Below are 53532 nucleotides of genomic sequence, written 5' to 3' on the forward strand. Positions count from 1 at the left end.
GTGGGGGTGGGGTAGGTGTGGCCGTCCACGCGGGTGCACATCTCGGCGAAGTAGCTGAAGTTGTCGGCCGCGCGGGGCACGAGCTGCTTGCCGGTCTGGGAGATGACCTGGCCGCAGTCGTTGGTCTCGGTCTGGGCGATCTCGGGCACGTGGCGGGCGATGAGCTCGCCGAGCTTGCGCATCAGCTTGGCGCGCTCGGTGGCGGGCAGGCCGGCCCATTTCGGGAAGGCCTCTTTGGCGGCGGCCACGGCGGCGTGGACCTCGGCCTCGCCGCCCGATGCCACCTCGGCCAGCACCTCCTGGGTGGCGGGGTTGAGGGTCTCGAAGTAGTCGCTGCTGGCGACGGACTGGCCGTTGATGAGGTGCTGGACTTGTTGCATGGGGTCTCAACCTTGTCGAATGAAGTTGTGGAGCTCGCCGATGGCTTCGATGGAGGTCACGATCTCGGCGCCCGGGGGGCAGTCGACCACCCCGTCGGGTGTGCCGGTCAGGATCAGGTCGCCGGGCGAGAGCGTCATGAAGGCGCTGAAGTACTCGATCAGAAAGGGCACGTCGAACACCATGTCTCGCGTGTTGCCGCGCTGGGTGATCTGGCCGTTCACCGTGGTCTGCAAGGCCAGGCCCATGGGGCCGCCGGGGCGGGCGTGGATGTCGGCGGCATCCACCAGCCAGGGGCCCAGCGGGGTGCAGGTGTCGCGGTTCTTCACGCGCAGGTTGGGGCGGTACCAGTTCTCCAGGTAGTCGCGGATCGCGTAGTCGTTGGCCACGGTGTAGCCCTGCACGTAGTCGTAGGCCTGGTCGCGTTTCACATGGCGCGCCGTGCGCCCGATCACCACCGCCAGCTCGCATTCGTAGTGCATGTAGCCCACGCCGACGGGCCGCACGGTGTGCTCGCGGTGGCCGATCAGGCTGGCCTCGCCCTTGATGAACACCAGGGGTTCCTCGGGTGCTTTGAATTCCAGCTCTTTGGCGTGGTCGGCGTAGTTCAGGCCCAGCGCCAGGATGCTGCGCGCCCGTGGCACCGGTGCCAGGGGCGGCAGCCAGCGCACGGCCTCGAAGGGCACGCGCTGGCCATCGTCCAGACGCAGGGCGCCTTCGTCTTCCACCGCGTGCAGCGGGCCGCGTTCGGGGGTGTGGTTGAGCAGGATGCGGGCGTGCTTCATGCCAGGGCCTCCGTGCCGATGGGGTGGGTCAAGGGGGCAAAGCCCGGGGCGGTGAGCGTGACGGTGTCACCCGGCTGCAGCAGCGGACGCTGGCCGTCGGGGCCCACGTCGCAGCCCAGCATCAGCACATCGCCGGGGCGCAGGGTCATGAAGGCATTCACCTCGGCCAGCAGGGTGGCGGCTGGGCGCATCAGCTGCGACAGGTCCACCGTCTGGCGCAGGGCGCCGTTCACATGGACTTGCAGCTGCAGCGTGGCCAGATCAGTCAGGTCCGTCAGCGGCACAGTCTGCGCGGGCGTGCCCAGAAAACCGTCGCGGCAGCGGAACTTCACCGGGGGCCGGAAGTAGCTGGCGTGCGGCAGGCTGAAATCGTTGAGCAGGGCGCAGGCCACCGGCCCTTGATCGCCCATCACCAGGCCGATCGTGGCGCCGGCTTCCACGCCGGCCACCCCGGTGGGCACAAGCACCGTGCCGCCGTCGGGGTTTCCCGTGTTGGCGGTCTTCACATACAGCACCGGGGCTTGTGGCGGGGCCTTGTGCGGGGCCTCGTGCATGCGCGGCTGCCAGCGTTCGTATTCGTTGCGGAAGTTCAGCAGCACGCCGTAGACGGTGCCGGCGGGGTGCCAGGGGGCAGCGCTCATGGTTGCTCCAGTTCGATCAGGGTGTCGAGCAGCTGGTAAAGCTGCAGCAGCTTGTCTTTGCCCAGGGTCTGCTCCATCCACTGGTAGTGGGCCTCGATGGTGATGGACAAGGTCTCGACCAGGCGCAGGCCCTTGTCGGTGGCCTGCACCACGGTGCGGCGCGCGTCCTGCGGGTCGCGCTGGCGCTGGATCAGGCCGTCGCGCTCCATGCGGGCCAGCACACCGGTCAGGCTGGGGCCCAGGATGAAGGCCTCGCGCGCCACCCGCCCGGTCTCGACCACCCCGTGCTCACCCAGCACGCGCAGCACCCGCCACTGCTGATCGGACAGGCCGTGCTGGCGCAGGTTGGGCCGGGTGTGGCCCATCACCGCTTCGCGCGCCTGCAGCAACAGGCGGGGCAGGTTGCGGTGGGCAAAGGGCTGGACCGGGGGCTGGGGCAGGACGGGGGGCTGGGGCAGGACGGGGGGCTGGGGTGGGGTGCTCATTTATTTAACATGTTAAATGTTTGTCCGGCGAGACCCATTCGGGAAAACCCCGTGGAGGCCAAGCGCTGGCCTGCGAAGCGATGAACGAGCGCTCACGCCCACTTGCCTTTGCTAGACTGCGGGCCACATCCGCCCCTTGGCAGTAAGCCCTCCCACTCATCCCGGGAACGTGCCCAGCCCCTGGGGCTTTTTCATTTCTGGGTCGTGCCTGATGGGGGGCGAATGAGCCGTTGGCAAGTCGCCATCTGACGCCATGGACTGGGCTGTGGCCCATCGGGCCCTGTTGCTGACGCGCAGGAAGGAGCTGAACCCTTGAGTCATCGACATTTCACGCTGGAGACCGTGCAGGTGATGCCACCGCATGGCCTGCGGCTGCACTACGCCGACGGGGAGATCCTGACGGTGAATCTGGAGCCGCTGATCCGCCAGCATCCCAGCCTTGGGCCCCTGATGGACCCCCGTGTCTTTGCCACCGCCAGCCTCGGCGATTGGGGGGGGGCAGTGTGAGCTGGCTCCAGGACGATGAACTCGAGTTGGCGGCTGACAATCTTCGGGCCCGGGCGCTTGAACAGGCCGGCGAGGCATCGCACGAATTCATCATCCAGTGGATGGAGCGCCATCGCTTGACGCTGGACCAGGCTGCGCAGGCCCTGGGCCTGTCACGCCGCATGTTGGCGTATTACCGCAGTGGTGCCAGGCCTGTGCCACGTCATGTGGCGCTGGCCTGTCTGGGGTTTGCGGCGCAGGCAGCGTCTTCTGCAGATCCGACATTGGCATTCGCGGTTTGACGGGGCTGCCGCAAGGTGCTGACCTGCCCTTATAGTGGCCGCCTGTTGTCCGAATCCCCTCCCCATGTCCCGAGAAAAAACCGTCTACACCTGCACCGAATGCGGTGGCACCAGTGCCAAGTGGCTGGGCAAGTGCCCGCAGTGCAATGCCTGGAACACCCTGGTCGAGTCGGTGGCCGAGGGTTCGGGGGCGGCCAGCAAGAACCGGCTCAGCACGCCCTCCTATTCGGGCTATGCCGGGCTGGCCCAGGCGGTCACGCCGCTGTCGGCCATCGAGGCCACCGAGGTGGCGCGCACGCCCAGCGGGCTGGAGGAGCTGGACCGGGTGTTGGGCGGCGGCATCGTCGAAGGCGGGGTGGTGCTGATCGGGGGGGACCCGGGCATCGGCAAGTCGACCCTGCTGTTGCAGGCGCTCGATGCGCTGCAGCGCAGCGGGCTGGAGACCCTGTACGTGACCGGTGAGGAAAGCGGGGCCCAGGTGGCGCTGCGCTCGCGCCGCCTGGGGCTGGACAACAGCCAGGTCAAGGTGATGGCCGAGATCCAGCTCGAAAAAATCCTGGCCACCATCGAGGCGCGCCAGCCCGCGGTGGCGGTGATCGATTCGATCCAGACCATCTACAGCGACCAACTCAGTTCGGCGCCGGGCTCGGTGGCCCAGGTGCGCGAGTGTTCGGCCCACCTGACGCGGCTGGCCAAGGGCACGGGCATTGCCATCGTGTTGATCGGCCACGTCACCAAAGAGGGCGCGCTGGCCGGCCCGCGCGTGCTGGAGCACATGGTGGACACGGTGCTGTACTTCGAGGGCGATACCCACTCCACCCACCGCCTGGTGCGCGCCATCAAGAACCGCTTCGGGGCGGTCAACGAGATCGGTGTGTTCGCCATGACCGAGCGCGGCCTCAAGGGGGTGAGCAACCCCAGCGCCATCTTCCTGTCGCAGCACAGCCAGCCGGTGCCCGGCAGCTGCGTGCTGGTCACGCTGGAGGGCACGCGCCCGCTGCTGGTCGAGATCCAGGCCCTGGTGGACGGCGGCGGCCCCAGCCCGCGCCGCCTCAGCGTGGGCCTGGAGCGGGACCGCCTGGCCATGCTGCTGGCCGTGCTGCACCGCCATGCCGGCGTGGCCTGCATGGACCAGGACGTGTTCGTCAACGCGGTGGGCGGGGTGCGCATCAGCGAGCCGGCGGCCGACCTGGCCGTGCTGCTGGCCATCACCTCGTCGCTGCGCGGCAAGGCCCTGCCCAAGGGCTTTCTGGCCTTTGGCGAGGTGGGCCTGGCCGGCGAGATCCGCCCGGCCCCGCGCGGGCAGGAGCGGCTCAAAGAGGCTGCCAAGCTGGGTTTCAGCGTGGCCGTGGTGCCGCGCGCCAACGCCCCGAAAAAGCCCATCGAAGGCCTGACCGTGCATGCGGTGGAGCGGGTGGACGAGGCCATCGACCTGATCCGCCGCGAGTTCGAGTGAGCCCAGGCGGGCCCCGCTACGCACAAGCCACAAGTCGCGGCGCGGGGCGCTCATAGGACAATGCGCGCATGAATTTCAAGAAAATCCTGGTGCCCGTGGGCGGCATCCTGCTGGTGGCGATGTCCTACCGGGCCTATGGCCTGGGCGGGGTGGCGGTGGCCCTGGGGGGCGTGGTGATGTGGGTGCTGATGCACTACACCCGCCTCATGCAGGTGCTCAAGCGGGCCAGCAACAACCCCATCGGTTACGTGGGCAGTGCGGTGATGCTCAATGCCAAGCTGCGCCCGGGCGTGGCCATGCTGCATGTGCTGGCGCTCACCCGTGCCTTGGGCGAACAGCTTTCGCCCAAGGACGAGCAACCCGAAATTTTCCGCTGGACCGATGGCTCCAAGTCGCATGTGACGGCCGAATTCCTCAACGGTAAGCTGGTGAAATGGACCCTGTACCGCCCCCCTGTGAGTGAGGGCGACGATTCCGACGCCGCGCCGGCCCCTTAAAATCGTGTTTTGACCTGCCCGGCGATGTGCCGGGACGGGGTTATCGCATCAGCGACGGCAAACACCCAAGGACACAAGCGCATGAGCACACTCGCCCCTTCAATGGCTGACCGCGACGGCAAGATCTGGATGGATGGCCAGATGGTCGACTGGCGTGACGCCAAGATCCACGTCCTGACCCACACCCTGCACTACGGCTGTGGCGCCTTCGAAGGTGTGCGTGCCTACAACACGGTGAACGGCACGGCCATCTTCCGCCTGGAGGAGCACACCGATCGCCTGTTCAACAGCGCCAAGATCCTGCGCATGAAGCTGCCCTTCAGCAAGGAAGAGGTCAACGAGGCCCAGAAGGCCGTGGTGCGCGAAAACAAGCTGGAGAGCTGCTATCTGCGCCCATTGACCTGGATCGGCTCGCAAAAGCTCGGTGTCAGCCCCAAGGGCAACACCATCCACCTGATGGTGGCAGCCTGGGCCTGGGGCGCCTACCTGGGCGAGGAAGGCCTCAAGCGCGGCATCCGCGTCAAGACCTCCAGCTACACCCGCCACCACGTCAACATCACCATGACGCAGGCCAAGGCGGTGAGCAACTACACCAACTCGATCCTGGCCAACATGGAAGCCACCGACGACGGCTACGACGAAGCCCTGCTGCTGGATTCGTCGGGCTTTGTGTCCGAGGGCGCCGGCGAGAACATCTTTGTCGTGAAGAACGGCGTGATTTACACGCCTGATCTGTCGGCCGGGGCCCTGAACGGCATCACCCGCAACACCGTGTTCCACATCGCCAAGGATCTGGGCCTCGAGATCGTGCAAAAGCGCATCACCCGCGATGAGGTCTACATCGCCGATGAGGCCTTCTTCACCGGCACCGCCGCCGAAGTGACGCCGATCCGCGAGCTCGACCGCATCGAGATCGGCATCGGCTCGCGTGGGCCCATCACCGAAAAAATCCAGTCGGCGTTCTTCGACATCGTGAACGGCCGCAATCCCCAATACGCCCACTGGCTGAGCCCGGTCTGAGCGTCATTGCATCACCACATTCCAAAAAAGGGACCCCATGAGTAGCGCTGCTGTTGAACTGCTGGCCAAAGACCTCAACGCCCAGGGGGGCGTGTTCTGCCCCAGCCCCAAGGCCGACATGAAGCTGTGGAACAGCCACCCCAAGGTGTATCTGGACGTGGCCCGCACCGGCGAAGCCAAGTGCCCCTATTGCGGCACGGTGTACCGCCTGAAGGCGGGCGAAGTGGTGTCGCATCACCACTGATGCCCTGGCGGCCCGCGGGCCCCACACCCCATCGTCCGGCATGAGCGCCCCGGAACCCGACGACCTGCATGATGTGCCGCTGGAGGCGCTGCTGGCCCAGGTCACTGTGCTGGTGGTCACCTACAACAGCGGTCACTGCCTGCCCGTGCTGGGGCAGGCTTTGGCGCGTCTGCCGCACGTCATCGTGGTCGACAACGCCAGTCAGGACGACACGCCGGCCCAGGTGGCGCGCTGCCTGCCCGGCGCCCGGCTGCTGCGGCTCGAGGCCAACAAAGGCTATGGCGTGGCCAACAATGCCGGCCTGGCCCAGGTGCGCACGCCCTATGCGCTGCTGCTGAACCCCGATTGCGTGCTCACGCCCGAGGCCATTGCGGCCCTGGTGCAGGCCGCGCGCCAGTGGCCCGACGCCAGCGTGCTGGTGCCCCAGCTCACCGACAGCGACGGCAGCCTGCAGGTCAACTACAGCTGGCCGCGCCATGCCTGGAAGCCCCGCACCGGTGCCGCCGAGGGCCCCTTGGCCGTGGGCTATGCCTGTGCCGCGGTGATGCTGCTGAACATGGCGGCCATGGCGCCGGTCGGCTTTTTCGACCCCCGCTTCTTTCTGTATTACGAGGACGAGGACCTGTGCCTGCGCGTGTTCCAGCGCCAGGGCCAGATCCTGGTGCTGCCCGACATCCGCGTCACCCACCTGTCGCGCGGCTCGGTGCGCGGGCCCCGGCCCTGGCGCTCGGAGTACTGGCGCGGCTACCACCATGCGCAGTCCAAGATCCGCTTCATGGCCAAGCACCTGGGCGTGGCGGCCGGTCGCCGGGCGCATCGGCGCCTGATGGCGTCGGCCGCCCTGAACGTGCTGGCCCGGGCCTTGCTGCTGTCGCCCAAGCATCTGGCGCGCGCCTGGGGCCGCCTGCGCGGCGTGTGGCAGTTGCCGCCGCAGGCCTGATGCCGCCCCCACTTTTCTCGAACCCACCATGCCGACACCTTCCAATGCTGTGCGCGCCGACCGGCCGACCCTGACCATCGGCGTCCTGACCAAGAACGAGGCGCACCGCATCGAGAACTGCCTGCGCAGCGCTGCCTTTGCCGACCAGGTGGTGGTGGTGGACAGCGGCAGCACCGACGACACCGTGGCCATCGCCCGGCGCCTGGGCGCCGAGGTGCACCTGTACCCCGACTGGCAGGGCTTTGCCGTGCAGCGCACCCGGCTGCTGGCCCACGCCACCGGCGACTACCTGTTCTACCTCGATGCCGACGAGGTGGTCACCCCCGCGCTGCAGGCCGAGATCGAAGCCGCGGTGCGCTCCAATGAGCGCGCGGTGTGGCAGATCGAGTGGAGCGTGGTGGCCTACGGGCGCGAGCTCAAGCACTTTCTGTCGCAGTCGCGCCTGGACCGCATGTTCCGCCGCGACATGATCGAGCGCTTTGACGGGGTGGTGCACGAACACGCCGTGCTGCGCGATGGCGGCCAGCCCCTGCCGCGCCACGCCTTCAAGGCCAAGCTGCTGCACTACTCGCGCGAGACGGTGCGCGGCAGCCTCGAAAAGCTCACCCAGTACTCGATGCTGGGCGCCGCCAAGCGGGCCGCGGCCGGCAAGCGCGGTGGCGTGCTGCGCGGCATGGCCTCGGCTTTTGCGATCTTTTTGCGCCTGTATGTGTTCCGTCTGGGCTTCATGGGGGGCGGGCCGGGCTTTCTGTTTTGCTTCTTCATTGCACTGGAGTGCTTCTTCCGCTACGCCGCGCTGTATTACGACCGTGACAGCCTGAGCCAGTCGGTGGGGCGTTGAGCATGAACCAGGCCTCTCCCAACCCGGGTCAGCCCTCGCCCATCGAGGCGATGGCCCGGCATGTCTGCACGCTGGCGGCCTTTTTGCTGCCGGCGCTGTCGCTGTGCCTGCCCAGCGGGTACTCGTGGGGGGCCGGCTTGCTGCTGTTGGCCGCCTTGGTCACCGCACCGCGCTGGTGGCGCCAGCCGCTGCAGTGGCCGCGCGCACGCTGGCTGGTGGGGGTGCTGCTGTTCGTGGGCATCGACTGGCTGATCGACGCCATCATCAGCCAGGGCAGCTGGCGGGGCCTGGACAAACCCCTCAAGTACTTCCTGGCCTTGCCCTGCCTGTTCTTTGCGCTGCGCTTTCCGCCGCGCCCGCGCGCCCTCTGGGCCGGGCTGGCCGTGGGGGCCTGCCTCAGCGGCGCGGTGGCGCTGTACCAATACGGCGTGCTGGGCGAGTGGCGGGCCGAGGGCTTCACCAATGCCATCCAGTACGGCAACCTGAGCCTGCTCATGGCCATGATGTGCCTGGTGGGCGCGGTCACCTGGCAGCCCGGCCCGCGGGCCGGGCTGTGGCGTGCCGGCCTGGGTCTGGGCGTGGCGCTGGGGCTGACGGCTTCGCTGCTGTCGCAGTCGCGGGGCGGCTGGCTGGCATTGGCTTTTGCTTTGCCGGCCCTGGTGTTGTTGTTGCGCCGCCGCGTGCCGGGCCGGCGCCTGCTCGGGGCGTTGGCTGCGCTGGCCGTGTGCCTGGGCGTGCTGGTGACGGCCATGGGCCCCACGCTCAAGCTGCGCCTGGAGCAGGCTGTCAGCGAGGCGCGTCAGTATGAGGAACTGGGCACCTCCGAGAACTCGGTGGGCCAGCGGCTGGCGCACTGGCGCCTGGCCTGGAACATGGGCCTGCAAAAGCCCTTGCTGGGCTGGACCCTGGCCGGTTATGTGGCAGAAAAAGAGCGCCTGGTCGCCGCCGGCCAGGCCCCGGCCGAGGTGCTGAAGTACGGCCACGCACACAACGAGTTCCTGGATGTGTTCGCCAAGCGTGGCCTGCTGGGCCTGTCATCGGTGCTGGCGCTGTACGGCGTGGTGCTGTGCCTGTTCTGGCCGCGTGCCGGCTGCCGCCTGCCACCCGAGCGTCATGCGCTGCAACTGGCCGGCCTGATGCTGCCGCTGTGCTACCTGGGCTTTGGCCTGACGCAGGCCTTTCTGGGGCACAACAGCGGCACCATGTTCTACCTGTTCGTGACCCTGCTGCTGTACGCCGCGCTGCAGGCCCCCCCCGAAGAAGACGCCGCCGCTACGCCTGCGGCCCTGGCCTGAGGAGGGCTCGCCATGCATGTGCTGCTGGTCAACCACGCGCCCATCCCGGTGTTCGCCTACGGGGGCACCGAACGGGTGATCTGGGACCTGGGCCGCGCCCTGGTGCAGATGGGCCACCGCGTCAGCTACCTGGTGCCCGAGGGCTCGCACTGCGACTTTGCGCAGGTGCTGCCGATCCGCCCGGGCCTGAGCTGGGCCGAGCAGGTGCCGGCCGATGTGGACGTGGTGCACTTCCAGTTCAACCCCAAGGAGGACATCGGGCGGCCTTTTCTGGTGACCGAGCATGGCAACGGGCGCGACCCGGATCCGCTGGCGCTCAACACGGTGTTTGTCTCGCGCAACCATGCCGAGCGCCATGGCAGCCAGCGCTTTGTGCACAACGGGCTGGACTGGCAGGCCTACGGCCCGGTCGATTTCGGGCGCGCGCGCGGGCACCACCACTTTCTGGGCAAGGCGGCCTGGCGGGTCAAGAACGTCAAGGGCGCGATCCGCGTGGCGGCGCTGGCCGGGGTGGAGTTGGATGTGCTGGGCGGCACGCGGCTCAACCTGCGACGCGGCTTTCGCTTCACCTGGTCGCCGCGCGTGCATTTCTTCGGCATGGTGGGCGGGCAGCAGAAGTTCGATTTGCTCAACGCCTCCAGTGGGTTGATTCTGCCGGTGCGCTGGCATGAGCCCTTTGGCCTGGCGGTGATCGAGAGCCTGTACTTCGGCTGCCCGGTGTTTGCCACCCCTTACGGGGCCCTGCCCGAGCTGGTGCCCGAGGGCTGTGGCACCCTCAGCAGCAGCGCCTCAGCCCTCGCCGAGGCCGTGCGCGGCTGGCAGGGCGATCGCCGCGCCTGTCACGCCCACGTGCTGGAGCGCTTCAGCGCCGGGGCCATGGCGCGTGGCTACCTGCAGTGTTATGAGCAGGTGCTGGCGGGTGAACCCTTGAACGCACAGCGCCCGCACATGGCGGGCTCGGCTTTCGATCAAGCTTGGAAAGAATAGGGCCCCCACGGTCGTGCACTTCGTGTCACTCCCTGCCCCCCAAGGGGGTCGCAGGCCGCCTTGGGGCGGCCCGGCGCCGACCTGATCTCTTCGTTGCAGACCCTGCTGGACCCAGTAAGGTGACCTGACGGTCACCACAGTCGCACTTTGCCTTGTCCGACCCTGCGCGGGTGGGGCCGTCCTCAGGCTTGGCGCAGCGTCTGCGCCTGTTCGGCCATGCGCTGCAGCAGTTCGGCGGCGGGTGGGCAGTCGTGGATCAGGCCCACGGCCTCGCCCACAGTGGCGTGGGCGGCGCTGAAATCGCCGGCGGCCACGCCCTGGTCGTAGGTGGCCCGGGCGGCTTCGGGGGCGGCGCGCAAGGCCTCGATGCGCGACTCCCACTGCCGGTGCAGGGGGTTGCGCAGGGCGCGAAAGTCATAGGGGGCGGGCCAGTTCTTGCGGCGCAGGATGTCAAACACCTCCGAGCGCGCCGTGCCGTCGCCCGTGCTGGCCTGGGCCTGGGCCTTGGCACCGGCCGGGGCCAGGCTTTCGGCGCTGGCCCACAGGCGCGAACCCACCAGGGCGCCATCGGCGCCCAGTGCCAGGGCGGCGGCCAGGCCGCGCCCGTCCGCCACGCCGCCGGCGGCCAGCAGCAGGGTGCTGGGTGACTGGGCGGCCAGCCAGTCGGCCAGTTCGGGCACCAGGGTGAAGGTGGCGCGGCCGTTGAGCGAGTTCATGCCGTGGCCGCCGGCCTCGGCGCCCTGGGCCACGATGATTTCAGCCCCGGCCTCCAGCGCCTGGGGCACCTGCTCCAGCCGCTGCACCTGGCAGATCAGGGGGATGCGGCGGGCCTGCAGGCGTGCCGCATAGGGGCGCGGGTCGCCAAACGACAGCATCAGGGCGCGGGGCAGGGCCTCGTCGGCCTGGTCCAGCAGCCAGTCCAGGGCCGAGGCGTCTTCATCGAGCTTCCAGGTGATGAAGCCGCAGCCGATGCGGGCTTCTGCCTGTGCCGCGGCCCCCAGTTGCCGGGCCAGCGTGTATTCGCGCCGGGTCCAGCCCAGGTCGCCGTAGCCACCACCCACCAGGCCCAGGGCGCCGGCCTGGGCGCAGGCAGCGCTCAGGGCGCCGCCGGAGGCCAGGGCCATCGGGGCCAGGGCCACCGGCAGGCGCAGGCTGAAGCGTTGGCTGAAACGGGTGCTCAAAGCGCCATGCGAGCCGTTCGTGCCATTCGAAGAAGGGGTGGGGGCGGGTGTGTTCATGGGGGCATTCTCGGTGGCGTGACAAATCGAGTCCAACGAATAAAAATGATCGAAAGCATCGATTTGGACGAACCATGGACTTTGCCGATCTGCATACCTTCCGCGCCGTCGTGGAGCATGGCGGCGTGACCGCCGCCGCCAGCCGCCTGCACCGGGTGCAGTCCAGCATCTCGGCGCGGCTGGGCGCCTTGGAGCGCGACCTGGGTTGCGCCCTGTTCGAGCGCACGGGCCGGCGCCTGCAGCTCACGCCCGAGGGCCGGCACCTGTACGAGCGCAGCGCCGCCCTGGTGCGCGACATGAGTGCCTTGCGCCAGGAGCTGGCCGGCACCGGTCAGGGCGCGGTGCTGCGCATCGGCTCGATGGAGAGCACCGCGGCCGTGCGTCTCGCCCCCGTGCTGGCGCGCCTGCGTGCTCAGCAGCCCGGCATGCGCCTGGCGGTGCGCACGGGCACCACCGGCGCCATGCTGCAGGCGCTGGAGCAGCACGAGGTGGATGCCGCCCTGGTGGCCGGCCCGGCCGACCGGCCCGCCCTGCAGTGGCAGCCGGCCTACCGGGAGGAGTTGGTGCTGATTGCGCCCAGCGGGGGCGCTCTGGGCGAGCTCACCTCCCTGGTCACCTTCAGCACCGGCTGCGCCTACCGCGAGGTGGCCCTGGATTGGGCCCAGGCCCAGGGGCGGGCGGTGAGTGCGGGCATCGAGATCGGGTCGTACCACGCCCTGGTGGCCGCCGTGTCGGCCGGCATGGGGCTGGCCCTGGTGCCGGCGGCGGTGCTGCGCAGCCTGGACCCACGGGGCCTGCAGGTGCAGCCCCTGCCCGAGCCCTGGGCGCAGCAGACCACCTGGCTGGTGACACGGCGCGGCCACCCTTCTGCAGCCTTGCGGGCGCTGGCCGAAGCCCTGCCTGAGGGCGACTGAAAGCGGTGGATCAGCGCTTCTGGCTGGCCTCGTACAGCGGCATCACCTTGGGCAGGTTGCGCTCGATGTCGGCGATGCGGGTCTTGCCCGAGGGGTGGGTGGAGAGGAACTGCGGCGGCGCTCCCTTGCTGGCGGCGCCCATCTTCTCCCACAGCGTGACGCCGGCGCGCGGGTCGAAGCCGGCGCGCGCGGCCAGTTCCATGCCCACCAGATCGGCCTCGGACTCGTCTTCGCGGCTGAACTCGAGGGTCAGCAACTGGGCACCGTACTGCGTCAGGGTCTGGCCCACCTGGCCAAAGCCCAGCACCTGGCTGAGCACGTTCACCCCGATGTTGGTGGCGGCCGATTTGCCCATGCGTTCGCGGGCATGCTCGCGCAAGGCGTGGGCGATTTCATGGCCCATCACCATGGCCACTTCGTCGTCGCTCAGCTTGAGCTGATCCAGGATGCCGGTGTAGAAGGCGATCTTGCCGCCGGGCATGCAAAACGCATTGATCTGCTTGGAGCCGATCAGATTCACCTCCCAGCGCCACTCACGCGCGCGGGGGTTCCAGGCGTAGCTGAAGGGGATGATGCGGCGCGCGATGTTGCGCAGGCGCAGCACCTGGGGGTGGTTGTCGCTGCCCAGTGCGTTCTTGGCCTGGGCCTCGCGCAGCATCTGGCCGTATTGCTGCACGGCGGCCTGTTCGACCTGGCTGGCCGACACCAGGCCGGTGAAGGCCGAGTTCTTGCCCACGGTCTCGCTCACGCCCTGGGCCTGCGCGGGGGCGGCCACTCCCCAGGCCAGGGCCAGCGCCAATGACAAGGCGGGCCACAGGGCGGGCAGCAGGGCAGGGCGGTGCCGCCGGGCCGGGGAAGGGTTGAAGTGAGGCAGTGCGCGCTCAATCATGGGCAAGGAATGTGTGCAGTGGACCAGCGCTTATTATTCCCGCATGAACCAAGCCAGCGCCAGCCCCGAGCCCCCCACCCGCAAGTCATGGCTGGAGACCCTGAAGGTCTACCTGGAGCCTGCCAGCCTGCGCATGCTGGCGCTGGGCTTCTCGGCTGGCCTGCCCCTGCTGCTGGTGCTGGGCACGCTGAGCTTTCGCCTGCGCGAGGCGGGGGTCGACCGCACCACCATCGGCTACCTGTCCTGGGTGGGCCTGGCCTATGCCTTCAAGTGGGCCTGGGCACCCCTGGTGGACCGCATGCCCTTGCCCGGCCTCACGCACTGGCTGGGCCGCAGGCGCAGCTGGCTGCTGCTGTCGCAGCTGGCCGTGATGGGCGGCCTGGCCGGCATGGCGTTGACCGATCCGCAGCAGGACCTGCATGCCCTGGTGGTCTTTGCCCTGGTGGTGGCCTTCGGCTCGGCCACGCAGGACATCGCGCTGGACGCGTTTCGCATCGAATCGGCGCCCAGCAACGAGCAGGCGGTGCTGGCGGCCTCTTACCAGACGGGGTATCGGCTGGCCATGATCTGGGCCGGCGCCGGTGTGCTGTGGGTGGCGGCGCGGGCCGAAGCACCGGGCGCCGAGGCCTACCAGCACCTGGCCTGGCAGCGCGCCTACCTGGTGATGGCCGCCTCGATGGCGGTGGGACTGATCACCGTGCTGCTGTCGGCCGAGCCGGTGCGCGCGGCCCTGCCGCCGGCACGCAATGCCCTGGAATGGCTGCGCGGCGCGTTGGTCGACCCGTTTGCCGACTTTCTGCACCGCTACCGCTGGCAGGCGGTGCTGATCCTGGGGCTGATTGCGATCTACCGCATCAGCGATGTGGTGATGGGCATCATGGCCAACCCGTTCTATGTGGACATGGGCTTCACCAAGGACGAGGTGGCGGCCGTCACCAAGGTCTATGGGGTGGTGATGACCCTGGCCGGGGCCTTCATCGGGGGGGCGCTGTCGCTGCGTCTGGGCGTGATGCGGGTGTTGATGCTGGGGGCCGTGTTGAGTGCGGCCAGCAACCTGCTGTTCGCCTGGCTGGGCACGCGCGGGCATGATGTGACGGGCCTGGTCTTTGTGGTGTCGGCCGACAACCTGGCCGGCGGCATTGCCTCGGCCGCCTTCATCGCCTACCTGTCCTCGCTGACCAACATCAGTTACTCGGCCACCCAGTACGCGCTGTTCAGCTCCATCATGCTGCTGCTGCCCAAATGGCTGGCCGGTTTTTCAGGGCGCTATGTCGACAGCTTCGGCTATGGCTCGTTCTTCACCAGCACCGCTTTGCTGGGGCTGCCCGTGCTGCTGTTGGTGGCGCTGGCTTCGCGCATCCCCGTCCAGGCTCCTCAGGCGCCGCAGGGCCCTCGGGGTTGAGTCCGTGTCAGCGGGCTGAGATGTTCTGTTTACTTTTCTTTACGGTCACTTCAATCGCCACGTACAAGAAAAATTGATGATCTGTCAAGAAACTTTACACCGAAGCCTTGCATGAACACCCAGCTCCTGATGATTGAAGACGACGCCCGCCTGGCCCAGATGGTCGGCGAATACCTGGGCCAGTCCGGCTTTGCGGTCAGCCACGCCGCCACCGGCCATGCCGGCCTGGAGCGGCTGCAAAGCCAGGGCAACAACCCCGATCTGGTGGTGCTGGACCTGATGCTGCCCGATCTGGACGGCCTGGAGATCTGCCGCCGCATCCGCTCGCTGCAGGGGCCGCAGGCCCAGACCCCGATCCTGATGCTGACCGCCAAGGGCGACCCCATGGACCGCATCATCGGGCTGGAGCTGGGCGCCGACGACTACCTGCCCAAGCCCTTCGAGCCGCGCGAGCTGTTGGCGCGCATCCGTGCCATCCTGCGCCGCAAGGGCGACCAGCCCGGCGCCCCCTCGCAGGTGATGCGCTTCGGCTCGCTGGAGATCGACCGCGACGCGCGCAGCGTCACCGTGGCGGGCCAGCCCTGCGAGCTGACCTCTTACCAGTTCGACCTGCTGATCACCCTGGCCGAGCGCGCCGGCCGCGTGCTGACCCGCGACCAGATCATGGAAGCCGTGCGCGGCCGTGAGCTGGAAGCCTTTGACCGCTCCATCGACGTGCACATGGGGCGCATCCGACTGGCCATCGAGGCCGATCCCAAGTCGCCCAAGCGCATCCTCACCGTGCGTGGCGTCGGCTACGTGTTTGCCAAGCAACAGGACTGATCTTGTCCACACCTCCACCCCTGGCGGCATCGCCCAGCGCCTTCACCGGCTCCCCTTTGCAGCGCCTGACCCGGCGCCTGTATGTCCGCATCTGGCTGGCTGTGCTGCTGGCCATGGCCTTGCTCACCCTGGGCGTGGCCTGGGCCTGGCGTGTGACGACCGAACCTCCGCTGCTGGAGGCCGTGGTGCGCAATGCCGCCGGTGAGGTGGTGGGCGCGGGCGCCTTGCGTCGCCATGGTCCCCACCCCGATGGGCGCGAGCCCCCACCCGGTGAGCCTGGCCCGCGGGCCCTGGATGGGCCGCACCCGCCGCCGCCGGGTGGGCCGACCGATGGCGAAGGCCCGTCCCGGGGCGAGGGGCCACCGCTGGAGGCCGTGCGCCATGGCCCGGAGTTTGTCGTCACCATGCACAACGGCGAGGTGCTCAACGTGCACCTGCCGCGCCCGCCACGCAATTTCTGGAGCCGACCCCCCTTCGGCTTTTTCTGGACCCTGGGCCTGGCGGCGGTGGCCGTGGCCCTGGCCACCTACCCCATCATCCGCAAGCTGACCCGGCGCCTGGAGCAGTTGCAGCGTGGCGTGGAGCGCTGGGGCGATGGTGATCTGTCGGTGCGCGTGCCGGTGAAGGGGCATGACGAAGTGGCCTATCTGGCGGGTCGCTTCAACCTTGCGGCCGAGCGCATCGAAACCCTGATGCAGTCGCACAAGAAGCTGCTGGCCAATGCCTCGCACGAGCTGCGCTCCCCGCTGGCGCGCATCCGCATGGGGGTGGAGCTGCTGGGTGAGCAGGCCTCACCGGCTTTCCGCGACGAGATCAAGCGCAACATCGGCGAGCTGGACCAGCTGATCGACGAGATCCTGCTGGCCAGCCGGCTTGACGCCAGCGAGGCTGACATGGGCACGCTGGAAAAGGTCGACCTGATCGGCCTGGCGGCCGAGGAGTGCGCCCGTGTGGATGCCGACCTGGAAGCGGCCGAAGACAGCGGCGAGCTGGTGGTCAACGGCGTGTCCAAGCTGATGCGGCGCGCCGTGCGCAACCTGCTGGAGAACGCGCGCCGCTATGGGCGCGGTGACATCTCGGTGCACCTGTCGCGCCAGGGCCCGATGATCCTGCTGGCCGTGTGCGACCGGGGCCCAGGCGTGCCGCGCGAGCAGCGCGAGCGCATCTTCGAGCCCTTCTACCGCCTGCCCGGCGCCAGCGAGCGCGAGGGTGGTGTGGGACTGGGGCTGGCGCTGGTCAAGTCGATTGCCGAGCGCCATGGCGGCACCGTGCACTGCGAAGACCGCGAGGGCGGCGGCGCCCGCTTTGTGCTGACCCTGCCCAGCGTCGGGTGAGTCCGGGTGTTCGGGGCCTGAGTACCGGGCTCAGGTCCCCCCGACGTAGGGGTTGCTCTGGCGTTCGCGCCCGAAAGTGCTTTCAGGCCCGTGCCCGGGGATGAACACCGTGTCGTCTCCCATGGGCCACAGGCGCTGGGTGATGCTGGCTATCAACTGCTGGTGGTTGCCCTGGGGGAAGTCGGTGCGCCCGATGCTGCCGGCAAACAGCACATCGCCCACGAAGGCCCTTTGGATCTCGGGCGAGTAGAACACCACATGGCCCGGCGTGTGCCCCGGGCAATGCCGCACCTGCAGCGTGTGGCGCCCGATCTGCACCGTGTCGCCATCGGCCAGCCAGCGCGTGGGCGTGAAAGCCTCGGCCACCGGAAAGCCGAACATGCGGCTTTGCTCAGGCAGGCCATCAATCCAGAACTGATCGCCCGGGTGCGGCCCGATGATGGGCAACTGCAGCCGCCGGGCCAGCTCGCCGGTGCCCCCGGCATGGTCGATGTGCGCATGGGTGAGCCAGATCTGCTCCAGCTTCAGGCCCAGGCGCTCGACTTCGGCCAGCAACCGGTCCAGATCGCCACCGGGGTCGATCACGGCCGCCTGCCGGGTTTCATCGCACCAGACCAGGGAGCAGTTCTGCTGGAAGGCGGTGACGGGGAGGGTGAGGTAGTGGAGCATGGGTGGGTCGGAATGCTGAAAACAAGACAATGAGTTGCCGGCCAATGTACCGAACTTCTGGCCGGCAGGCATGAACCGCAGCGCTGGGCGGTGTTTACAGATTGGTGGCCGCCAGCACCTCGTTCAGGTCGGTCAGGCCTTGCAGCATCTTCTCGATGCCGTCCTGGCGCAGGGTTTTCATGCCGGCGGCCAGGGCGCTCTGGCGCAGCTCGCTGCCGCTGGCGCGGTGGCGGATCTGGCTGCGGATGGCGTCGCTGCTCAGCATCAGCTCGTGCAGGCCCAGGCGTCCCAGGTAGCCGTGGTGCTCGCAGTGCGGGCAGCCGGCTTCGTGGGCGCGGTACAGCATCAGGCCTTGGCCTTGCGGGCCCTGACCATGCCTGTGCTGCCAGTGGGTGATCTGTCGCTGCACCTCTTGCTCGCTGGGTTGGGCCGTGCCGTCACTGGCGCTGAGCAGGTACTGGCGGGCCAGGGCTTGCAGTGCCTCGGCGGTGGCGGGCTGCGCCTCGCGGCAGTGCGGGCAGAGTTGGCGCACCAGGCGCTGGGCCAGGATGGCCAGCAGCGAATCCGAGAAGTTGAACGGGTCGAGCCCGATCTCCAGCAGCCGGCCCACGCTCTCGGGGGCCGAGTTGGTGTGCAGGGTGGACAGCACCAGGTGGCCGGTGAGCGAGGCTTCCACCGCGATGCGGGCCGTCTCCTCGTCGCGCATCTCGCCGATCATGATGACGTCGGGGTCGGCGCGCAAAAAGGTGCGCATGGCGGCGGCAAAGGTCCAGCCGATGCGCGGGTTGATCTGCACCTGGCGCAGGCCCTCCTGGGTGATCTCGACCGGGTCTTCGGCCGTCCAGATCTTGCGGTCCTCGGTGTTGATGTCGCGGATCAGCGAGTGCAGGGTGGTGGTCTTGCCGCTGCCCGTGGGGCCGCAGACCAGGATCAGGCCGTAGCTTTTCTGGGCCATGGCGCGCAGCGCCTGCAGGTTGGCGGGGTTCAGGCCGATGCTGTCCAGGGGCAACGGGCGGTGGCTGCCCAGCAGGCGCAGCACCACGTCCTCCAGGCCCTGCGAGGTGGGCACGGTGACCATGCGCATCTCCAGGCGCGAGTTGCCGAAGCGCGAGAAGTCGATCTTGCCGTCCTGGGGCTTGCGGTGTTCCGAGATGTCCAGCCCGGCCATGATCTTGAGCCGGGTGACCAGGGCAAAGCGCCAGTGGCAGGGCACTTCCAGGTAGTTGAGCAGGCGGCCATCCACGCGCAGCCGGATGCGCACCGGCGCCGGTGCCGGCTGCATCTCGATGTGGATGTCGGAGGCCCGGTGGGCCTGGGCCTCGCTGATCAAGGTGTTGATCAGGCGCACCAGCGTGTTGTCCGACTCGTTGACCTGGTCGGCATCGGCGTGGGCTTCGGCATCGCTGCTGGGCGCCAGTTCGCTGGCCAGGGCGTGGGCATTGAGCACCTTGGGCGCGTCGGCCAGGGTCGGTGGGGTGGGGCTGGTCTGGCGCGGGTAGAAGCGGGCGATGGTGGGCTGCAGCGTGCCGGGCGCGGCCAGGGCCGGCAGCAGGCGGTGCTGGGTCAGGAAGCGCAGCTCATCGAGCAATCGCTGGTCCCAGGGGTCGGCCATCAGCAGCACCAGCACCTCGTCTTCGAGCAGCAGCGGCAGCACCGATTCGCGCTCGGCCACATGGCGCGGCACCAGGGCCAGCGCGCTGGGGTCGGGGGAGAGTTGGCGCGGGTCGATCACCGGGTCGCCCAGCCAGGCGGCGATGGCGGCCTGCAACTGGGCTTCGCTCAGGATGCCGTTGCGCACCAGGATCTGGCCGAGCAGGGTCTTGTCGTGGGCTTCGCCTGGGGGCGCATTGCGCCGCTGCTTCTGCTGGTGGGCCAGTGCACTCTCGATGGTGGCGCGCCCCACCAGCCCACTTTGCTGCAGGGCTTCACCCAGGTGCCGGGCTCGGCTCAGGGTGGGGTGGTGGGCATGCAGCCCGTCCCAGAGTTCGCGGCTGGTGGCTGGGCGCAGGGGCGGATTGACGGCGTTGGCGGGCAGGGATGACATGAAAGGCGCTGGACGAAATGAGGGATCAGTCCCGGGGGCAGCGGCTCCTTCTGGCGTGAGTCCGGCTGCTGTGTCGCGTCTTCCCTGGACCCCGCTTTTCACAGGGTCGTCGCGTGAGGCATCGTAAGGGCCGAACTGGCGCTCATTCTTGATCCTGATCAAGCCAGGGCCTGGGGCGTTCGGCGGCGGTCGGGCTCATGAGGACGACCAGGTCAGTGGGGGGGCGTGCAGGCCCCACTGTTCGGCCGCTGCCGCCAGCACCAGGGATTCGCCCGGGGCCACACGGTGGTCGGCCTCGGGCAACTGGATGCACAGGCCCAGCACGCGACGGCGCAGGGCCGGGTCGGTCAGCTCGTCCATCAGGGTCTGCAGGGTGCACTCGTCGACCGGGCAGTCGTGCTCCCAGCGCAGTTGCCGGCTGGCCTGCAGATCGACGCACAGGCTGTCCAGCACCTCGTGCAGGGCTTGCGGGCACAGGCCGAGTTGCTGGTGCACCGCCAGGCGTTCGAGCGATTCGAACTCGGGCGGGCTCAGGTCCCGGTCGGCGATCAGGGTCAGTGCGACGATGCGAGCCGCTGCGTGCGGGCTGTTGTGAGGGTAGGTGCGCATGCTCTGCTCCCCGGCTCAGTCGTCGGAGCCACCCAGGCCGAACAGGCTGAGCAGGCTGGTGAACAGATTGAAGAGCGAGACATACAGACCCACGGTGGCCAGCACGTAGTTGGTCTCGCCGCCGTGGACGATGCGGCTGGTCTCGTACAGGATCAGGGCCGCCGAGAGCAGGGCGACGCCGACCGAGACCGTCAGCGCCAGGGCCGGGATCTGCAGCAGCAGGGCGGCCACCCCGGCCAGCAGCGCGATGAGCAGGCCGGCCGTCAGAAAGCCGCCCAGAAAGCCGAAGTCGCGCCGCGTCAACAGCACATAGGACGACAGCGCCAGAAATGTTGCGCCAGTGCTGGCCAAGGCCAGCGCCACCGCCTCGGTGCCACCGGGCAGGGCCAGGGAGCGGGTCAACAAGGGCCCCAGGGAGTAGCCCATGAACCCGGTCAGAGCGAAGACGGCCGGCAGGGCCCAGGCGCTGTGTTGCAGACGGTGCACGGCCCACAGAAGCCCCAGGCTGATCGCCAGGCCGAGCAGCGGCCCGGGGCCCGGCAGTTGCAGCGCCAGGCTAAGCACCGCCACCGCTGCGCTCAGCAGCAGCGTCATGGCCAGCAGGGCGTAGGTGTTGCGCAGCACGCGCTGCGCCGCGGGGGCCAGCGCGGGGCGCGCCTCGGACACGGGCCAGGTGGCGATGGGTCGGCCCTGGCCGGATGTGGACGGATCGGGGTGTGAGGGGGTCATGGTGAAGCTCCTGTGGGCCGATGAAGGCGCGGGTTTCAACGTTCGGTGAGCAGACTGGCCCGGCGGGGGCGGGCCGGCCTTTGCTGGCGGCGCAAGGCGCGCTTGAGCGTGCGCAGGGCGCGGCCCAGCGACAGGTCCAGCGCCGTGCGCCAGTCCGGGGCCAGGGTGGTGATGACGAGTTCGCCGGCGCCCACCGTGCTCAGGGCCAGTTGGCAGCGCTTGTCCACCCCGCCCCGGGGGCCGTTGATGTCGGAGAGCTGCACCTTGGCCCGTGGCACCAGGGCGCTGAGGCGGCGCATGGCGAATCTCACGCGTGCCACGGCCTGCTCGCGCAGCTCGCTGCCGTCGGGGTGGCGTGATTCGAAAATGACCTGCATGACGATCTCCAGTGAGTGAATGGAGACTCGAAGATAGGGGGCGCAAGGCTTCAGTAAAAGCAGATAATTTCGCATCGAATGTCCTAAAAATACTGAATTCATCCCATGAGCGCCTCGTTCAATTACAAGCACCTGTACTACTTCTGGGTGGTGGCCAAGGAGGGCGGCATCTCCAAGGCGGCCGAGCGTCTGGGCATGGCGGTGCAGACCATCAGTGCCCAGGTCCGGGAGCTGGAGCGTTCGCTCGGCTATGCGCTGCTCAAGCCCGCCGGGCGGGGCCTGGTGCTGACCGATGCAGGCATCGCCGCCATGCAGCAGGCGGACCAGATCTTCCAGCTTGGCGAGAGCCTGCCCATGCGGGTGCGCGATGCGGTCAGCGCGCCCATGGTGCGGCTGGCCGTGGGGATTTGCGACGGGCTGTCCAAGCTGGTGGTGCGCAGCCTCCTGAACCCGATCATGGAGGTCACGCACCTGCGCCTGCTGTGTCACGAAGGCGAGCTCGACGACCTGCTGGGTGAGCTGGCGCTGCACCGGCTCGACGTGGTGCTGTCCGACCGGCCGGCCCCCGTCAACCCGAACATCAAGCTCTACAGCCACCCCATGGGCACCTCGTCGATCGCCTGGTATGGCACGGCGGCCATGGCCGAGTCCTGCAGCAGGCGCTTTCCGGCCAGCCTGGCCGATGTGCCGGTGCTGCTGCCCACGGGCCACACCGCCTTGCGGGCGCGGCTGGATGCCTGGTTCGAGCAGCAGGGGGTGCGCCCCCGGGTGGTTGGTGAGTTCGAGGACAGCGCCTTGCTGAAGACCTTCGGCGCCAGCGGCATGGGCGTGTTCCCGGCCTCGGAGCTGGCCCATGAGGATCTGCAGGCCCACTACCCGGTGCGCCGCATCGGCCCTTGCGAGGGGGTGACCGAGCATTTCTATGCCATCGGCACCGAGCGCAAGGTGCAGCACCCCATCGTGCAGCGTCTGCTGCAGGCTGCTGCCTGAGGGGCGGGCGCGGAGGCCGCCCCGAAACGACAGAACCCGGGCATCGCCCGGGTTCTGTCTTTGTGCCGGATCGCCAGGCCGGATGCCCGGACCCGTCAGGGCCAGGCCTGACGGCACCGATCCGTTCAGTCGGCCTGCTGGATTCCGACCAGCACCCAGCCTCCGGCACCGGTGAGAGGCTTGCCGAGGTTCCAGATCTCGTCGAACACCTCGTCGTCGATGCCCGCGCCGTAGCGGATGAAGCCGGTGAAGCGCACGCTCACGAGGTAGCGCTGGGCCTCCTGTGCCACGTCAAGCACCTGGGCCTGGAGTTGCAGCACCTCGCCGCGCTGCGGGGCCGGGCCGCGCTCGACCAGCTCCTGCTGCAGTTGGACCAGCAGCTCCGGCGTGGTGAACTCGCGCAGGGCTTCAATCTGGCCGCTGTCATAGGCCGCCTGAAGTCGCACGAAGTTGGCCTTCGCATGGTGTTCAAAGCCCGCCCGGTCGAAGTCGGCCGGCCACGCGGTGCTTGGGGTGGCCGGCTGCAGGGCCGAGCCGATCAGCGAGCCCGAGCCGGTGCCCAGAGGGTTCGAGGGTGGCGCGACCTTGTAGGCGTTTTCCGGCTGCGTGGCCTGGGGCGCGGTGGCGTAGGGCGCGCCCGCGCCGATGGCGGCAGGCGTGAGCCCGGGCGCCGAGCTGGCGTTGCCGGCCGCCTGGCCGCGCCGGCGCAGGAAGAAGCCGATCACGGCCATGACGGCGACGGCCAGCAGGCCCATCATCAGCATCGAGGCCAGTTGCTCGCCAAAGCCGAAATGCGAAGCCAGGGCGGCGATGCCCAGGCCGGCGGCCAGGCCGGCCAGCGGCCCCGCCCAAGAAGGTTTGCGCGCGGCGGCCGTGCCTGCGGCGGGAGCCGGCGCCGCAGGTGCGGCGTTGGGGCTGGCCTGGGTGGCCGGGCTGGACGGGGCTTTGTTCTGCACCGCCTCGCGTTGGGTGCCGACGGACTTGCCGCCGCCCATGCGTTTGGCGGCCTCGGCGTCCATGGAGGCGGTCGCCAGGCCCAGCGACAGCACCACGGCCAGTGCGGTTAAGAGTTTCTTCATGGTCAGCTCCTGGATGAAAAATGATCCTGGACGCAGGGTAAGCAGGAAGAATCTCAAGAAAAAGCGGGGTTTAGTGGACCCACACTCTCAAAAAACCTGAGTCAGAGCCGCTGCGGCGTCAGAGTGCCAGCTCGTATTCCACCGTGATCGGTGCATGGTCGCTGAACTTCTCGCCTTTGTAGATGGCCTCGGTGCGGGCGGTTTCGGCGATGGCGGGGGTGGCCAGGTGGTAGTCCAGCCGCCAGCCCACGTTCTTGGCGTAGGCCTGGCCGCGGTTGCTCCACCAGGTGTAGCAGGCGTCGGTGGTGTCGGGCTGCAGGCGGCGGTAGACGTCGACCAGGCCGTCGGCCAGCAGCTGGGTCATCCAGGCGCGCTCTTCGGGCAGGAAGCCGCTGTTCTTCTGGTTGCCCTTCCAGTTCTTCAGGTCGGCCTGCTGGTGGGCGATGTTGATGTCGCCGCACAGCACGAAGTCGCGCTGCTGCTTCAGGGCCATCAGGTGCGGGTGCATCAGGGCCAGGAAGCGGAACTTGGCCTGCTGGCGCTCCTCGCCCGAAGAGCCGCTGGGAAAGTAGCTGCTGATGACCGAGAACTTGCGCGTCGGGGTGTCAAAGCGCAGCTCGACATAGCGGCCTTCGGCGTCGAACTCGCCGCCATCAAAACCCACCACCACATCGCTGGGTTCATGGCGGGTGTAGACGCCCACGCCTGAGTAGCCTTTTTTCTCGGCCAGGTGGAAGTGGCCCTTGAGGCTGGCCAGTTCTTCGAAGCGGCCGGCCAGGTCGGGGGCCTGGGCCTTGATCTCCTGCACGCAAATACAATCCGGCTGCGTGGCCGCAATCCAGGCTTCGACGCCCTTGGTGGTGGCCGAGCGGATGCCGTTGAGATTGAGGCTGGTTAATTTGAACAAGGAATTCCCCATGGTGGTTGAGAGCGTGCAAGGGTCTGGACAAGACCCGTTGGCCCAGGATTTTGTGCAGTTTGCGGTGGATGCAGGGGTGCTGCGCTTCGGTGAATTCAAGACCAAGGCAGGCCGCCTGAGCCCTTATTTTTTCAATGCCGGGCTGTTTGACGACGGCGCCAAGCTGGGCCGGCTGGCGGAATTCTATGCAAAACGGATCCTGGACAGCGGCATCGAGTTCGACATGATTTTCGGCCCGGCCTACAAGGGCATTCCGCTGGCCGCAGCGGTGGCCATCGAGCTGGCGCGCCTGGGGCGCAACGTGCCCTTTGCCTACAACCGCAAAGAGGCCAAGGACCACGGTGAAGGTGGCACCCTGGTGGGCGCTCCGCTGAAGGGCCGGGTGCTGATCGTGGACGATGTGATGTCCGCCGGCACGGCCGCGCGCGAGTCGATCGCCATCATCCAGGCCGCGGGCGCTCAGCCCCATGCCGTGGCCCTGGCACTGGATCGGCAGGAGAAAGCCACTGAAAACGGGCAGGATGTGCCCTACAGCGCTGTGCAATATGTCCGGGATCGGCTGGGTTTGCAGGTTTGTGCCGTTGCCAGGCTGGCGGACTTGTTACAGTATCTTCAACAAACCGGGCAGGGTGGTTCGGCGGCGGATCACGAGCGTGTTCTGGCCTACCGCCAACGCTATGGGGTGGATGAAGGGTAAAGAGTGACGATAAGGGTTTGGGCCGTGATGGGCTTGCTGGCTGTCCAGGGCGGACTTCAGCTTGCCCATGCCCAAGCCATCTACACCTGCGTGGACGCCAAGGGCCGCCGCATCACGGCGGATCGGCCGATCCCCGAATGCCTGGACCGCGAACAGCGCGAGCTCAATCCCAGCGGCACCGTCAAGCGCCAGATCGCACCCAGCCAGACGGCCGAGGAACGCGCCGCCGAAGAGGCCCGTCAGCGCCAGGCCGCCGAAGAGCAGGCGCGCGTCGCCGAGGAAAAGCGGCGTGACCGGGCCCTGCTGGCCCGTTACCCCAATCGCGCCTCACACGACTCGGAGCGTGGTGAGGCCCTCAAGCAAGTCGATGAAGTGGTGCTGCTGGCGCAGCGCCGCATCGAAGACCTGAAGGCCCAGCGCAAGGCCATCGACACCGAGTTCGAGTTCTACCGCCGCGACCCGGCCAAGGCCCCGCTGGCGCTGCGCATGCGGCAGCAGGACAACCTGGCGGCCGAACAGGCGCAGTTGCGCTTCATCGACGAGCAGGGGCAGGAGAAAAAGCGCATCAACCAGCGCTTTGACCGTGAGCTGCAGCGCCTGGGCCAGCTCTGGAGCGGCGCGCGCTGAGCGCGGCCCGGGCCACGGGGGCCCAGGCGGGCACCGGCCTCAGGCCAGCTTGCTCTTGAGCAGTTCGTTGACCTGGCCTGGGTTGGCCTTGCCCTTGCTGGCCTTCATCACCTGGCCGACCAGGGCGTTGAAGGCCTTCTCCTTGCCGGCCTTGTACTGCGCCACGTTGTCGGCGTTGGCGGCGATCACCTCGTCGATGATCTTCTCGAGCGCGCCCGAGTCGTTCATCTGCTTGAGGCCCTTGGCTTCGATCACGGCATCCACCTCGCTGGCTTCGCCTGACCACAAGGCTTCGAACACCTGCTTGCCCGCATTGTTGGAGATGGTGCCGTCGGCAATGCGGCTCACCAGCACCGCCAGTTGGGCCGCGCTCACGGGGGCGGTCTCGATGCTGGCCTCGCCGCTGTTGAGGCGGCGCGACAACTCGCCCATCACCCAGTTGCTGACCAGCTTGGCCTGGCCGCTGGCTTGGGCTGCGGCCTCAAAGTAGGCCGCCATGGCCTTGCTCTGGGTCAGGGTGGTGGCGTCGTACTCGGGCAGGCCGTAGTCGGCCACGAAGCGGGCCGCCATGGTGCGCGGCAGCTCGGTCATGGCCGCCTTCACGCGCTGCACCCATTCGTCGGCAATCACCAGCGGGGGCAGGTCGGGGTCGGGGAAGTAGCGGTAGTCGGCCGCGTCTTCCTTGGTGCGCATGGCACGGGTCTCACCGGTGTCGGGGTCGAACAGCACGGTGGCCTGCTGGATGGCGTGGCCGTCCTCGATCTGGTCGATCTGCCAGCGCACCTCGTAGTCGATGGCCTGCTGCATGAACTTGAAGCTGTTCAGGTTCTTGATCTCGCGGCGGGTGCCCAGGGGCTGGCCGGGCTTGCGCACCGACACGTTCGCATCGCAGCGGAAGCTGCCTTCTTGCATGTTGCCGTCGCAGATGCCGATCCAGGTGACGATCTTGTGCAGCTCTTTGGCGTAGGCCACGGCTTCGTCGCTGGAGCGGATGTCGGGCTCGGTGACGATTTCGAGCAGCGGCGTGCCGGCGCGGTTCAGGTCGATGCCCGACTGGCCGATGAAGTCTTCGTGCAGCGACTTGCCGGCGTCTTCTTCGAGGTGGGCGCGCACCAGGCGCACGGTCTTCTTCTCGTCACCGAGGAAGAACTCCACCTGGCCGCCCACCACCACCGGGATCTCGAACTGGCTGATCTGGTAGCCCTTGGGCAGGTCGGGGTAGAAGTAGTTCTTGCGCGCAAAGATGCTCTTGGGCGAGATGTGCGAGCCAATCGCCAGGCCGAATTCGATGGCGCGTTCGACCGCGCCCTTGTTCATCACCGGCAGCGTGCCGGGCAGGGCCAGGTCCACGGCGCAGGCCTGGGTGTTGGGTTCGGCGCCGAAGGCGGTGGGCGCACGGCTGAAGATCTTGCTCTGGGTGGAGAGCTGGGCGTGGGTCTCGAAGCCGATCACGACTTCGTAGCCTTGCACGAGTTTGGGTTGGCTGCTGCTCATGTTCAGATGCCTTGCGGACGGCGGAGGTGGAAGTCAGTGGCTTGCTGGAAGCGGTGGGCCGCATTCAGCAGGCGGGATTCACCGAAGTAGTTGCCGATCAGCTGCAGGCCCACGGGCATGCCGCCTTCGCCGAAGCCGGCGGGCAGGCTCATGCCGGGCAGACCGGCCAGCGAGCCGGGCAGCGTGAAGATGTCGGCCAGGTAGTTGGCCACCGGGTCGGCCGATTTCTCGCCCAGCTTCCAGGCCACGGTGGGGGCCACCGGGCCGGCGATCACGTCGCAGCTTTTGAAGGCCTGCTGGAAGTCGTCGGCGATCATGCGGCGGATCTTCTGCGCCTGCAGGTAGTAGGCGTCGTAGTAACCGTGCGACAGCACATAGGCGCCGATCATGATGCGGCGCTTGACCTCGTCGCCAAAGCCTTCGGCGCGGGTCTTCTTGTACATGTCGGTCAGGTCGCCGTAGTCCTTGGCACGGTGGCCGAACTTCACGCCGTCAAAGCGGCTCAGGTTGGAGCTGGCCTCGGCCGGGGCAATGATGTAGTAGACCGGGATCGACAGCTCGGTGCGCGGCAGGCTGATGGGCACCAGGGTGGCGCCCAGCTTTTCGTACTCTTTCAGGGCGCCATCGACGGCGGCGCGCACATCAGGGGCCAGGCCTTCGCCGAAGAACTCGGCCGGCACACCGATGCGCAGGCCTTCGATCGAGTCGTTCAGACCGCGCGAGAAGTCTTCGGCCGGCACGTCGAGCGAGGTCGAGTCGCGGTCCGGGTCGGGGCCGCAGATCGCCGACAGCAGCAAGGCGCAGTCTTCGGCGCTGCGGGCCATGGGGCCGGCCTGGTCCAGGCTGGAGGCGAAGGCGATCATGCCGTAGCGCGAGGCGCGGCCATAGGTGGGCTTGATGCCGGTGATGCCGCAAAAACTGGCGGGCTGGCGGATCGAGCCGCCGGTGTCGGTGCCGGTCACGGCCGGGGCCAGGCGCGCCGCCACGGCCGCAGCGCTGCCGCCCGACGAGCCGCCGGGCACGCGGCTGCTGTCCCAGGGGTTGCGCACCGGGGCGGGCTGCTCGAAGCCCAGTGGAGCGATGGCCGAGTTCTCGTTGGCCGAGCCCATGGCGAACTCGTCACAGTTGAGCTTGCCCAGGGTCACCGCACCGGCCTCGGCCAGGCGTGTCACCACGGTGGCGTCAAAGGGCGACTGGTAGCCGGCCAGCATCTTGGAACCGGCGGTGCTGGGGAAGTTTTTTGTAACAAATATATCTTTGTGTGCGATCGGCACACCGTCCAGGGCGCGTGCCTGGCCGGCCGCAATGCGCTCGTCGGCGGCACGGGCCTGGGCCAGGGTGGCTTCTTCGTTCAGGGCGACGAAAGCCCCGAGTTCAGGGGCGGCCTGGATGCGGCCGAGAAAGTGCTGGGCCGCTTCGACGGCGGAGACTTCACGTTTCTGGAGTTGGCGGGCCAGTTCGGCCACGCTGAGGTCGTGCAATGCAGGGGAGGTCATTCGAACGATTCCTTACTCGATCACCTTGGGCACCAGGAACAGGCCCCGCTCCACGGCGGGCGCGCTTTGCTGGTTGGCCTCGCGCTGGTTGGGCTCGCTGGCGATGTCGTCGCGCAGACGCAGGGCCACCTCCTGGATGGCGGCCACCGGGTGGGCCAGCGGCTCCAGACCGGTGGTGTCGACAGCGCGCATCTTTTCGACGATGTCAAAGAAGCCATTGAGCTGGGTGAGCATGCGCTCGCTTTCGGCGGGTTGAAGTTCCAGCCGGGCCAGGTTGGCGATCCGGGCTATGTCCTGAGAGGTGAGGGCCATAGAGTTTGAGCGGGTGGTATCTGAAAAAAGCCGCTGTCGCAGCGGTGTTCCGAGGGGATCGGAGGAAGTTATTCACAGGGGATCGGGTATTATCCCGTCTTTGTCGCGTTACCCCCCAAAGTGCTGGTAATTGAGCTAAAAACCGCTCATTTTGACCCCTGGTGACCCTGTAACTGACCCCGAAAATTGAGGCGACGGTGGGCCGAAGCGCATGCCGTGCCTGAGAGGATTTTGAATGTTTGGAGCCTTCCGTCGGTATTTCTCCACCGACCTCGCCATTGACCTTGGCACTGCCAACACCCTGATTTTTGCCCGCGACAAGGGCATCGTGCTGGACGAACCCTCCGTGGTCGCCATCCGCCATGAAGGCGGCCCGCACGGCAAGAAAGTCATCCAGGCCGTGGGCCGCGAGGCCAAGGCCATGCTGGGCAAGGTGCCCGGCAACATCGAGGCCATCCGCCCCATGAAAGACGGCGTGATCGCCGATTTCGTGATCACCGAGCAGATGATCAAGCAGTTCATCAAGATGGTGCACCCGCGCACTTTGCTGGCCCCCAGCCCGCGCATCATCATCTGCGTGCCCTGCGGTTCCACCCAGGTCGAGCGCCGCGCCATCAAGGACGCCGCCGAGGCCGCCGGCGCCACTGCGGTGTACCTGATTGAAGAGCCCATGGCCGCCGGCATCGGTGCCGGCCTGCCGGTGTCCGAAGCCAGTGGCTCGATGGTGGTCGACATCGGTGGCGGCACCACCGAAGTCGGCGTGATCTCACTGGGTGGCATGGTCTACAAGGGCTCGGTCCGCGTGGGCGGCGACAAGTTCGACGAGGCCATCATCAACTACATCCGCCGCAACTACGGCATGCTGATCGGCGAGCCCACCGCCGAAGCCATCAAGAAGCAGATCGGCTCGGCCTTCCCGGGCTCCGAGGTGCGCGAGATGGAAGTCAAGGGCCGCAACCTCAGCGAAGGCGTGCCGCGCAGCTTCACCATCTCCAGCAACGAAGTGCTGGAGGCGCTGACCGACCCGCTCAACCAGATCGTCTCGGCCGTCAAGAACGCGCTGGAACAGACCCCGCCCGAACTGGGCGCCGACATCGCCGACCGCGGCATGATGCTGACCGGTGGTGGCGCCCTGCTGCGCGACCTGGACCGCCTGCTGGCCGAGGAAACCGGTCTGCCGGTGCTGGTCGCCGAAGACCCGCTGACCTGCGTGGTGCGCGGTTGCGGCATCGCGCTGGAGCGCATGGACCGTCTGGGCAGCATCTTCACGAGCGAATAACACCACCATGTCCGCATCAAGCCGGTTCGTCAGCAAGGCGGCCGGCTTTTTGCGATTCTGGTGACACCTGGGTCTAGCCGAACATGCCTCTGGGAACCCTGGACCGCAACGCGCCGTCGCTTTTCCGGCAAGGGCCAACGCCGCTGACCCGGCTGTTGTTCTTCAGTGCCCTGTCGGTGTTCCTGATGGTGGCCGATGCGCGCTTTCACCTGACCCACCCCCTGCGGGCGGCGGTCGACACGGCGCTGTACCCGCTGCAATGGGTGGCCCTGCAACCGGTGCGTGCGGGTCAGTCGGCGGCCGAGTACTTTGAATCCTTGCACTCGGCCCAGATGGTCGAGGAAGAAGCCCGCCACAAGCTGGCCCAGCAGTCGCAGCGCGCCAACCAGGTCGAGCAGCTGCTGCAGGAGAACACCCGCCTGCGCGAGCTGCTGGCGCTGCGCGAGCGCTTCAAGTCCGAGGCCCAGGCGGCCGAGGTGCTGTACGACGCGCCCGACCCCTACACCCGGCGCGTCATCATCGACCGCGGGCAGATCAAGGGCGTGGCGCTGGGCTCGCCCGTCATAGACGAGGCCGGCGTGCTGGGCCAGGTGACGCGGGTCGATCCGCTGCTGGCCGAGGTCACCCTGGTGATCGACCGTGATTTCGCCATCCCCGTGCTCAACACCCGCACCGGCGCCCGCAGCGTGGCCTACGGCGACCCGATCGCCAACGGCGGCGGCCTGGAGCTGCGCTACATGCCCGCCAATGCCGACGTGCAGGCCGGCGACCTGCTGTCCACCAGCGGGGTCGACGGCGTCTACCCGCCGGGCCTGCCGGTGGCCCGGGTCGACAAGGTCGAGCGCCGGGCCGACTCGGCTTTTGCGCGCATCCATTGCGTGCCCCTGGGCCTGGTCATGGCCTCGCGCCACGTGATGGTGCTGAGCCCCCTGGGCGACCAGGTGCCGCCACGTCCGCAACCCGAACCCGCCGCGCCGCAGCGCAAGGGAGGCCGCAAATGATGGGCAAAGCCAGCGGCCAGCAGCTGTTGCTGCCGGCCAATCCGGTCTTCATCTGGGCTTCGGTGGTGGTGGGCCTGCTGGTCAACCTGCTGCCGCTGGGCCGCATGCCGGGCATGCCCGATGTGTTGCTGCTGCTGCTGATGTTCTGGTCGGTGCACCAACCCCAGCGGGTGGGCATCGGCGCGGGCTTTGTGCTGGGCCTGGTGATGGATGTGCACCAGTCGGCGCTGCTGGGCCAGCATGCCCTGGTCTATGCCGGCCTGAGTTACCTGGCCATGCAGATGCAGCGTCGCCTGCTGTGGTTCAGCGTGCCCTCGCAGGCGCTGCAGCTGCTGCCCCTGTTCCTGGGGGCGCACCTGGTCGAGTTGGCCCTGCGGGTGCTGCTGGGCGGCATCTTCCCGGGTTTCTGGTTCCTGCTGGCAGGCACGCTGGAGGCTTTGCTGTGGCCGCTGGCCTCCTGGGTGCTGCTGGCGCCGCAACGCCGGCCGCCGGATCGCGATGAAAACCGGCCGCTATGACCGAGCTGCGCAACGTCGAGGCCGACCTGTGGCGCTTCCGCACCCGCGTGGTGGCGGCGGGTGTGGTGGTGCTGATCTGTTTTTCCTTGCTGGTGGCCCGCCTGATCTACCTGCAGGTGGTGCGCCACGAGGACCTGGCCGAACAGGCTGAGAACAACCGCACCGCGGTGGTGCCCATCGTGCCCAACCGCGGCCTGATCGTGGACCGCAACGGCGTGGTGCTGGCCACCAACTACTCGGCCTACACGCTGGAGATCACGCCCTCCAAGGCCGGTCCGCTGGACGAGGTGATCGATGGCCTGGCCACGGTGGTCGACATCCAGGCGCGCGACCGGCGCCGCTTCAAGAAGCTGGTCGAAGAGTCCAAGAGCTTCGAGTCGCTGCCCATCCGCACCCGGCTGTCTGATGAAGAGGTGGCCCGCTTTGCCGCCCAGCGCTTTCGTTTTCCGGGGGTCGAGATCAAGGCCCGCTTGTTCCGCAACTACCCCTATGGGCCGCTGGCCAGCCATGTGATCGGCTACATCGGCCGCGTCAACCAGAAGGAAAAGGAAGACATCCAGGATTCGGACGACGAGGCCAACTACCGCGGCACCGAGTACATCGGCAAGCTGGGCGTGGAGCAGAGCTTCGAGCGCCAGCTGCACGGCATCACCGGCGTCGAGCAGATGGAAACCTCGGCCGGCGGCCGCGCCGTGCGGCGCCTGGCCAGCCACCCCGCCACCCCGGGCAACACCGTGATGCTGTCGATCGACATCAAGCTGCAGAAGCTGGTGGAAGACCTGTTCGGCGACCGCCGTGGCGCCCTGGTGGCGCTGGACCCCAAGACCGGCGAGGTGCTGGCCTTTGTCAGCAAGCCCACCTTCGACCCCAATCTGTTTGTTGATGGCATCGATCAGGAGAACTGGGCCGCCCTCAACGAATCACCCGACAAGCCCCTGCTGAACCGGGCCCTGCGCGGCACCTACCCGCCGGGCTCCACCTACAAGCCCTTCATGGCGCTGGCCGCCCTGGAGACGGGCAAGCGCACCCCCCAGCAGACCATCTTCGACCCGGGCTATTTCATGTTCGGCAACCACCGCTTCCGCGACGACAAGGAAGGCGGTCACGGCACGGTGGACATGTACAAGTCGATCGTGCAGTCGTGCGATACCTACTACTACATGCTGGCCAACGACATGGGCGTGGACCTGATCCATGACGAGATGCAGAAGTTCGGCTTCGGCGCGCTCACCGGCATCGACATCTTTGGCGAGGTGCGCGGCATCCTGCCCTCGACCGAGTGGAAGCGCAATGCCTACAAGCGCCCCGAGCAGAAGCGCTGGTACTCGGGCGAGACCATCTCGCTGGGCATCGGCCAGGGCTACAACAACTTCACCATGCTGCAACTGGCCACGGCCACCGGTGTGCTGGCCAACAACGGCGTCAAGATGAAGCCGCACCTGGTGCGCCAGGTGACCGATGTGGTGACCCGCCAGTCGCAGGACACGCTGCAGGAAATCAAGGCCGAGCTGACCGCCAAACCCGCCAACATCGCCGTCATCCGCAATGCCCTGGTGGGCGTGAACACCGAGGGCACCGGGGCCACGGCCTTCCGCGGCGCCGGCTATGTGGCGGCCGGCAAGACGGGCACCGCCCAGGTGGTGACGGTCAAGCAAAACGAGAAGTACGACGCCGCCAAGCTGTCCGAGCGTTACCGCGACCACGCCTTGTACATGGCCTTCGCCCCGGCCCAGGACCCGCAGATCGCCCTGGCCATGGTGGTCGAGAACGCGGGTTGGGGGGGGGCTGCAGCGGCGCCGATCGCGCGCCGGGTGTTCGACTACTGGCTGATGCAGCAATACCCCAGCGAGCAGGACCTGGCCGCGGTGCAGGCCGGCCAGGCCCAGACCCCGGTGGGCACCCCGCGCAAGGTGTCTGAGGTGCCCGGCTTGCCTGATCTGTCGCAGGGCCAGCTGCCGGCCCGCGGCGCCAACCATTGACGAGCCGGTCTGGCGGGTGCGGGCGTTGACCCGCCGGCTTCAGCGCAGGAAGGCGTCGTAGCCTGTTTTCAGGATCAGGGCCGACACCACGGCGATGAACACGCCGCGCACAAAGCCGGCCCCGTGCTTGAGGGCCAGCCGCGTGCCCAGCACGCTGCCCAGCACGTTGGCGGCGGCCAGCGGCAGCGCATAGTGCCACCACACATGGCCCTTGAGGCTGAACAGGATCAGCGCGGCCAGGTTGGTGGCGGTGTTCAGCAGCTTGGCATTGGCCGAGGCGTTCAGAAAGTCGTAGCCCAGCCAGCGCACCAGCAGGAAGACAAAGAAGCTGCCCGTGCCGGGGCCGAAGAAGCCGTCGTAGAAGCCGATCACCAGCCCGATCAGGCTGATCGCGGCGGTCTCATGCCCGCCCGAAAAGCGCGGCGCATGGTGGCGCCCCAGTTCCTTGCGGGCCAGGGTGTAGATCAGCACACCGATCAGGATCAGGGGCAGCAGGCGGCGCAGAAACTCGGGCGAGATCTGGGTCACGGCCCAGGCACCGGCAAAAGCCCCGGCAAAACCCGCAGCCGCAGCCGGCAGCAGCGTGGGCCAGCGCAGGCTCACGCGGCGCTGGTACTGCCAGGTGGCGATGCCCGTGCCCCAGATCGAGGCGCTCTTGTTGATGCCGAAAAGGGTGGCAGGTGGGGTGGTGGGGTAGATGGCAAACAGGGCCGGGACCAGAACCAGGCCGCCGCCGCCGACGATCGAATCGATGAATCCAGCCAGCAGAGAGGCCAGCGATACAAGAAAGAAGTCCATTCGGCGGATTGTCGCATTGCCCGCTGGGCCCGCCAGGAGGCAGTGATCGGCCGATCAGCCAATAAAAAAGGCGCCCGGATGGGCGCCTTTGTCAGGTTGCGGCAGCTTCTTTGAGCACCGTCCAGATGATGTTCTGGTTGTTTTGAAGGTTTGTCTCCTCGATCCCCCGCCATGACAGGTCACTGGGTGCCCGTCGCGAGTGCATGAAATGTATAACTTTGGACCATTTCGGTGCATTGGGGGTTTCCCTGCCCCCTTTCGTGCTGGAGGCCCCGGCCGGCCCCTGGCATGAGTCATGCACCTTGTGCGCCAGAAAAACCCCTGGAGGCAGGATGCGCGCAAGAGTGTTGGGATACGGCAAGGCGTTTTGGGTGGTGGGCATGGCCTGTCTGGCCAGTACCGTAGCGGCCGAGTCGGCGGTGGCAATCACCCGCCCGGGCCTGGTGCCCGAAGCCAGTCTGAACCCGGCCGACACGGCCTGGATGCTGAGTGCCACCGGCCTGGTGCTGCTCATGACCCTGCCGGGCCTGGCCTTGTTCTATGCCGGCATGGTGCGTCGCAAGAACGTGATCAACACCATGGCCAGCGTGCTGGCCGTGGCAGCGCTGGTCAGCCTGTTGTGGCTGGGCCTGGGCTATTCGCTGGCCTTCACGCCGGGCACCCCCTGGCTGGGCAGCCTGGCGCGGGCCGGCTTTGCGGGCATGGACTACGTGAAAGACAGCGCCCAGGTCGCGGTCAGCCATCTGGCGCCGCATGTGCCCGAGTCGGTGTTCGCCATGTTCCAGCTGACCTTTGCCGTCATCACGCCGGCCCTGATCGTGGGCGCGCTGGTCGAGCGCATGCGCTTTTCCGCCCTGTTGTGGTTTGCCGGCCTGTGGTCGCTGCTGGTGTATGCCCCGGTGGCGCACTGGGCCTGGGAGCCTGGCGGCTGGATGGCGCAACTCGGGACGCTGGATTTTGCCGGCGGCACCGTGGTGCACATCAATGCCGGTGCAGCAGGCCTGGTGTGTGCCTATGTGCTGGGGCCGCGCCTGGGCTACGGGCGCGAACCCTTTGAACCCTACAGCCTGGCCCTGACCATGGTCGGCACCGGCCTCTTGTGGGTGGGCTGGTTCGGCTTCAATGCCGGCTCGGCGCTGGCCGCCGACGGTCGGGCCGGCCTGGCCATGTTGGTGACCCACCTGGCCGCCAGTGCCGGTGCCCTGGCCTGGATGCTGGGGGAATGGGTGCGCCGGCGTCGCCCTTCGCTGCTGGGCTTGTGCTCCGGGGTGGTGGCGGGGCTGGTGGCCATCACGCCGGCATCCGGCTATGTGACGCCCGCCTCGGCCGTGCTGATCGGCGCGGTGGCCGGGCTGGCCTGCTATTGGGGCGCCACCGGCCTCAAGCGCCTGCTGCGCGCCGATGACTCGCTGGACGTCTTTGGCGTGCATGGCATCGGGGGCCTGGTGGGCTGTCTGATGACGGGCCTGCTGGCCAACCCGGTGGTGGGCGGTGCCAAGGGGCAACTGGTGGTGCAGGCCCTGGGTGCCGTGGCCGTGCTGGGCTACAGCCTGGTGATGACCTGGGTGGTGCTGGGGCTGACCCGTGTGCTGGTCGGCCTGCGCGTGGACGAGGCCAGCGAACAAGGCGGCCTGGACGTGGCCCAGCACCGCGAGCACCTGGGGGCATGAGGCCCTGGCGCAAGATGTGCTCGATGCAATTTGTCTGGAGAACCGCTCATGCTTGCCAGTGAAAAGTTGGCCATCGCGGCCCACCTGCATGTCTTGCTGCGTCGCAAGGCCGGCCGGGTGACGGATACCGAGTGGATGGCCATCAATGCCGACTATGCGGCTGAAATGGTGCGGGTGGCGCGCAGTGCAGCCCAGGAGGGTGCGCACGCCGACCTGGCCGAGTGGGCCGACAAGCTGGAGCAGGCCTGGAACCCCCGGCCAGCGGCGGCCGTGTCGGCGCGTGAGCAGGCGCTGGCGCGGGTGGGCCTGCGCGCCGCCACCCCGGCCAGCCCGCCCGACCCGGAGGCCCCGCGCTACATCGGCGGCCTGCGCTGAGCCCGGCCCCCGGGTGGGGTCAGGGCTTGAACTCCACCCACACCTCGAACTGCGCTTCGGCCATCTTCATGTCGGGCGGCGGCGGCGGGTAGCTGGCCGACTGCACCGATTGCAGCGCGGCGCGGTCCACCAGGCCCATGCCGCTGCCCACCAGCACCCGGGCGTTGGTCGGGGTGGTGCCGCGCAGCGTGAAGGCCACCCGGGTGCGTCCATGGAAGTCCGCGGCCACGGCCGCCGGTGGGTAGATGAAGGCGGCCTGCACGGCGGCCCGCACCTTGGCGATGTACTCGGGCGAAGGCCCCACCGGGCCGGCGGGCGGTGGAGGGGGCGGCGGCGCCGGTGGTGCGGCCGCTGCCACGGGCGCTGCGGCCTGCACCGGGGGGGCGGCGGCCACCTCGCTGGGGGCGCTGCTCACCGGCAGCGGGGGCGCCGGCACCGGCGCTGCGGCCGGGGCGGCGGCAGGGCGAGGCGCGCGCTGCACGGGCTGGGGCGCCGGCACCGGTGGGGGCGGCTTGCTCACCGGCGGTGTTGGCGGTGCCTGGGGCGTGGGCGCAGGGGCCGCCTCGATCTGCAGCGGCAGCACGCGCAGCGGTGGCTCGGCCGGGTGCAGGCTCAGCCAGACCAGCAGACCGGCCACGGCCGCAGCTTCCAGGGTCAGCGCTGCGCCGAAGGACTGCCAAAGTGGGGTGTGTGCGGGCAGCGGCATGGCGGATGGCCGGGCGGCGGACAGGCTGCTCATGGCTGCACGGTGCGGGCCGCCAGGCCGATCTGGGTGGCGCCGCCCAGGCGCACGGCGTCGATGGCGCCCATCAGCTGCTGCAGGTTGACGTGCTCGCCGCCGGCGATGGTGACGGCCAGGTGGGCGGCGTCGCGCTGCTTGACCAGGGCGGTCAGCTGAGGCGCCGGCAGGCTTTGCCCGTCCACGTGCAGCGAGCCGTCCTCATGCACCTCGACCAGCAGTTTGGGCGAGGGCATGGCCGTGGCCGTGCTGCTGGTGGGCAGCTTGCTGACGTGGCCCGAGGTGGGGATCATCTTCAGGGTCATCATGGCAAAGAAGACCAGCAGGAACAGCATGATGTCGATCATCGGAATGATCTCGATGCGGGCTTTCTTGGTTTCGAAGTAACGCATGGCAGCTCACACGGCCTTCAGGTGCGAGGGCTGCTGCGCAGGCTGAGGACGGCGGCGGTTCAGCAGCATGATCTTGAGGGTTTCGAGCTGGTGCACGATCACCCGCACCCGGGTGCTCAGCCAGTTGAAGAAGATCAGGCCCAGCATGGCGATGAACAGGCCGCAGGCGGTGGCAATCAGGGCTTCGGCAATGCCGCCTGTGACCTGGCTGGCCCCGTTCTGCACGTCGTCCAGCACCGAGAAGGCGCGGAACATGCCCACGATGGTGCCGAACAGGCCCAGCAGCGGGGCCAGGGTGATGACCGTGTCCAGCACCCACAGCGAACGGTCCAGCAGCGGCACCTCGTGCATCAGCGATTCTTCGACGTGGCCGGCGGCGGTTTCGGTGGACGAATCGGCCGGCTCGTTGTCCAGGCTGCGGATCACCCGCACATGCGGCTGGTCGGCATGCTTTTTCAGCAGCACCTGGGTGGCGGGTGCCTGCAGGGCCGGGTCCTCGCGCAGCGCATTCATCAGGTCGACGCCGGCTTGCTGCATGTTCAGCAGGTGGCGGCTGCGTTCGATGATCACGGTCAGGGCGATCAGCAGCAGCAGGCCCATCAGGTACAGGGTGCCGCCGGAGGCGTTGGCCAATTCAAAGAGTTTGGAGGGGGTCATGTCAGGCTCGGGCTGGGTTGTCAGTGGGGGGGCTCGGAAGGCAGACGGGGCCAGCATGGCTGGCCCCGGTCGGCGGGTGGAGGTCCGTGGGGCCGGGGGCTCCGCGGCTCAGAAGTCGGCGCGGGCCGACAGCATGTAGCTGCGCGGTGCCTGCCACTGGTACTGGGTGGAGGCGCTGCTCAGCGGGCCGCTCACGGCAACCAGGTTCTGCTTGTTGGTCAGGTTGAAGACGCTGAACTGCAGCTTCAGGGCCTTGGCGCCCATCAACGCGCCCACGTTCTTGAAGGTGTAGGCCACGTTCAGGTCGGTGTTGTCGATGTGGTTGAGCTTGCCGCCCAGCTTGGCGTTGTACTGCTCGCCGATGCGCTTGAAGATCAGCGAGGCGTTCCAGGGGCCGATGTTGTAGAGCGCGCCCAGGGCGGTGGTCACGTTGGGGGCGTTGGGCACATCCCCGGTGGGCTGGCCGTTGGCCGCATTGCCGGCCTTGTACTTGGCGCTGTTGACGCCCACGTTGCCGTAGGCGGCCAGGCCCTGGCCGATCATGTAGGTGGCCTCGCCTTCGATGCCCTTGTAGATGGCGCCGCCGGCGTTGATGTAGTTCGGGTTGGCGCTGGTGCCGGTGTTGAGCTGCAGGTTGTTGACCGTGATGTAGTAGATGTCACCCGACAGCGTGAGCGCATCCGATTTGTGCACGGCACCGACCTGGTAGTTGGTGGTGGTCTGCGGATCGGGGGCGGCGCTGTTGGGCGAGCCCACCCCCAGGAAAGGCACCTGCATGCCCTTGGCGTATTGGGCGTACAGCGAGTTGCTGCCGTCGAGCTGCTGGTTCACGGTCAGGAAGGGCAGCACGGCGTGGTAGGTGTACTGGTAGTCCTGCGGGGTCAGCGATTTCTGATTCAGGGCCGACTTCAGGCCCATGTGGTACCACATGGTCTTCAGGCCGGGGGTCACGGTCAGGCCCTTGGCGGCGGCCCATTCGAATTCGGCAAAGGGCTGCACCTGGTGCCAGTTCGAGTTTTGCTCGGCAAAGTTGGACGAGGTCACCACGCCGGTCGGGTAAGAGGCGTTGGCGCCAGGCAACTGCTGGCCGGTGGTCAGGTCGGCCTCGAGGTTGTGGCGCTGGGTGCGCGAGCCCTCGTACCAGAAGCCGGTGCGCAGCAGGCCGGCGTCAAACTGTTTCGTGGCCTTGAACACATCACCCCAGACCCGGTACATGTTGAGCTTGAAGTAGCCCGGCACATCGCCATTGGCCAGGGTGACCGGCTTCTTGAGCAGGTTGGTGAAGCTCAGGCTGGAGTCGGCAGTTCCGTTGTACAGCGACGGGTCCTGGCCGGCCGTGGTGCTGTTGGTGTAGGCGTAGGTGTAGGCGTTGTTGTCGATCTCCCAGCCCGAGGCCAGCCGGCTTTGCAGGCGCACATACTCCATGTCGGTCTGCTTGGCGGCGTAGTTGTAGCCGTAGTAGCCCTGGCTGCGCGGGTTGCCGTTCAGGCTGTAGTTCATGCCCATGGCGTTCACCTGGGCGCGCGTCGGGCCGGTGGCGTTGTCCGGCGTGTTGGTCTTCACATCGGCCAGGCTCATGAACAGCGTCAGCAGCGTGCTGTCGCCCACCGGGCGCTGGTACTTGGCGGTGATGTTCTTGTTGACCTGGTCGTTGTGCGTCAGGTAGCCCTTGGCGCCCATGTGCTGGGCATTGAGCTGCAGGGTGGCATCGCTGCCCTCCATGCGGCCGCTTTCGTAGGCAATGCCTTCCAGCACCGTGCCCCATGAACCCACCGAGCCATACACCTGCACCTGCTGCTTTTCCGACGGCGTCTTGGAGAACAGGTTGACGCTGCCGCCGTAGGTGGAATAGCCGATGTTGCTGGCATTGCCCGGGCCGCGTTCGATCACCATGCCGCCGATCACCGAGGCCGGGAAGTAGGCGGTCGAGTGGTGGGTCGGGCCGTTCGAGTCGCCGAAGGGGATGCCGTCGAAGGTGACGTTGTACTCACCGTCCTGGAAGCCGCGCAGGCTCATCTTCTGGTCGGCCAGGCCGGGGCCGTTGGTGGATGGCATCGAGGCCACGCTGGGGGCGATGGCCGTGATGGTGTTGAAGTTGCCGGTGGGCGGGGTCGAGTCTTCGATGAAGGCGCGCGAGATGATGGACTGGGGCTGGGTGGCCTTCAGGCTGGCCTGGGTGGGGGCCACCGAGGCGGCGGTGCCGCGTTCGGCTTTCACGGTCGGGGTGGCGGCGGCGCCGCCGCTGCCGCCGACGGTGCCGAGGTCAACGGTGTCGGCCAGGGCGGCCTGCGAGGCCCCCAGGGAGATCAGGGCCAGCGACAGCAGGCGCGTCAGGGTGCGTGTTGGGAAAGGACAGACGTGGGACATGTTATGAATTCTTCTGCGAAGGGTGGGATGCGAGGTCAAGCCAAGGGGAACCCCGGGAATCTAGTGAGGCCCCGTGACATGCCGTTGACGTTGCCGTGACAAATTGATACATGTCCCCGTCGGACTGGCAGGCGTTAAGCTCTGCGCCTCCTGAGGTTTCCGGTGTGCGTGCGAGAGGGCTGCCCATGACATTGCGATTGAATTGGCTTCTGGCGGGCTGCTGCGCCTGGCTGCTGTCGGCCTGCGCCGCCCCCGAGAGCGTCGTGCCTGGGGCAGCATCGCTTGTGGCACCTGTGGCGGTGGCGGCACCTGCGCTGGCGCAGAAGGCGAGCGCCGAGCCGCCGGCCCCGGTGTTCCACTTCACCACCGTGGGCGACAGCCGGCATGACCCGCGCGCTCCGGGCTTGACGGGGCAGGACCGGCGCTGGCTGCAGGCCACCCAGGTGCTGGCGCGCATGACCCGTGAGATGGCCGCGGTGCGGCCGCAGGCCCTGGTCTTCAACGGCGACATGATCATGGGCTACACCCGGGATGCCACCCAGGTCGAGCGCGAGTACGCCTACTGGCGCGGCATGGTGGCCGGCTTGATGGAGCAGGGCACCTACGTGCTGCCGGTGCCGGGCAACCACGAGGTTCAGGTGCCGACCCGGCTGCCCAATGGGCGCACCGAGAAGCTGGCGCAAGCCTGGCTGGAAGACGCCTGGCGGGCCAACATGGGGGACCTGATCCTGGACGAGACCCGCTGGAGCCGGCTCACCGGGCAGCCCGCCCAGGCCTGGAAGCCATCCCACGCCCCGGCGCCGGGCAGCGATGGCGTCAGCACCCCCCAACAGCAGCTCAGCTATTCATTCGACGTGGGCGCCGTGCACCTGGCCGTCATCAACACCGACCCGGTCGGCTTCGACAGTTCGGCGCCGGTGCGCTGGTTGCGTGCCGACCTGGCGGCAGCCAAGGCGCGCGGGGCGCGGCAGTTTTTCGTGTTCGGCCACAAGATGGCCTATGTGTATGAGTTCCAGGCCGGGGTGGCCGAGCGTGAGGACGGTCTGAACGTGCGGCCTGCCCTGCGCGATGCGTTCTGGGACGTGATCGAAGCCTATGGCGCCACCTACTTCTGCGGCCACCAGCACATCTACCACGCCTCGCAGCCCCGGCTGGCGCAGGGGGGGCGGGCCTGGCAGGTGATCGTGGGCTCGGGCGGCTCGCCCTTTGCCGCCTGGCCCGGGCAGAGCAGCAACCCCTTCGACCGCTTCTATGCCTGGGCGGATGTGAAGGTGTATGCCGATGACCGGGTGCAGATCCAGGTGCTGGGTTTTGACGAGCACTTCGGCCCCACCCAGGTGCTGAAGACCTGGGAGCTGCGCTGAAGAGGCTCAGCTGCGCCTGGTGATCCAGCCGGCGGCGCGCTCGGCCATCATGAGGGTGGGGCTGTTGGTGTTGCCGCTGGTGATGGTGGGCATCACGCCGGCATCGACCACACGCAGGCCGGCGATGGTGCGCCGTGCCTGGCCCGGCTGAGCCACGCCATCGAACACGCGCAGGCGGGAGTCGACCACCGCCTGCGGGTCGTCGGCGCGCCCCATGCGCGTGGTGCCCACGGGGTGGAAGATGGTGGTGGCGATGTCGCCGGCCAGCCGGGCCAGCTCCTCATCGCTCTGGTATTGGGTGCCGGGCTTGAATTCTTCGGGCTGGTAGCGTGCCAGCGCGGGCTGGGCCACGATGCGCCGCGTCAGGCGCAGGCTGTCGGCGGCCACCTGGCGGTCTTCCTCGGTGCTGAGGTAGTTGGGGGCGATGGCGGGCGCTTCGTCGAAGCGCGGGCTTTTCACCAGCACCGTGCCGCGGCTGCTGGGGTTGAGGTTGCACACACTGGCCGTGAAGGCATTGAAGCTGTGCAGGGGCTCGCCGAAGGCGTCCAGGCTCAAGGGCTGCACGTGGTACTGGAGGTTGGGGTGGGGCAGATCGGGCCGGCTGCGCGTGAAGGCGCCCAACTGGCTGGGGGCCATGCTCATGGGGCCGCTGCGTTTCAAGGCGTACTCCAGGCCGATCATGGCCTTGCCCCACAGGCTGTTGGCCAGGGTGTTGAGCGTCTTCACGCCCTGCACCTTGAACACGGCCCGGATCTGCAGGTGGTCCTGCAGGTTGTGGCCCACCCCGGGCAGGTCGACCTGGGGCGCAATGCCACGGGCCAGCAGCTCGGGCGCCGATCCGATGCCCGAGAGTTGCAGGATCTGCGGCGTGCCGATGCTGCCCGCGCACAGCACCACCTCGGCACTGGCCCGGGCCGTGATCATCTCGCTGCCGTTCCAGACCTGCACGCCGGTGCAACGCCGGCTGCCGTCGGCCTGGGTTTCCAGCAGCAGCCGCGCCACCTGGGCCTGGGTCCAGAGTTCGAAGTTGGGGCGCGCATAGCAGGTGGGGCGCAAAAAGGCCTTGGCCGAGTTCCAGCGCCAGCCGCTTTTCTGGTTCACCTCGAAATAGCCCACGCCCTCGTTGCTGCCCTGGTTGAAGTCGTCGCTGGCCGGCACCCCCGCCTGCTGGGCCGCCTGGGCAAAGGCGTCCAGGATGTCCCAGCGCAGGCGCTGCTTCTCGACCCGCCACTCACCGGTGCTGCCGGTGCGCCGGTGGCCGTGCAGCTTTTCGAAGCCGGTGGGTGAGGCGCCGGGGGGGTCCAGCCGCCAGTGGTCTTCGTGCCGCATGAACTCGGGCAGCACGTGTTGCCAGCGCCAGGCGTCGTCACCGGTCAGCTTGGCCCAATGCTCGTAGTCGCGGGCCTGGCCGCGCATGTAGATCATGCCGTTGATGCTGCTGCAGCCGCCCAGGGTCTTGCCGCGCGGGTAACGCAGGGTGCGTCCGTTCAGGCCGGCGGCCGGCTCGGTCTGGTAGAGCCAGTCGGTGCGCGGGTTGCCGATGCAGTACAGGTAGCCCACCGGGATGTGGATCCAGTGGTAGTCGTCCTTGCGGCCCGCCTCGATCAGCAGCACCCGGCGCTGGGGGTCGGCACTGAGCCGGTTGGCCATCAGGGCGCCCGCCGTGCCGGCGCCGATCACGATGTAGTCGAACAAGGCCTCGGCGGTGGTGGTCGGGGCGGTGGCTGGGCTCATGGTGTCTCCGTGGGCGTTTATTTGCCAATCTCATGATTCGTTGGCGGTGTGGGCTGCAGTTTCGGGCAGATTGGCCGCTGAATCCAATGAGTTGTTCAAAACTGTCTTATAAGAACGGCAAATATCAAAAAGGGATTGCACCCATGTCACCGTCCCTCATGACCGACCCCCAGAGCCTGCGCGCCTTCGTCATGGTGGCCCGCGAGGGCAGCGTGTCGCGGGCGGCGGCACGCCTGCACCTGTCGCAGCCGGCGGTCAGCCTGCAGCTCAAGGCCCTGGCCCAGGTCACCGGCTTGAGCCTGTTCAGCCGCAGCCCGCGCGGCCTGGTGCTGACGGCCGATGGCGCGGCCCTGCTGCCCCAGGCCGAGCGTGCCCTGGGGGCCCTGGTCGATTTTGCCCAGGCGGCCCAGCGCCTGCACAGCACGGTGCGCGGCAGCCTGCGCATCGGCACCATCCTGGACCCCGAGTTCACCCGCCTGGGCGCGTTTCTCAGGCATCTGGTCGAGGCCGCTCCGCAGGTGCGCACCGAGCTGCGCCAGGCCATGAGCGGCGATGTCTGGGACGCGGTGCAGCGCAATGCGCTGGATGGGGGCTTCTACCTGGCCGAGCCTGATCAGCCGCCGCCCGAGCCCCTGGCCCAGCTCACCCTGACGCGGTTCACCTACCGGGTGCTGGCACCCGCAGGCTGGGGGCCGCAGGTGCAGGGGCGCGGCTGGAAGGGGCTGGCGGCCCTGCCCTGGCTGGCCACGCCCCCGGCTTCGGCCCACCACCGGCTGCTGGCGCGGGTCTTGGGGCCTGGCTCGCCCGCCGGCCTGGAGCCCCGCTGGGTGGCCCTGGTGGACCAGGAGTCCAGCATGCTGGACCTGGTGCGCTCCGGCGTGGGCCTGAGCCTGGTGCGTGACTCGATTGCCATGCGCGAAAGCCAGGCCCGGGGCCTGGTGATTGCCGATGCGGTCAGCCTGGACTGCGACCTGGCCTTTGTCTACCCGGCGGCCCGCCGTGACGACCCGGTGCTGGCCTGCGCCTGCGCTGCGCTGGCAGCGGTCTGGGCCTGAGTGCGTGGTCTGGGCGTGTTGTCTGTGCGTCAGGTTTGTGTTGCTTTGCAACCTATTTGGCCCTGTGCTGTCACCGCCTTGAGAGCCCGGGCTGGCTGGCGTTACGATGTGGCAGTTTTGCCCCAATCTCCGCCTTGTGACCGACGCCGCCCTGTCTCCCCCCAGCCTTGAATGGCGTGACACCGCCCTTGGGCGTTGCGCTGCGCCCATGGGCAACTGGACGGCGGCGGCGCTGGCCGATCGAGGGGTGGCTCGCCAACTGCTGCAGGCCCTGGCGCCGGCGGGCGGTGGTGACGCCGGGGCGCTGCCCTGGGATCTGAGCGGGCTGCAGCGGCTGGACCATGTGGGCGCGCAGTTGCTGTGGCGCCAATGGGGCATGCAGTGGCCGGCGCAGTTGCAGGTCGATGCCCTGCAGCGCCAGATGCTCGAGCGTGTGGCGCGTTTGACCCTGCCGCCTGGGCAGCCCCGCACCGAGCCTTCCGGAGACGGCACCCGGTCGGCCATCGACCACCTCGGGGTGCGGGTGCTCAGGGGCTTGGGCCATGCGCGCGACTATGTGCGCATGCAAGGGCAGCTGTTGCTCGATTTCGTCCAGCTGCTGCGGGCCCCGCGCGACGCCCCCTGGCGTGATCTGTCGGGCCATCTGTACCAGATGGGGGCCACGGCCATGCCGATCACGGCGCTGGTGGGTTTTCTGATCGGCGTGGTGCTGGCCTACCTGATGGCGCTGCAACTGCGTCAGTTCGGGGCCGAGGCCTTCATCGTCAACATCCTGGGCATTTCGCTGATCCGCGAGCTGGGGCCCTTGCTGGCCGCGATCCTGGTGGCGGGCCGCTCGGGTTCGGCCATCACGGCGCAGATCGGCGTGATGCGGGTGACCGAGGAACTGGACGCCATGCGGGTGATGGGCATCGCCCATGGCTTCCGCCTGGTCATGCCGCGGGCATTGGGGCTGGCGATCGCCATGCCGCTGATCTCGGTGTGGACCACGCTGGCCTCGCTGGCCGGCGGCATGCTGGCCAGCGACCTGGCGTTGAAGGTCACGCCTGCGTTTTTCATGCAGGCGCTGCCGGCGGCGGTCGAGGCCAGCAACCTGGCGCTGGCCACCGGCAAGTCGGTGGTGTTCGGCATCCTGATCGCGCTGGTGGGTTGCCATTACGGCCTGGGGGTCAAGCCCAACACCGAAAGCCTGGGGCAGGGCACCACGGCCTCGGTGGTGACCTCCATCACGGTGGTGATTCTGGTGGACGCGCTGTTCGCCATCCTGTTCAAGGACGTGGGCATCTGATGGACGCGACAGCCATGCCTTCTGCCACGCCCGCTCTGCCAGCCGGTGCCGCGCCCGTGGTCGATATCCAGGGCCTGTGGACCGTGTTTGGCCGCGGCGAATCCGAGGTGGTGATCCACCGCGACCTGGCCCTGCAGGTGCGCCGCGGCGAGGTGCTGACCCTGGTCGGAGGCTCGGGCACCGGCAAGACCGTGCTGCTGCGCCAGATGCTGGGCCTGGAGCACCCTGCCCGGGGCAGCGTGCAGGTGCTGGGCCAGCCCGCAGCCGAGCTGGGCCGCCAAGGCGCTTCCAGCCGGGTGGGCATGCTGTTTCAGCAGGGCGCCTTGTTTTCGGCGTTCAGCGTGCTGGACAACATCGCCTTTGCGCTGCGTGAGCTGGGCACCTTGCCTGCCGACGTGGTGACCGACGCCGCCTACGTGAAGCTGCAGATGGTGGGCCTGGGCCCCCAGCATGCGCACAAGCGGCCCTCCGACCTGTCGGGCGGCATGATCAAGCGGGTGGCCCTGGCGCGTGCGCTCATCATGGACCCGCCCCTGCTGCTGCTGGACGAGCCCACGGCGGGCCTGGACCCGCATGCCTCGGACGACTTCTGCGACCTGCTCAAGGACCTGCACGCCGAGCTGGGTCTGACGGTGATCATGGTCACCCACGACCTGGACACGCTGTTTGCGCTGTCCACCCGGGTGGCCGTGCTGGCCAGCCAGAAAGTGCTGTTCACCGACACCCCCCGGGTGGTGGCCGGCCTGGACCACCCCTTCATCCACGACTTCTTCCAGGGCGAGCGCGGGCGCCGGGCCATGGCTCCGGCCCCCACCCAGGCCCCTACTCAGGCCTCTTCCACGCTCTGAGCCCACGTTCGAGGAACACCGCACATGGAAAACAAATCCCACGCCATGGCCGCCGGCACCTTCGTGCTGGTGGTCACCCTGCTGCTGCTGTCACTGGGCTTCTGGCTCACGCGTGACAAGGGGCGATACCAGTCCTGGGAGCTCTCCACCCGCGACAGCGTCACCGGCCTGCAACCCCAGGCCCCCGTGCGCTACAAGGGGGTGGCCGTGGGCAAGGTCACCCAGATCGGCTTCGACAACGAAGCCAAGGGCAATGTGCTGATCCGCATCTCGGTGGAGGAAAAGACCCCCCTGACCGCCACCACCTTTGCCACCCTGGCCTACCAAGGGGTCACCGGCCTGGCCTATGTGCTGCTGGACGACGCCGGCCAGGCCCAGGAGCCCTTGCCCAGCGGCGAAGATGGGCTGCCGCGCCTGCCCCTGGTCACCTCGCAACTGGGCAAGCTCACCGAACAGGCCCCCGAGCTGCTGTCGCAGATCCAGGATGCCACGCAGCGCATTGCGCAAACCCTGTCCGACGACAACCAGAAGCGCCTGTCGCAGATGCTGGCCAACATCGGGCAGGCCTCGGCCAACGTGGCCGAGATCACCGCCACCCTCAACGGCACGGTGAAGACCCATGTGGAGCCCGCGCTGGCGGCCGTGCCGGCGCTGACGCGAGACGCCTCCCAGGCCCTGAAGGCCGTGCAGACCAGTGCCGCCGAAGTGGGGCGCATGTCGGGCGAAATCGCGCAGACGGCCCATCGACTGAACGAAAAGGACGGCCCGCTGGACCGCATCGCCCAAGGCACCGAGGCCCTGTCCCATGTCACCGACACCCTGGGCTCGACCACCTTGCCGCGGGTCAACCGCTTCACCGAGGACAGCGCCCGCGCGGCGCGCCAGTTGGGGCGCACCGTGACCGGCATCAACGACAACCCCCAATCGTTGTTGTTTGGCCATGGCCAGGTCGAGCCCGGCCCGGGTGAGCCCGGGTTTCGTGCCCCGGCTGCCTTGAACCGCCCGTGAACTGATCCAGGAGAACCTTGTCATGACCCCCTATTTGAAGGATCGCCGGGTGCTGTCGGCCGCCTGGGCTGCGGCCCTCCTCCTGCTGGGCGGCTGTTCGGCCCTGCCCGAACGCCCGGTGCGCCCTGCCCAGTACGATTTCGGCCCCGGCCTGGCGCAGGCCGACGCGGCCACGACGCCGGCCAAACCCTTGCCCGTGCTGGCGCTGGCCGACCTGGAGCCCGTGGGCGTGTTCGAGGGGTCGAGTGCCGTGCTGTACCGCCTGGCCTACGCGGGGGACCAGCAACTGCGGCCCTACGCGCAGGCCCGCTGGACCTTGCCGCCGGCGCAGCTGATCCGGCAGCGCCTGCGCGATCATCTGTCGGCGCGTTACACGGTCATGAGTGCGGGCGAGAGTGCGGCGCTCAAGCGTGCCGACAACCAGCCTGTGCGGGTGCTGCGCCTTGAGCTGGAGGAGTTCACCCAGGTGTTTGACAGCCCCAGCCAGAGCCAGGCGCTGGTGCGCCTGCGCGCCACCCTGGTCGACAACAGCCCTGCGGGAGAAACCCTGTTGGCCCAGCAGGTCTTCACCGCGCGCGAGCCTGCCGCCAGTGCCGACGCGGTCGGCGGCGTACTGGCGCTGACACGGGCCACCGATCAGGTGGCACGCACCTTGGGGCAGTGGCTGGAGCGGGCCCGCTGAGCCTCGGGGCCCAGCCCGGGCCAGCCAGGCTGGGCCGCAAGCGCCCTGGTGTTTGAAAATGATGGGCGTGAGCTCACGGGGGCGTCAACCTGCCGATGGGTCCCTTCGTTGAGTCCACTGGTGCAGGCTGCTTGATCGAAGGTTGCCTGGACTGGATCTGCGGTGGGGGAACTTCGTCTACCGCCTATCATCCACTCACATCAATGAGGGCGATCACGCCCCGAGGGAGCCCCATGTCAGACACCAGGAAGAACGCACCGCCCAAGGGTGGCGCCAACCCCCAGACCCCGCCCGCACGTGCTGCGCAGCCATCTGCGGACGCCGATGCACAGACCTCACAGGGCACCCCGGCCTGGGCCAAGGCCTCGGTGGCCTGGCCCTTCAAGGCGGCGCCCTCGCTGGCCCAACGCACGCGCCGCAAGCCCTGACAGGCGGGGCGCTGGCGGCGTCCGGCACCCTGCAATGCCTTGGCGGCCCGCTGGCTGACCTGGATCAAATCCTGGGGGAGCGCTCGCGCTTATGCTGCCGCGATTGCGCACACCCGGAGAACCCTCATGAACCAGCTCGAATGGAGCGACGCCCTGTCGCTGGACCTGCCTTTGATGGACGACACCCACCGTGAATTCGTCGATCTGCTGGCGCTCGTGGCCTCAGCCCCGGACGACACCCTGTTGCAACACTGGCAGGCACTGGTGGACCACACCGATGACCACTTCGGCCGTGAAGACCGCTGGATGCAGGACACCCGGTTCTCATCGTCCAACTGCCACACCATGCAGCACAAGGTGGTGTTGCAGGTGATGCGCGAAGGCGCGGTGCGCGGCGCCGCTGGCGATCTGGCCGTGGTGCGTCAAATGGCCTCCGAGCTGGCCATCTGGTTCCCGCAGCATGCGCAATCGATGGATGCGGCCTTGGCCTTGCACCTGCGCCGCGTGGGCTATGACCCCGAAACCGGTGCGGTGGCGTCGCCCGATGCCCTGCCCCAGGGTGAGATCCATGGCTGCGGCGGGTCGACCTGCTCCGACACCGCGGATGAAGCGCTGGCCGCCTGAGCGCCGCTGTACCTCAGGGCCTGGGCCCTGATTCAACAAAAGAACCCGCCGAGGCGGGTTTTTTGTTGTCTGTTCGATGTTGTCTGTGTGTGCCAGAGATGGCCGTGTGGGAGGGGCTCAGACAACAAAAAAGCCAGCAGGCTTGCACCTGCTGGCCTCAACTGGGCGAATGCGGCGAGTTTTTAGAAACGCCAGCCCAGACCCACACCCACCAGCAGGGGGTCCACCTTGAAGGTCCCCAACTTGCTGCCAGCGGCGCTCACATCCGTACGGATGTAAACCTTTTTCACGTCGAAGTTGACGTACAAATTCTTGCCCACGGGAATGTCCACACCGACTTGCAGGGCGGGGCCGAAGCTGTTGCTGTCCACGCTCACGCCTGCAGGCAGGTTGATGTCGCTCAGACGGGTGTAGTTGATACCGGCGCCGACGTAGGGCTTGAAGCCGTTGGCGTCGAAGTGGTATTGCAGCGTCAGGGTCGGCGGCAGGTGCTTGAACGAGCCGATGGCGGTGCCCTTCGAGTACAGCGTCTGGCTTTGCGGCACGGTCAGGATCAACTCGGCAGCGATGTTCTTGTTGATGAAGTAGGTGAAGTCGACTTCAGGCAGCCACTTGTTGTTGGTCGACAGACCCAGGCCGGTCGTGTCGCCGTTGGAGGCTTGCAGATTCACGGCGCGGGCGCGCACCAGCCAGGGGCCTTCGGCTTGCTGGGCGAAGGCCGCGCCAGACATCAGGGCACACAGAGCGGCGACAGCCATCACTTGCTTTTTCATGGTGTTCTTTCTCACATCACCGGGGACGGCCCCCGTATCGCTATTAAATTCAAATCACCCCGGTCAAACCTTGCGGAATGTCAAATTCAAAACCGACTCGGTACCAGGGGTGCCATTTCTTTGCGCTGTATCAAGTTTGTAGTGCTTGTGCTTTTGCCTCGGGCCTGGTGGCTGTGCTTGTTTTCAGCCCGGCAGCAGCGCCCGCACGGGTGCCGTGGCGCCCAGGCTGAAGGTGGCCACGGTCTGGGTCAGCCGTTCGGCCTGCTCGCGCAGGCTTTGCGCGGCCGCCGCAGACTGTTCCACCAGGGCGGCGTTTTGCTGCGTCATCTGGTCGAGTTGCCCGACCGAGCTGTTCACCTGGGAAATGCCCTGGCTTTGTTCAGCCGCCGCCGCCGCGATGTCGGCCACCACCGTGGTGACACGCTGGACAGCGCCGACGATGTCTTCCATGGTGCGGCCGGCTTCATGCACCTGGCGGGTGCCGTCTTCCACCCGTTCGACGCTGCTGGTGATCAGGCCCTTGATTTCCCGGGCGGCTTCGGCGCTGCGCTGCGCCAGGGTGCGCACTTCGCTGGCCACCACGGCGAAGCCGCGGCCTTGTTCGCCGGCCCGGGCGGCCTCCACCGCGGCGTTCAGCGCCAGGATGTTGGTCTGGAAGGCGATGCTGTCGATCAGGCCGGTGATGTCGGCGATGCGGCGCGAGCTCGCATTGATGGCTTCCATGGTGCTCACCACCTGGGCCACCACGGCCCCACCGTGCGAGGCCACTTCGGTGGCGTGGGAGGCGAGGTCGCTGGCCGTGTGGGCCGCATCTGCGGTCTGCTTCACATGGCCCGTGAGCTGCTCGATCGACGAGGCGGTGAGCTGCAGGCTGGCGGCCGTCTGCTCGGTGCGCACCGACAGGTCGTGGTTGCCGGTGGCGATTTCGGCGCTGGCGGTGGCAATGCTGTCGGCCGACTGGCGGATACCCAGGATCACCTGGGTCAGCGAGGCCTGCATGGTGCCCAGGGCCTGCAGCAGATGGCTGGTTTCATCTCGGCTGTCGTGGCTGGCAAGCTGTTGTTGGGGCAGCGGGCTGAGGTCGCCGGAGGCCACCTGTTGGGCGACTTTGAGCGAACGCGACACGGGTTGGGTGATGCTGCGTGTGATGAGCACCGAGCAGGCCACACCCACGCCCAGGCACAGGCTGCCCAGCAGCCACATCAGGTGGCGAGCGCGGTCGTTGGCTTCGCGGATCGGGGCGGCCGCCTGGTCGAGGGCCTTGCGTTGCATTTCAAGCAGGGTCTTGACGCGTTCCACGTAGCGGCTGGCGGTGGGCAGGAAGGCGCTTTCCAGCAGTTTGTCGGCCTCGGCCGGTTGCCCGTCGCGTTTGAGGCGGATCACATCGTCGCGTGCAGCCACGTAGCCCTTGCGCAACTCCGAGATCTCGGCAAACAGGCGCTTTTCCTCGGCACTCAGCATCAGGCCCTCCACCTGTTTCTGGATGGCGGTGGTGTCGGCGGCCGATTGTTTCTGCTCTTCGGCAAAGAAGGTGGCCAGCGAGGGATCGGTGCTTTTCGCAATCGCCGTGGTGCGGCGCACCGCGCTGTGAATGAGGCGGTACCAGTCGGAGATCAGCCGCTCTTTGGCCAGGGGCTGGTCGATGATGGCCTGGGTGGATTCGGTGGCGGTCTGCAATTGCCAGTTGCCCAGGCCGGTGTTGAGCAGCGTGAGCAGCAATAAGAGGCCGAAGCCCAGCGCGAGCCGGGTGCCAATGGGAAGTTTCTGCATGGGTAGGGTCCTGTGACTGCGACGCGGCCGGATGGCACGGCGGCTAAAACCGGCTTTCCGGTTGGAATGGCCGTTCGGACGGCGTTTCGGTGATTCTAGAAATGCGAGCCATGCACCGCTTGGGTGCTTGGGGTTTCCTTGACCGATATCAATCGCAGGCCCCATGGGCCGCTGGCTCAGTGGCTCAGCGGCTCATCAGGATGGGGAACAGTTTGCCCAGGCCGTCGGCCATCACTTCCACCGACAGGGCGGCCAGGATCAGGCCCATGAGTCGGGTCATCACGTTGATGCCGGTCTTGCCGAGAATGCGGGCAATCGGCTCGGCCAGCGAAAAGCACACGGCCGTGGCCAGGGCGATCACCGCCCCGTAGCCCACCAGGGCGGCATGCTGCCAGAAGGTGTGGGCCTTGTCGGCGTAGATCACCACGGTGGACATGGTGGCGGGCCCGGTCAGCAGCGGGATGGTCAGGGGAACGACCGCGATCGAGGCCCGGGCAGCCGCGTCATTGACCTCGTCGGCGTTCGACTTGGCTTCGGCCGGCTGGGCGTTGAGCATGTTGATCGAGCCGATCAGCAGCAGCGTGCCGCCCCCGACCTGGAAGCTCTGCAGCGAGATGCTGAAGAAATCCAGGATCTGCAGCCCCAGGATGGCGCTGATGGCGATCACGGCAAAGGTGCTGATGGCCGAAATGCCGATGGTGCGCCGGCGTTGGGCGGGCGTGAAATCCTGGGTGTAGTGGATGAAGAAGGGAACGATCGCCAGTGGGTTGACGATGGCGAGCAGGGTGACAAGGGGCTTGAAGTCCATGCGCTTGAGTCTCGCACATCGACCTTTCAGAAACCATGCACCGCTACACGGTGCTTTCCATGAGTTATTCGGTTTGTGTGGTGGCTGGCTCGCGGCGGCGGAACATGCCGTAGCCTTCCATGTGCAGCACCTTGTCACCATGCTGGTTGAACATCTCCCACTGGGTGCGCACCAGGCCCACGTCGGGGCGTTTGCTCATGGGGCGGCTTTCCAGCACCGTGTGCTGCAGCCTCAGGGTGTCGCCCGGAAACACCGGTTTGAGCCACTTGATGCCCTCCAGGCCCGGGGAGCCCAGGCTGGAGGATTCACGCAGGAAGTTGGTCACCATCAGGCGCATGGCCATGGAGCAGGTGTGCCAGCCGCTGGCACACAGCGCC

At 67.8% G+C, this 53532-nt stretch carries 57 protein-coding genes (1 of these 57 only partly in view); 31 read left to right on the plus strand and 26 right to left on the minus strand.

Annotated elements, in window-relative coordinates; translation table 11 throughout:
• From L880_RS33045 to hpaR, 4 genes are all read right to left on the minus strand, one after another.
• On the minus strand, positions 1-380 hold a 380-nt coding region (locus tag L880_RS33045; protein WP_043330165.1), incomplete at its 3' end, for an aldehyde dehydrogenase family protein.
• A gap of 6 nt (positions 381-386) precedes the next feature.
• Positions 387-1163, minus strand: coding sequence for a fumarylacetoacetate hydrolase family protein (locus L880_RS0120990; RefSeq protein ID WP_027477350.1), 777 nt, complete (start codon positions 1161-1163; stop codon positions 387-389).
• Complete coding sequence (locus tag L880_RS0120995; RefSeq protein ID WP_027477351.1) at positions 1160-1804, minus strand: fumarylacetoacetate hydrolase family protein; 645 nt, start codon at positions 1802-1804, stop codon at positions 1160-1162. The genes L880_RS0120990 and L880_RS0120995 overlap by 4 nt, the downstream gene beginning before the upstream one ends.
• Positions 1801-2205, minus strand: a complete 405-nt coding sequence (gene hpaR / locus L880_RS0121000; protein ID WP_027477352.1) for a homoprotocatechuate degradation operon regulator HpaR — start codon at positions 2203-2205, stop codon at positions 1801-1803. Before hpaR ends, L880_RS0120995 begins: the two co-directional genes overlap by 4 nt.
• A gap of 396 nt (positions 2206-2601) precedes the next feature.
• Here hpaR and L880_RS36475 point away from each other — a divergent pair, with 396 nt between their 5' ends.
• The 10 genes from L880_RS36475 to L880_RS0121045 all read left to right on the plus strand — a co-directional run bounded on the left by L880_RS36475 (position 2602) and on the right by L880_RS0121045 (position 10357).
• Positions 2602-2796 carry a DUF2442 domain-containing protein gene (locus L880_RS36475; protein ID WP_245615275.1) on the plus strand — a complete coding sequence of 65 codons (195 nt, stop codon included), beginning with the start codon at positions 2602-2604 and terminating at the stop codon, positions 2794-2796.
• A complete protein-coding gene (locus L880_RS33050; RefSeq protein ID WP_245615277.1) occupies positions 2793-3077 on the plus strand; it encodes a hypothetical protein in 285 nt (94 codons plus the stop codon). Before L880_RS36475 ends, L880_RS33050 begins: the two co-directional genes overlap by 4 nt.
• Positions 3078-3141: 64 nt before the next feature.
• Positions 3142-4533, plus strand: a complete 1392-nt coding sequence (radA, locus tag L880_RS0121010) for a DNA repair protein RadA (protein ID WP_019577885.1) — start codon at positions 3142-3144, stop codon at positions 4531-4533.
• Between the two features lie 68 nt (positions 4534-4601).
• Entirely contained in the window at positions 4602-5030 is a 429-nt protein-coding gene (locus L880_RS0121015; RefSeq protein ID WP_027477353.1) for a hypothetical protein, read from the plus strand.
• 81 nt (positions 5031-5111) lie between these two features.
• The gene (locus L880_RS0121020; RefSeq protein WP_027477354.1) at positions 5112-6050 is read left to right on the plus strand and encodes a branched-chain amino acid transaminase; all 939 of its coding nucleotides are present in this window, start codon (positions 5112-5114) and stop codon (positions 6048-6050) included.
• A 37-nt stretch (positions 6051-6087) separates the two neighbouring features.
• Positions 6088-6294: a zinc-finger domain-containing protein gene (locus L880_RS0121025; RefSeq protein ID WP_019577882.1), complete on the plus strand. Its 207-nt coding sequence runs from the start codon at positions 6088-6090 to the stop codon at positions 6292-6294.
• A gap of 40 nt (positions 6295-6334) precedes the next feature.
• Positions 6335-7234, plus strand: a complete 900-nt coding sequence (locus L880_RS0121030; protein WP_051443481.1) for a glycosyltransferase family 2 protein — start codon at positions 6335-6337, stop codon at positions 7232-7234.
• A 28-nt stretch (positions 7235-7262) separates the two neighbouring features.
• Positions 7263-8075 carry a glycosyltransferase family 2 protein gene (locus L880_RS0121035; protein ID WP_051443482.1) on the plus strand — a complete coding sequence of 271 codons (813 nt, stop codon included), beginning with the start codon at positions 7263-7265 and terminating at the stop codon, positions 8073-8075.
• Between the two features lie 2 nt (positions 8076-8077).
• On the plus strand, positions 8078-9370 hold the full coding sequence (locus L880_RS0121040; protein WP_245615279.1) for an O-antigen ligase family protein: 1293 nt from the start codon (positions 8078-8080) through the stop codon (positions 9368-9370).
• Positions 9371-9382: 12 nt separating this feature from the next.
• Complete coding sequence (locus L880_RS0121045; RefSeq protein WP_027477357.1) at positions 9383-10357, plus strand: glycosyltransferase; 975 nt, start codon at positions 9383-9385, stop codon at positions 10355-10357.
• A gap of 182 nt (positions 10358-10539) precedes the next feature.
• Here L880_RS0121045 and L880_RS0121050 read toward each other — a convergent pair whose 3' ends face one another.
• Complete coding sequence (locus tag L880_RS0121050) at positions 10540-11595, minus strand: NAD(P)H-dependent flavin oxidoreductase (protein WP_051443483.1); 1056 nt, start codon at positions 11593-11595, stop codon at positions 10540-10542.
• Between the two features lie 74 nt (positions 11596-11669).
• Here L880_RS0121050 and L880_RS0121055 point away from each other — a divergent pair, with 74 nt between their 5' ends.
• Positions 11670-12509 carry a LysR family transcriptional regulator gene (locus L880_RS0121055; protein ID WP_027477359.1) on the plus strand — a complete coding sequence of 280 codons (840 nt, stop codon included), beginning with the start codon at positions 11670-11672 and terminating at the stop codon, positions 12507-12509.
• A 10-nt stretch (positions 12510-12519) separates the two neighbouring features.
• Here the strand turns inward: L880_RS0121055 and L880_RS0121060 are convergent, their stop codons facing one another.
• Positions 12520-13398 carry a M48 family metallopeptidase gene (locus L880_RS0121060; protein ID WP_027477360.1) on the minus strand — a complete coding sequence of 293 codons (879 nt, stop codon included), beginning with the start codon at positions 13396-13398 and terminating at the stop codon, positions 12520-12522.
• Positions 13399-13441: 43 nt separating this feature from the next.
• Here L880_RS0121060 and L880_RS0121065 point away from each other — a divergent pair, with 43 nt between their 5' ends.
• The 3 genes from L880_RS0121065 (at position 13442) to L880_RS0121075 (ending at position 16956) form a co-directional block, all read left to right on the plus strand.
• Positions 13442-14800 carry an AmpG family muropeptide MFS transporter gene (locus L880_RS0121065; RefSeq protein WP_027477361.1) on the plus strand — a complete coding sequence of 453 codons (1359 nt, stop codon included), beginning with the start codon at positions 13442-13444 and terminating at the stop codon, positions 14798-14800.
• Between the two features lie 111 nt (positions 14801-14911).
• Positions 14912-15622 carry a response regulator gene (locus L880_RS0121070; RefSeq protein WP_027477362.1) on the plus strand — a complete coding sequence of 237 codons (711 nt, stop codon included), beginning with the start codon at positions 14912-14914 and terminating at the stop codon, positions 15620-15622.
• Between the two features lie 113 nt (positions 15623-15735).
• The gene (locus L880_RS0121075) at positions 15736-16956 is read left to right on the plus strand and encodes a HAMP domain-containing sensor histidine kinase (RefSeq protein WP_084461504.1); all 1221 of its coding nucleotides are present in this window, start codon (positions 15736-15738) and stop codon (positions 16954-16956) included.
• Positions 16957-16986: 30 nt separating this feature from the next.
• Here the strand turns inward: L880_RS0121075 and L880_RS0121080 are convergent, their stop codons facing one another.
• The 5 genes from L880_RS0121080 to L880_RS0121100 form a co-directional block, all read right to left on the minus strand.
• On the minus strand, positions 16987-17625 hold the full coding sequence (locus tag L880_RS0121080) for an MBL fold metallo-hydrolase (protein WP_027477364.1): 639 nt from the start codon (positions 17623-17625) through the stop codon (positions 16987-16989).
• Between the two features lie 94 nt (positions 17626-17719).
• Positions 17720-19669 carry a GspE/PulE family protein gene (locus L880_RS0121085; RefSeq protein ID WP_027477365.1) on the minus strand — a complete coding sequence of 650 codons (1950 nt, stop codon included), beginning with the start codon at positions 19667-19669 and terminating at the stop codon, positions 17720-17722.
• Between the two features lie 195 nt (positions 19670-19864).
• A complete protein-coding gene (locus L880_RS0121090) occupies positions 19865-20278 on the minus strand; it encodes a hypothetical protein (protein ID WP_027477366.1) in 414 nt (137 codons plus the stop codon).
• 15 nt (positions 20279-20293) lie between these two features.
• Positions 20294-21007, minus strand: coding sequence for a Bax inhibitor-1/YccA family protein (locus tag L880_RS0121095; RefSeq protein WP_084461500.1), 714 nt, complete (start codon positions 21005-21007; stop codon positions 20294-20296).
• A 35-nt stretch (positions 21008-21042) separates the two neighbouring features.
• A complete protein-coding gene (locus L880_RS0121100; RefSeq protein WP_027477368.1) occupies positions 21043-21384 on the minus strand; it encodes a hypothetical protein in 342 nt (113 codons plus the stop codon).
• A 105-nt stretch (positions 21385-21489) separates the two neighbouring features.
• Between L880_RS0121100 and L880_RS0121105 the strand changes: the two genes are divergently transcribed.
• Positions 21490-22374 carry a LysR family transcriptional regulator gene (locus L880_RS0121105; RefSeq protein WP_027477369.1) on the plus strand — a complete coding sequence of 295 codons (885 nt, stop codon included), beginning with the start codon at positions 21490-21492 and terminating at the stop codon, positions 22372-22374.
• Between the two features lie 125 nt (positions 22375-22499).
• On the opposite strand, the gene L880_RS0121110 is transcribed toward L880_RS0121105, so the two are convergent.
• Together L880_RS0121110 and L880_RS0121115 are read right to left on the minus strand one after the other, a co-directional pair.
• A complete protein-coding gene (locus L880_RS0121110) occupies positions 22500-23453 on the minus strand; it encodes a Tim44 domain-containing protein (RefSeq protein WP_027477370.1) in 954 nt (317 codons plus the stop codon).
• A 118-nt stretch (positions 23454-23571) separates the two neighbouring features.
• Complete coding sequence (locus L880_RS0121115) at positions 23572-24360, minus strand: exodeoxyribonuclease III (protein WP_027477371.1); 789 nt, start codon at positions 24358-24360, stop codon at positions 23572-23574.
• Between the two features lie 10 nt (positions 24361-24370).
• On the opposite strand from L880_RS0121115, the gene pyrE reads away from it, so the two are divergent.
• Both pyrE and L880_RS0121125 read left to right on the plus strand, forming a co-directional pair.
• Entirely contained in the window at positions 24371-25069 is a 699-nt protein-coding gene (pyrE, locus tag L880_RS0121120; protein ID WP_027477372.1) for an orotate phosphoribosyltransferase, read from the plus strand.
• Between the two features lie 27 nt (positions 25070-25096).
• Positions 25097-25696 (plus strand): DUF4124 domain-containing protein, encoded by a 600-nt coding sequence (locus L880_RS0121125; protein ID WP_027477373.1) that lies wholly within the window; start codon positions 25097-25099, stop codon positions 25694-25696.
• Positions 25697-25735: 39 nt separating this feature from the next.
• Here L880_RS0121125 and gatB read toward each other — a convergent pair whose 3' ends face one another.
• Genes gatB through gatC form a run of 3 tightly spaced genes read right to left on the minus strand, consistent with a single transcriptional unit; the run spans position 25736 to position 28998 of the window.
• On the minus strand, positions 25736-27190 hold the full coding sequence (gene gatB / locus L880_RS0121130) for an Asp-tRNA(Asn)/Glu-tRNA(Gln) amidotransferase subunit GatB (RefSeq protein WP_027477374.1): 1455 nt from the start codon (positions 27188-27190) through the stop codon (positions 25736-25738).
• A gap of 2 nt (positions 27191-27192) precedes the next feature.
• Positions 27193-28686 (minus strand): Asp-tRNA(Asn)/Glu-tRNA(Gln) amidotransferase subunit GatA, encoded by a 1494-nt coding sequence (gene gatA, locus L880_RS0121135; RefSeq protein WP_027477375.1) that lies wholly within the window; start codon positions 28684-28686, stop codon positions 27193-27195.
• Between the two features lie 12 nt (positions 28687-28698).
• Entirely contained in the window at positions 28699-28998 is a 300-nt protein-coding gene (gatC, locus tag L880_RS0121140) for an Asp-tRNA(Asn)/Glu-tRNA(Gln) amidotransferase subunit GatC (RefSeq protein ID WP_019577859.1), read from the minus strand.
• Between the two features lie 235 nt (positions 28999-29233).
• Between gatC and L880_RS0121145 the strand changes: the two genes are divergently transcribed.
• The 4 genes from L880_RS0121145 to mrdA all read left to right on the plus strand — a co-directional run bounded on the left by L880_RS0121145 (position 29234) and on the right by mrdA (position 33775).
• On the plus strand, positions 29234-30277 hold the full coding sequence (locus tag L880_RS0121145; protein WP_019577858.1) for a rod shape-determining protein: 1044 nt from the start codon (positions 29234-29236) through the stop codon (positions 30275-30277).
• Between the two features lie 83 nt (positions 30278-30360).
• Positions 30361-31278, plus strand: coding sequence for a rod shape-determining protein MreC (gene mreC / locus L880_RS0121150; protein WP_027477376.1), 918 nt, complete (start codon positions 30361-30363; stop codon positions 31276-31278).
• Entirely contained in the window at positions 31275-31796 is a 522-nt protein-coding gene (gene mreD, locus L880_RS0121155; protein WP_245615283.1) for a rod shape-determining protein MreD, read from the plus strand. The genes mreC and mreD overlap by 4 nt, the downstream gene beginning before the upstream one ends.
• Entirely contained in the window at positions 31793-33775 is a 1983-nt protein-coding gene (gene mrdA, locus L880_RS0121160; protein WP_027477378.1) for a penicillin-binding protein 2, read from the plus strand. The genes mreD and mrdA overlap by 4 nt, the downstream gene beginning before the upstream one ends.
• A gap of 39 nt (positions 33776-33814) precedes the next feature.
• On the opposite strand, the gene L880_RS0121165 is transcribed toward mrdA, so the two are convergent.
• Complete coding sequence (locus tag L880_RS0121165) at positions 33815-34573, minus strand: sulfite exporter TauE/SafE family protein (RefSeq protein ID WP_027477379.1); 759 nt, start codon at positions 34571-34573, stop codon at positions 33815-33817.
• Between the two features lie 332 nt (positions 34574-34905).
• Between L880_RS0121165 and L880_RS0121170 the strand changes: the two genes are divergently transcribed.
• On the plus strand, positions 34906-36243 hold the full coding sequence (locus L880_RS0121170) for an ammonium transporter (protein ID WP_027477380.1): 1338 nt from the start codon (positions 34906-34908) through the stop codon (positions 36241-36243).
• 48 nt (positions 36244-36291) lie between these two features.
• Positions 36292-36618: a hypothetical protein gene (locus tag L880_RS0121175; protein WP_019577852.1), complete on the plus strand. Its 327-nt coding sequence runs from the start codon at positions 36292-36294 to the stop codon at positions 36616-36618.
• A gap of 19 nt (positions 36619-36637) precedes the next feature.
• On the opposite strand, the gene L880_RS33055 is transcribed toward L880_RS0121175, so the two are convergent.
• The 4 genes from L880_RS33055 to L880_RS0121195 form a co-directional block, all read right to left on the minus strand.
• On the minus strand, positions 36638-37357 hold the full coding sequence (locus L880_RS33055) for an energy transducer TonB (protein WP_157463008.1): 720 nt from the start codon (positions 37355-37357) through the stop codon (positions 36638-36640).
• Positions 37354-37749: an ExbD/TolR family protein gene (locus tag L880_RS0121185; protein WP_027477381.1), complete on the minus strand. Its 396-nt coding sequence runs from the start codon at positions 37747-37749 to the stop codon at positions 37354-37356. The genes L880_RS33055 and L880_RS0121185 overlap by 4 nt, the downstream gene beginning before the upstream one ends.
• A gap of 6 nt (positions 37750-37755) precedes the next feature.
• The gene (locus L880_RS33060) at positions 37756-38406 is read right to left on the minus strand and encodes a MotA/TolQ/ExbB proton channel family protein (protein WP_043330169.1); all 651 of its coding nucleotides are present in this window, start codon (positions 38404-38406) and stop codon (positions 37756-37758) included.
• A gap of 108 nt (positions 38407-38514) precedes the next feature.
• Complete coding sequence (locus tag L880_RS0121195; protein ID WP_027477382.1) at positions 38515-40773, minus strand: TonB-dependent receptor; 2259 nt, start codon at positions 40771-40773, stop codon at positions 38515-38517.
• Positions 40774-40970: 197 nt separating this feature from the next.
• On the opposite strand from L880_RS0121195, the gene L880_RS0121200 reads away from it, so the two are divergent.
• Positions 40971-42137 (plus strand): metallophosphoesterase family protein, encoded by a 1167-nt coding sequence (locus tag L880_RS0121200; protein ID WP_027477383.1) that lies wholly within the window; start codon positions 40971-40973, stop codon positions 42135-42137.
• Between the two features lie 6 nt (positions 42138-42143).
• On the opposite strand, the gene L880_RS0121205 is transcribed toward L880_RS0121200, so the two are convergent.
• Positions 42144-43871 (minus strand): GMC family oxidoreductase, encoded by a 1728-nt coding sequence (locus L880_RS0121205; RefSeq protein ID WP_027477384.1) that lies wholly within the window; start codon positions 43869-43871, stop codon positions 42144-42146.
• Between the two features lie 143 nt (positions 43872-44014).
• Here L880_RS0121205 and L880_RS0121210 point away from each other — a divergent pair, with 143 nt between their 5' ends.
• From L880_RS0121210 to L880_RS0121240, 7 genes are all read left to right on the plus strand, one after another.
• Positions 44015-44926, plus strand: coding sequence for a LysR family transcriptional regulator (locus tag L880_RS0121210; RefSeq protein WP_245615284.1), 912 nt, complete (start codon positions 44015-44017; stop codon positions 44924-44926).
• A 106-nt stretch (positions 44927-45032) separates the two neighbouring features.
• Positions 45033-46214: an MlaE family ABC transporter permease gene (locus L880_RS0121215; RefSeq protein WP_084461502.1), complete on the plus strand. Its 1182-nt coding sequence runs from the start codon at positions 45033-45035 to the stop codon at positions 46212-46214.
• Positions 46214-47062, plus strand: coding sequence for an ABC transporter ATP-binding protein (locus L880_RS33065; protein WP_043330171.1), 849 nt, complete (start codon positions 46214-46216; stop codon positions 47060-47062). Before L880_RS0121215 ends, L880_RS33065 begins: the two co-directional genes overlap by 1 nt.
• 24 nt (positions 47063-47086) lie before the next feature.
• Positions 47087-48070 carry an MlaD family protein gene (locus tag L880_RS0121225; protein WP_027477387.1) on the plus strand — a complete coding sequence of 328 codons (984 nt, stop codon included), beginning with the start codon at positions 47087-47089 and terminating at the stop codon, positions 48068-48070.
• Between the two features lie 22 nt (positions 48071-48092).
• Positions 48093-48752 (plus strand): ABC-type transport auxiliary lipoprotein family protein, encoded by a 660-nt coding sequence (locus L880_RS0121230; RefSeq protein WP_043330173.1) that lies wholly within the window; start codon positions 48093-48095, stop codon positions 48750-48752.
• 233 nt (positions 48753-48985) lie between these two features.
• On the plus strand, positions 48986-49180 hold the full coding sequence (locus L880_RS0121235; protein ID WP_027477389.1) for a hypothetical protein: 195 nt from the start codon (positions 48986-48988) through the stop codon (positions 49178-49180).
• 126 nt (positions 49181-49306) lie between these two features.
• Positions 49307-49804 (plus strand): hemerythrin domain-containing protein, encoded by a 498-nt coding sequence (locus L880_RS0121240; RefSeq protein WP_027477390.1) that lies wholly within the window; start codon positions 49307-49309, stop codon positions 49802-49804.
• A 182-nt stretch (positions 49805-49986) separates the two neighbouring features.
• Here the strand turns inward: L880_RS0121240 and L880_RS0121245 are convergent, their stop codons facing one another.
• The 4 genes from L880_RS0121245 to L880_RS0121260 form a co-directional block, all read right to left on the minus strand.
• On the minus strand, positions 49987-50577 hold the full coding sequence (locus L880_RS0121245; protein WP_027477391.1) for an OmpW/AlkL family protein: 591 nt from the start codon (positions 50575-50577) through the stop codon (positions 49987-49989).
• A 183-nt stretch (positions 50578-50760) separates the two neighbouring features.
• Entirely contained in the window at positions 50761-52347 is a 1587-nt protein-coding gene (locus L880_RS0121250) for a methyl-accepting chemotaxis protein (protein ID WP_043330175.1), read from the minus strand.
• 184 nt (positions 52348-52531) lie between these two features.
• Complete coding sequence (locus tag L880_RS0121255; protein ID WP_027477393.1) at positions 52532-53155, minus strand: MarC family protein; 624 nt, start codon at positions 53153-53155, stop codon at positions 52532-52534.
• Positions 53156-53219: 64 nt separating this feature from the next.
• A protein-coding gene (locus tag L880_RS0121260; protein ID WP_027477394.1) for a MaoC family dehydratase crosses the window boundary here: on the minus strand, positions 53220-53532 show its 3' portion. The gene runs 173 nt beyond the window's last position; 313 of the gene's 486 nt are visible here — the last part of the coding sequence; its start codon lies beyond the right edge, outside the window; it ends in the stop codon at positions 53220-53222.

Source organism: Curvibacter gracilis ATCC BAA-807, from assembly GCF_000518645.1.
Taxonomy (GTDB): domain Bacteria; phylum Pseudomonadota; class Gammaproteobacteria; order Burkholderiales; family Burkholderiaceae_C; genus Curvibacter; species Curvibacter gracilis.

What these genes read in the sequence shown, in the direction of transcription:
- L880_RS0120990 (WP_027477350.1), bottom strand. Translation starts at nt 1,163, where the DNA reads ATGAAGCACGCCCGCATCCTGCTCAACCACACCCCCGAACGCGGCCCG.
- L880_RS0120995 (WP_027477351.1), bottom strand. Translation starts at nt 1,804, where the DNA reads ATGAGCGCTGCCCCCTGGCACCCCGCCGGCACCGTCTACGGCGTGCTG.
- radA (WP_019577885.1), top strand. Translation starts at nt 3,142, where the DNA reads ATGTCCCGAGAAAAAACCGTCTACACCTGCACCGAATGCGGTGGCACC.
- L880_RS0121015 (WP_027477353.1), top strand. Translation starts at nt 4,602, where the DNA reads ATGAATTTCAAGAAAATCCTGGTGCCCGTGGGCGGCATCCTGCTGGTG.
- L880_RS0121020 (WP_027477354.1), top strand. Translation starts at nt 5,112, where the DNA reads ATGAGCACACTCGCCCCTTCAATGGCTGACCGCGACGGCAAGATCTGG.
- L880_RS0121025 (WP_019577882.1), top strand. Translation starts at nt 6,088, where the DNA reads ATGAGTAGCGCTGCTGTTGAACTGCTGGCCAAAGACCTCAACGCCCAG.
- L880_RS0121030 (WP_051443481.1), top strand. Translation starts at nt 6,335, where the DNA reads ATGAGCGCCCCGGAACCCGACGACCTGCATGATGTGCCGCTGGAGGCG.
- L880_RS0121035 (WP_051443482.1), top strand. Translation starts at nt 7,263, where the DNA reads ATGCCGACACCTTCCAATGCTGTGCGCGCCGACCGGCCGACCCTGACC.
- L880_RS0121040 (WP_245615279.1), top strand. Translation starts at nt 8,078, where the DNA reads ATGAACCAGGCCTCTCCCAACCCGGGTCAGCCCTCGCCCATCGAGGCG.
- L880_RS0121045 (WP_027477357.1), top strand. Translation starts at nt 9,383, where the DNA reads ATGCATGTGCTGCTGGTCAACCACGCGCCCATCCCGGTGTTCGCCTAC.
- L880_RS0121050 (WP_051443483.1), bottom strand. Translation starts at nt 11,595, where the DNA reads ATGAACACACCCGCCCCCACCCCTTCTTCGAATGGCACGAACGGCTCG.
- L880_RS0121055 (WP_027477359.1), top strand. Translation starts at nt 11,670, where the DNA reads ATGGACTTTGCCGATCTGCATACCTTCCGCGCCGTCGTGGAGCATGGC.
- L880_RS0121060 (WP_027477360.1), bottom strand. Translation starts at nt 13,398, where the DNA reads ATGATTGAGCGCGCACTGCCTCACTTCAACCCTTCCCCGGCCCGGCGG.
- L880_RS0121065 (WP_027477361.1), top strand. Translation starts at nt 13,442, where the DNA reads ATGAACCAAGCCAGCGCCAGCCCCGAGCCCCCCACCCGCAAGTCATGG.
- L880_RS0121070 (WP_027477362.1), top strand. Translation starts at nt 14,912, where the DNA reads ATGAACACCCAGCTCCTGATGATTGAAGACGACGCCCGCCTGGCCCAG.
- L880_RS0121075 (WP_084461504.1), top strand. Translation starts at nt 15,736, where the DNA reads ATGGCCTTGCTCACCCTGGGCGTGGCCTGGGCCTGGCGTGTGACGACC.
- L880_RS0121080 (WP_027477364.1), bottom strand. Translation starts at nt 17,625, where the DNA reads ATGCTCCACTACCTCACCCTCCCCGTCACCGCCTTCCAGCAGAACTGC.
- L880_RS0121085 (WP_027477365.1), bottom strand. Translation starts at nt 19,669, where the DNA reads ATGTCATCCCTGCCCGCCAACGCCGTCAATCCGCCCCTGCGCCCAGCC.
- L880_RS0121090 (WP_027477366.1), bottom strand. Translation starts at nt 20,278, where the DNA reads ATGCGCACCTACCCTCACAACAGCCCGCACGCAGCGGCTCGCATCGTC.
- L880_RS0121095 (WP_084461500.1), bottom strand. Translation starts at nt 21,007, where the DNA reads ATGACCCCCTCACACCCCGATCCGTCCACATCCGGCCAGGGCCGACCC.
- L880_RS0121100 (WP_027477368.1), bottom strand. Translation starts at nt 21,384, where the DNA reads ATGCAGGTCATTTTCGAATCACGCCACCCCGACGGCAGCGAGCTGCGC.
- L880_RS0121105 (WP_027477369.1), top strand. Translation starts at nt 21,490, where the DNA reads ATGAGCGCCTCGTTCAATTACAAGCACCTGTACTACTTCTGGGTGGTG.
- L880_RS0121110 (WP_027477370.1), bottom strand. Translation starts at nt 23,453, where the DNA reads ATGAAGAAACTCTTAACCGCACTGGCCGTGGTGCTGTCGCTGGGCCTG.
- pyrE (WP_027477372.1), top strand. Translation starts at nt 24,371, where the DNA reads ATGGTGGTTGAGAGCGTGCAAGGGTCTGGACAAGACCCGTTGGCCCAG.
- L880_RS0121125 (WP_027477373.1), top strand. Translation starts at nt 25,097, where the DNA reads ATGGGCTTGCTGGCTGTCCAGGGCGGACTTCAGCTTGCCCATGCCCAA.
- gatB (WP_027477374.1), bottom strand. Translation starts at nt 27,190, where the DNA reads ATGAGCAGCAGCCAACCCAAACTCGTGCAAGGCTACGAAGTCGTGATC.
- gatA (WP_027477375.1), bottom strand. Translation starts at nt 28,686, where the DNA reads ATGACCTCCCCTGCATTGCACGACCTCAGCGTGGCCGAACTGGCCCGC.
- gatC (WP_019577859.1), bottom strand. Translation starts at nt 28,998, where the DNA reads ATGGCCCTCACCTCTCAGGACATAGCCCGGATCGCCAACCTGGCCCGG.
- L880_RS0121145 (WP_019577858.1), top strand. Translation starts at nt 29,234, where the DNA reads ATGTTTGGAGCCTTCCGTCGGTATTTCTCCACCGACCTCGCCATTGAC.
- mreC (WP_027477376.1), top strand. Translation starts at nt 30,361, where the DNA reads ATGCCTCTGGGAACCCTGGACCGCAACGCGCCGTCGCTTTTCCGGCAA.
- mreD (WP_245615283.1), top strand. Translation starts at nt 31,275, where the DNA reads ATGATGGGCAAAGCCAGCGGCCAGCAGCTGTTGCTGCCGGCCAATCCG.
- mrdA (WP_027477378.1), top strand. Translation starts at nt 31,793, where the DNA reads ATGACCGAGCTGCGCAACGTCGAGGCCGACCTGTGGCGCTTCCGCACC.
- L880_RS0121165 (WP_027477379.1), bottom strand. Translation starts at nt 34,573, where the DNA reads ATGGACTTCTTTCTTGTATCGCTGGCCTCTCTGCTGGCTGGATTCATC.
- L880_RS0121170 (WP_027477380.1), top strand. Translation starts at nt 34,906, where the DNA reads ATGCGCGCAAGAGTGTTGGGATACGGCAAGGCGTTTTGGGTGGTGGGC.
- L880_RS0121175 (WP_019577852.1), top strand. Translation starts at nt 36,292, where the DNA reads ATGCTTGCCAGTGAAAAGTTGGCCATCGCGGCCCACCTGCATGTCTTG.
- L880_RS33055 (WP_157463008.1), bottom strand. Translation starts at nt 37,357, where the DNA reads ATGAGCAGCCTGTCCGCCGCCCGGCCATCCGCCATGCCGCTGCCCGCA.
- L880_RS0121185 (WP_027477381.1), bottom strand. Translation starts at nt 37,749, where the DNA reads ATGCGTTACTTCGAAACCAAGAAAGCCCGCATCGAGATCATTCCGATG.
- L880_RS33060 (WP_043330169.1), bottom strand. Translation starts at nt 38,406, where the DNA reads ATGACCCCCTCCAAACTCTTTGAATTGGCCAACGCCTCCGGCGGCACC.
- L880_RS0121195 (WP_027477382.1), bottom strand. Translation starts at nt 40,773, where the DNA reads ATGTCCCACGTCTGTCCTTTCCCAACACGCACCCTGACGCGCCTGCTG.
- L880_RS0121205 (WP_027477384.1), bottom strand. Translation starts at nt 43,871, where the DNA reads ATGAGCCCAGCCACCGCCCCGACCACCACCGCCGAGGCCTTGTTCGAC.
- L880_RS0121210 (WP_245615284.1), top strand. Translation starts at nt 44,015, where the DNA reads ATGTCACCGTCCCTCATGACCGACCCCCAGAGCCTGCGCGCCTTCGTC.
- L880_RS0121215 (WP_084461502.1), top strand. Translation starts at nt 45,033, where the DNA reads ATGTGGCAGTTTTGCCCCAATCTCCGCCTTGTGACCGACGCCGCCCTG.
- L880_RS33065 (WP_043330171.1), top strand. Translation starts at nt 46,214, where the DNA reads ATGGACGCGACAGCCATGCCTTCTGCCACGCCCGCTCTGCCAGCCGGT.
- L880_RS0121225 (WP_027477387.1), top strand. Translation starts at nt 47,087, where the DNA reads ATGGAAAACAAATCCCACGCCATGGCCGCCGGCACCTTCGTGCTGGTG.
- L880_RS0121230 (WP_043330173.1), top strand. Translation starts at nt 48,093, where the DNA reads ATGACCCCCTATTTGAAGGATCGCCGGGTGCTGTCGGCCGCCTGGGCT.
- L880_RS0121235 (WP_027477389.1), top strand. Translation starts at nt 48,986, where the DNA reads ATGTCAGACACCAGGAAGAACGCACCGCCCAAGGGTGGCGCCAACCCC.
- L880_RS0121240 (WP_027477390.1), top strand. Translation starts at nt 49,307, where the DNA reads ATGAACCAGCTCGAATGGAGCGACGCCCTGTCGCTGGACCTGCCTTTG.
- L880_RS0121245 (WP_027477391.1), bottom strand. Translation starts at nt 50,577, where the DNA reads ATGAAAAAGCAAGTGATGGCTGTCGCCGCTCTGTGTGCCCTGATGTCT.
- L880_RS0121250 (WP_043330175.1), bottom strand. Translation starts at nt 52,347, where the DNA reads ATGCAGAAACTTCCCATTGGCACCCGGCTCGCGCTGGGCTTCGGCCTC.
- L880_RS0121255 (WP_027477393.1), bottom strand. Translation starts at nt 53,155, where the DNA reads ATGGACTTCAAGCCCCTTGTCACCCTGCTCGCCATCGTCAACCCACTG.